This is a genomic window from Cognatiyoonia koreensis (assembly GCF_900109295.1).
Taxonomy (GTDB): Bacteria; Pseudomonadota; Alphaproteobacteria; order Rhodobacterales; family Rhodobacteraceae; genus Cognatiyoonia; species Cognatiyoonia koreensis.
This window is the reverse complement of record NZ_FOIZ01000001.1, coordinates 1,588,641-1,644,642: the sequence shown is the minus strand read 5'-3', so window position 1 is coordinate 1,644,642 and position 56,002 is coordinate 1,588,641. Positions and strand designations below refer to the sequence as shown.

Here is a 56,002-nt window from a genome sequence, read left to right as displayed (position 1 = left end):
TTGCAACAGGCGAACGCCAAGGCGGGTCTCAAGCTCGGCGACGTATTTTGATGTCAGCCGGTTTGAAATGCCCATTTGGTCTGCGGCTGCGGTAAAGGAACCGGTCTGCACCGTGGCCACAAAGGCGCGGAGTCCGTCGACGATATCCATGAAAGACGTCCCCTTTCGATTTGGAACAATATGTGGAAGGTCATTCCATAAAGTCGCCATTTTGTTGATGGTCCGCAAGACCTAAAGTCATTTCAAGAGGACGAGACGGCTCAAACCGAGCTGCCAGCCTAAACCCCGAGAAGGAGACTTGAAATGATTGACCAAAAAACCGCTCCCTATGCCGCGACTGTTCTGCGTATCGCAACCGGCATCATGTTTATCGCCCATGGCTTGACCAAAGTTTTGGTCTTCACCGTGCCCGGCACGGTCGGCTATTTCGAAAGCCTTGGCCTGCCCGCCATCGTCGCCTATCTGACCATTCTTGCCGAGCTGGCAGGTGGCACCGCATTGATCCTTGGCGTCGCAACACGCGTGATTTCTTTGGCTGTCCTGCCCGTTCTTTTGGGCGCTGTTTGGGTGCATTCCGGCAATGGCTGGATGTTCAGCGGCGCTGGTGGCGGCTGGGAATTCCCACTGTTCTGGGCCGTCGCACAAGGCGCAGTGGCCTTGCTGGGCAGCGGTGCCTACGCGCTGAAACTTCCCGTCGTCGAAAAAGTGCTGGGTCAGTACGCTTGAACAGCCTGAGCACATGACCACGCAAGGGCCGCTTCGGTGGCCTTTGTCTTTTCAAGGAGATGGACGATGAGCGCCACCCAATCCCTTCGGCAGTTGAAAGACAGCCTAAACGCGTCCGACCGCATGCCGTTGGTTTTTCTAGGGCACGGATCGCCCATGAACGCCATCGAGGATACCGCCTATAGCCGCAGCTGGACCGATCTGGGCTGCGCCCTGCCGCGTCCGCAGGCGATTTTGGTGGTCTCGGCCCATTGGATGACGCGCGGCACAACGCTGGTGGACGTGTCGGCCATGCCACAAACGATCCATGATTTTGTGGGCTTTCCCCATGAGCTGTTCAAGGAAAGCTACCCCGCAAAAGGCAACCCCGATTTGGCACGTGAAGTGGTGACGCTGTTGGCCAGCCATCGTTCTCAAGAGGACGACACTTGGGGGCTTGATCACGGCGCATGGACGGTTTTGAAGTTCATGTATCCGGATGCGGATGTGCCGGTGTTTCAGCTGTCCATCGACATGACCAAAGACCTGAACTGGCATCTTGAGACCGGAAAGCTGCTGTCAGACTTGCGGGATCGCGGTGTGCTGATCCTTGGCTCTGGCAATGTGGTGCATAACCTACGCGCGCTGGATTGGGTCCATGGTCAGCCACAAGATTGGGCGACCGAGTTTGACACACTATTTGCTGACCGACTGGCCGACCGCGATTTCGCCGCCCTGACAAACCGCCCGCAGCTAGGCGCGCTTTTGAACAAGGCACACCCGACGCTGGATCACTATATCCCGACGCTGACCATTGCTGGGGCCTCGGATACGCGCGACCAGCTGACGTTTATGAATGACAGTTTTGATCTGGGAACGCTGTCGATGCGCTCCTTTGTTTTTCACGCGATGTGAAGGAATGATGCGATGCTTGTGAGCGGTAAATGGGTTGAGAATTGGCAGCCGGTGCAGAACGCGGATGAACACGGGCGCTTCTTGCGTCAGGTCTCGTCCTTTCGCAATTGGATCACTCCGGATGGCCGCGCCGGCCCCACGGGCACGGGTGGCTTTAAGGCCGAGGCGGGGCGCTATCGCCTTTATGTGGCGCTGATCTGCCCATGGGCGTCGCGCACCTTGATCGCGCGTAAACTAAAAAGGCTTGAGGACATCCTGCCCATCACCGTGGTGAACCCGACCTTGACCGACCAAGGCTGGAGCTTTGGCGGATATCCCGGCGCCGATGATGACCCGCTGTTTGGGGCCAGCTATATGCACCAGGTTTACACGCAGGCCGATCCAAACTTCACCGGGCGCGCGACGGTGCCCGTGCTGTGGGACATGAAACAAAACGTCATGGTGAACAACGAAAGCGCAGACATCCTGCGCATGTTGGACACAGCGTTTGAAGGGCTGGTCCCGTCCGATCTGCGCTTGTATCCGGATGACCTTGCCGACCAGATCGACACCTTGAACGCCCCGATCTACGATAAACTGAACAACGGCGTCTACCGCGCCGGTTTCGCATCCTCGCAGGAGGCCTATGACGAGGCGATCACTGGCATTTTCGACACGCTCGACATGCTCGAGTCCCTGTTGCAAGGCGACTATCTGTTTGGCGATCGTTTGACCGAGACAGATATCCGCGTGTTCGTGACCTTGATCCGCTTTGATGCGGCCTATCACGGGCTGTTCAAGACCAACCGTCTGCGCATCGCGGACTATCCCAAACTGTCCGCCTATATGGAGCGCATCCTGAACTTGCCCGGCGTTATCGATACGGTGAACATGGACCATATCACCCACGGCTACTATTCGATCAAAGCGCTGAATCCGCTCGGCATTCGTCCCACAGGGACTTGGGCATATCGAAAAGCTGCTGGCCGCAGCGCGGGCGGTGTGAAGGGGCAATGGTTCATCGTTGGCGACACAAATGAGGGATGATTGACCAACGACGTTCCAAGGATCCTGCTCAGGCACCATTGTAGCTGACAAGGTGATACGAACTCTGGCGCAATAGACTAGAAATTCGAGGCCCTTCGTTCTTTCTCCAAAGCAGACATCTGCTGCGATGTAGAATGGCGGAAATATGGGCTCCAAGCAGCCATTCCCTCTCTCAACATGCATTTCCCTTGCCGACCCGCCTGTTGGCCGTGCATCACTGACCTATGCAGAACCGTGCGTTTCTTTTCATTCTGGCGACGTTGCTGATTGATGCCATCGGGATCGGGATCGTGTTTCCGATCATGCCCGATCTGATGGACCGAGTCGGGGCGGGATCGACGGCGGAAGGGTCGGTCTGGGCGGGTCTGATGATGTCGGCCTATGCGGGGATGATGTTTCTGTGCGGACCTGCCGTTGGATCGCTTTCTGATGCCATCGGGCGCAAGCCCGTGCTGCTTGCCGCCCTTGCCTTGCTGGCGATCGACTATGTCATCATGGCACTGGCCGGCACTTTCTGGCTGTTGCTGGTCGGGCGGCTGGTCGCCGGCATGGCCGGGTCCACCTATATCACGGCCACAGCATTTATCGCCGATATCTCGAGTCCCGAAGACAAGGCCGCACGCTTTGGCATGATCGGGGCGGCCTTCGGGATCGGGTTCGTCATCGGCCCGGCGCTGGGCGGGATCGCTGCGACCTGGCACATTACCGCCCCGTTCTGGATCGCGGCGATGCTGGCCGGGCTGAACGTTCTTTTCGGGATCTTCGTGCTGCCCGAAAGCCTGCCGTCTGAAAAACGCCGCAAGATGGTCAAGCGCGATATCAACCCGTTCACGGCGATCTTTGCGGCGTTCCGGATGCCCGGACTTGCGATCCCGCTGGTCTGCCTGTTCACCTTTGAATTTGCCAATATGGTCTATCCTACGCTTTGGGCGTTCTGGACGCGCGAAGTGTTCGGCTGGGGCACCGCGTTGATCGGGATGTCGCTTGCGATCTATGGCGTAATGCTGGCGGGCGTGCAGGGCGGGCTGATGCCAGTGCTGATCAAGCGGTTCGGCGAGATGACCGTGCTTTGGATGGGCCTGACATCTGCGGTGGTGGGGATGATCGGGTTCGGCTTTACAAATACGTTGTTCGGGCTTGGTCTGTTTCTGGTGCTGGCGGCCCTGTCCGATCTGACGCCGCCGCTGATGACGGCGATGTCGTCCAATATGGTTGACGAGCAGCGGCAGGGCATGTTGCAGGGTGTAATCGCGTCACTGTCGTCAGTGGCAGCCATTGTCGCGCCGCTGATCATGACGGGTGTGTTCGGCTGGTTTTCCGGCCCGAACGCGGCGGTCTATTTTCCCGGCGCGCCCTTCATACTGTCGGCGGTGCTGATCCTGGCCATTGTTCCGCTGGTGCTGCGCATGTCGCGGCAGGCGGCGTTTACGCTCGACTGATCTACTGACCCTTTAGAAACGATAACGGCGATGCCCGGGAGGAGGTGGACATCGCCGCTCATTCGTCGCGGTCCGCGCCGGGAGGAGGTGGCGCATTCCGCATCGTGCAAAGCGCATCACCCGGGAGGAGGTGGGCTATCGCTTTGATGCAGACCCTCGGGAGGAGGTGAGAGCCTGTATTCCTTGAAGGTGGCGACATCGGGAGGAGGTGATGCCGCCACCTTGAGTTTGGATGCGATACGCGGGAGGAGGTGCATATCGCGTCCGGCGGGCCTGACCCAAAGGGGAGGAGAAGATCGGCCCGTATTCTGTTCCTAGACGTAACCGGCCGCTTCCATTGCGATCCGCTTGATCATCGCCCGGCTGATGCCGAGGTCGTTGAGTTCACGGTCCGACAGGTTGGACAGTTCGTTTCTTGTGATGCGGTATGTCTTGCGCCGTACGTGGGCTTCGGCCATATCGGACCGGAAAGCGGCCCAGCGTTCCGCAAAAGAGATGCCTGCGTGTGATTGTGTCGTAAATGCCATTGTACTCGTCTCGTCTTTTCTTTGGGTTCCGCCCCCTACCAGAGCGTCTTGTGATCCATATTTAGCCCCATGCTGCAGTTGCACAATGGGTCTTTCTGCATTGCGGCTATGCAGCAAGTGCAAGTTTACGAAGGGTAAATTTTCGCGCTGCTGCTTTCGCAGGCAATTTGCCCGCTCATCTTGCGATTTGTTGTGCCATGCTAAATGTTGCGGCATTCATCGAATGTGTTCACTCGGAAGGAACGCCCAATGCCTGCAGATCGCGACAGCATCCTTGCAACGCTTGCCCGGATCACCTTGCCCAACGGCAGCAATCTTGTCGAAAAGGATATGATCCGCGCGCTGACTGTCGACGGCGACAAGGTCCGGTTCGTTATCGAGGCGGAAAGCGCCGAAGTTGCCGCCCAGATGGAACCTGTGCGCCGCGCGGCTGAAACCGCAGTCCAGGCGCTTGAAGGTGTCTCCGGCGTATCGGTTATTCTGACGGCGCATGGTCCGTCCGCGCCGCCGGCCCAATCCCCGGCACCGCCATCGTTGAAAATCGGGGGCCACCCCAAGCCGCAGGCCGGTCCCACCAAACCCGCGGGTGTAGATCGCATCATCGCTGTGGGATCGGGTAAGGGCGGCGTGGGCAAATCGACCGTGTCCTCGAACCTTGCCGTGGCGCTGGCGCGCGAAGGCCGCCGTGTCGGTCTGCTGGATGCCGATATCTATGGCCCCTCGCAGCCGCGCATGATGGGTGTCAGCAAGCGTCCCGGCAGCCCCGATGGCAAGACCATCATCCCTTTGCAGGCCCACGGCGTGACGATGATGTCGATCGGTCTGATGATGGATCCCAACAAGGCAATTGTCTGGCGTGGCCCGATGTTAATGGGCGCGCTGCAGCAGATGCTGGGGCAGGTGCAATGGGGTGAACTGGATATTCTGATCGTCGACCTGCCGCCCGGCACGGGCGATGTGCAACTGACGCTGTGCCAGAAAACGCAGTTAACCGGTGCAATCGTAGTGAGCACCCCGCAGGACGTGGCCTTGATCGATGCGCGCAAGGCGATTGATATGTTCAACACGCTGCACACGCCGATCCTTGGACTGATCGAGAATATGTCGACGTTCCATTGCCCGAATTGCGGACATGAGGCGCATATCTTTGGCGAAGGCGGCGTCAGGAAAGAGGCAGAGGCCATTGGTGCGCCGTTCCTTGGCAGCCTGCCGATTGATCTGGATACGCGCCTTGCAGGGGATGGCGGCACCCCCATCGCCGCCACTGACAGCCCAATGGCAGAGGCCTATCGCCAGCTTGCACGCCGTTTCATCGAAGGTGGGATGGCCTGAATGCAAATCCGCGCGGCCACACCGCAGGATCACGATGCGATCTGGTGCCTGCTGGAGCCGGTGTTTCGCGCGGGTGATACCTATGCTGTCGCGCGGGACATCACGCGGGATGATGCGCTGACGATGTGGTGTGAGTTACCAAAGGCGACCTTCGTCGTTGAAGACGCAGGTCGGATTATCGGCACTTACTATATCAAGACCAACCAGCAAGGCGGCGGCGCGCATGTCTGCAACTGCGGCTATGTAACGGACAGTGCGGCACAAGGCAGGGGCGTGGCCTCTGCAATGTGTGCACATTCGCAGGACGCCGCGCGCGGGCTTGGCTATCGCGCAATGCAATTCAACTTCGTGCTTGCGACCAATACCGGGGCGATCCGGCTGTGGGAGCGGGCGGGCTTTGAGACTGTCGGACGGTTGCCACACGCCTTCGATCATCCGACAGCGGGCCTGATTGATGCGCTTGTCATGTTCAAGTGGTTGGACGCCGGCGCGTAGGCGACGGGAATCAGTATCTGGGAAATCATGGAATCTGCCCTGACCAGCGTTGGGATTCTCTGGATTCTGTGTGTCACGGGGCCGTGATCGGCTGTGATACTGTCATCAGGAACGTCTGAGTGAGGGGGAAATCAAAAAAGTTCGGGATTTTCTGGAGTCGGCTGATTTTCCCTTAAGAGACACAATATGTAGTAATCCCGATTGTGAATTACACCATATTGATCCCTTGAACTGTTGCCGTTTTGCACATCCAACCCCTATGAAACCCCGCAATATCCCGCTTTGTTCCATGAATTCCCAAATTTGCGGTTGATCGATTTGGTGCCTCATGTCACAAACTCCTCACGGTAACGACGAGCACAAAAAACAAACCGGGGCACTCAAGAACCCCACCGGCAAAAAGTCAGGTTTCATACAGGCCTCGCCATTACCGAACGAAGAGATCCGGCGCGCGAGCGAGCAGACATCCCCCCAGGTGGCGCGCGCAGCTGGACTAGCCCGAGAGGGCAGGAGCGGCGGATTGAGCAGTGGCAGCAGCTCAATCCGCCGTCTTCACATCCGGGGCTTGAACAAAGGCGAAAGAAGGGCAGTTGGACACAGGGTTTTCAGGCGAATTCGACGGTAAGGTCGACAGCAAGGGTCGTATGTCGATTCCGGCTGATTTTCGTCGTGTGCTCGAATCCGGCGACCCGAACTGGACACCCGGCAGCCCCGTTACGCTTTATCTGAATTACGGCGATCACCTGAAAGACCGTTTGCAGGTGCGCACCGCAAAAGAACACGCCAACATCATGACCGACATTCAGGCCATGCCGAAGGGCGACAAGTCGCGCAAGATGTTGACGCAGCTTGTGATCGTGCAATCCGAACGTATGAGCGTTGATAAGGACGGCCGCATCGTCCTGCCGCTCAAGCACCGCAAGAAGCTTGGCCTGGACGAGGGCGCATTGTCCTTCCGTGGCATGGTTGACCATTTCGAGATCTGGAAAGATGACGTCTACGAGACGACCGTTTCTGAATCCACGGCCGACTGGCTGGCCGAACAGCCTGACGATTTCGACCCTCTCAGCCTGTTGGGGGGATAGGAACCAGTCATGTCAGCTGCCGCAGACGACATTCCCCACATTCCTGTTCTTATCGGGCCGCTGATCAAGGCGGTTTCACCTGTTTCCGGTGTCTGGCTGGATGGCACGTTTGGCAACGGCGGTTACACGCGGGCGCTTTTGGCTGCAGGGGCGGAGACTGTCATTGCCGTGGATCGCGATCCGCTTGCCTTTGAAATGGCCGCTGACTGGATCGGCGACTATCCGATCGAACCGGTGCAAGGCACCTTTTCCAAGCTAGATCATTACGGGTCGGACCTTGATGGCATTGTCCTCGACCTTGGTGTTTCGTCCATGCAGCTTGATATTGCAGAGCGCGGGTTCTCGTTCATGCGTGACGGGCCGCTTGATATGCGCATGTCGCAGGATGGCCCGTCTGCCGCGGACCTTTGCAACACGAGCACTGAAGCGGAACTGGCTGATATTATTTATCTTTACGGGGAAGAGCGTGCATCACGCCGCATCGCGAAAGCCATTGTCGCCGCACGCCCCCTGACGACCACATTGCAGCTGGCCAAGATTGTCGAAGGCTGTTTGCCCCGTCACAAGCCGAACCAGTCGCACCCTGCCACACGCACCTTTCAGGCGCTGCGGATTGCGGTGAACAACGAATACGGCGAACTGCATGCCGCCCTGATGGCGTCTGAGCGCGCGTTGAAGGAAGGCGGGAAACTGGCTGTCGTCACCTTTCATTCGGTTGAGGATCGCATGGTCAAACGCTTCTTCCAGAAGCGTGGCGGGGGCATGGCCAATGCCAACCGCTATGCACCAGAGGTCGAACAGGAAGAGGCCGCCTGGTCGCTGGCATCGCGCAAGGCGATATCGGCGGATAAAGACGAATTACAAATGAACCCGCGCAGCCGGTCGGCCAAGCTGCGGGTCGCAACACGGACGGGGGCAGCGGCGGGAACAGTCGCGCCAAAAGACATCGGTATGCCGATGCAAAAAGGGGCAAGGTAAGTGCGCGGTTTATTATTTGTGCTATCGGCCATGGCGGTCATGGGGTTGGGCTTTTGGGCCTATCAGGAAAACTACAAGACGCAGCAGGCAATCCGCGATGTGCGTGTCCTGCATGCCCAGATCGGCGGCGCGCACGAACGCCTGAAGGTGTTGAACGCGGAATGGGCCTATCTGAACCGCCCCGACCGGCTCGCTGATCTGGCAGAGCTGAACTTTGACCGTCTGGGTCTCTTGCCGCTGATGCCGGATGCCTTTGGCGATGTCGAAAACATCATCTATCCGCTTCCCGATATACTGCCGATCACCAACCCGATCGACGTGAATTCCATTGGCCCGTCGACAGAGGAGGATCCGCTATGATCCGCACGCCGCTGCGTCCATTGGCACGGGTGCTGCGCGCCCGCGAAAAGGGCGAGAATCCCGACATCATCGAGGCCGAGAATCGCCGCCAGCGCAATGAGGCGAACCATGACGCGATGCGTGATCGCGCCGAAGGTCGCCTGCTGGTTTTGGGTGCCATGTTCTTTTGCGCGTTTGTCGTTATCGGCGCGCGCATGGGCACGCTGGCCAATACCGTTCCCGAAGAGCCGCGCGCCACTGCCGTGGGCAATCCGATCATCGGGCAGCGTTCTGATATCGTGGATCGCAACGGGCGTATTCTGGCGACCAATCTGGAAACCCACAGCCTGTATGCCCATCCGCAGGATATGATTGATCCGGAGAGTGCGGCCCGTCAGCTGGCAAGCATCTTTCCCGAGCTTGAAGAAGAAGACCTGATCAAGCGTTTCACCGGAACGCGCAAATTTGTCTGGGTGCGCAAGCAGTTGTCGCCCGAACAGATGCAACAGGTTCATGACATCGGATCGCCGGGCCTGCTGTTCGGGCCGCGCGAAATGCGCCTCTATCCCAATGGTCCCGTCGCTGCCCATATCCTTGGTGGCGCGTCCTATGGGCGTGAGGGTGTATCCAGTGCCGAAGTCATCGGTGTTGCCGGTGTCGAGCGCCACTTTGATGCCTACCTGCGTGATCCCGCAAATGAGGGTGCGCCACTTCAGCTGTCGCTTGATCTGACCGTGCAGGCGGCCTCTGAACAGGTGCTTGCCGGTGGCATGTCGATCATGAATGCCAAGGGCGCGGCCTCTGTCCTGATGGACGTACACACTGGCGAAATCATTTCGATGGTCAGCCTGCCTGACTTTGACCCCAACAACCGCCCCCGCGTTCTGACCGATGGCGACCAGTCCGACAGCCCCCTATTCAACCGCGCTGTGCAGGGCGTTTACGAACTTGGTTCCGTCTTCAAGATATTCACGGTCGCGCAAGGCATGGAACTGGGGCTGATCAACCAGAACACGATGATCGACACGAAAGGGCCGCTGCAATGGGGCCGCTTTCGCATCCGTGATTTCCACAATTATGGCCCGAGCCTGAGTGCGACAGACGTGATCGTCAAATCCTCCAACATCGGCACCGCACGTGTGGCGCTGATGATCGGGGCAGAGCGGCAACGTGGTTTCCTGCGCTCGCTTGGTTTTCTTGAGGCGACGCCTGTTGAAATGGTCGAAGCTCCGACCGGCGCGCCGCTGTTGCCGCGTAACTGGTCCGAGATTTCGACCATGACGATTTCCTACGGCCACGGTCTGTCGTCTTCACCGCTTCACCTTGCTGCAGGCTATGCATCGCTTTTGAACGGTGGCACGCAGGTCACGCCGACCCTGATCAAGCAGGATGGTCCGCAGAACGGACCCCGCGTTGTCAGCGAAAGCGTCAGCACCCGGGCGCGCAATATGCTGCGTCAGGTAGTTGTGCGCGGCACCGCGTCCTTTGGCGAGGTCGAGGGCTATGCAGTCGGCGGCAAAACCGGCACGGCTGACAAGCCAAAGCCACGCGGCGGTTATTACGATGACAAGGTCATTTCCACCTTTGCCAGCGTCTTTCCCGCCGATGATCCGCAGTATGTTCTGATCGTGACCTTGGACGAACCATCGGAGAATTCCGGCGACAAGCCGCGCCGTACCGCAGGCTGGACGGCCGTACCTGTCGCTGCCGAAATGATCCGCCGCGTTGCCCCGCTTCTTGGGCTGCGTCCGGATGTTGAAGTGCTTGAACCGGTCGGGGTCACGCTGACGTCAAACGGCTGAACACCGGCCGGGTTGTGACAAAACAGCTTGAACCCGGGTCTGATTCCGGCGCATTTTGCCACAAAAGCTGGTAAAACCAGTGGCGGGGGCGACATGGCAGAAACGAAATCCTTGTTCGAACTGGGGCTGACGGCCCAAGGCGGGCGGCAAGCGCAGATCAGCGACATCACTGTGGACAGCCGCGCGGTCCGGCCGGGCACGCTTTTCGCGGCGTTGCCGGGCAGCCGGGTGCACGGAGCGAACTTCATTCTTGCAGCCCTCGAAAGTGGGGCCGCTGCGATCCTGACAGACGCTGAAGGGGCCGCACTGGCCAAGGACGCGCTTGCGACCGCCAACGTCGCGCTGATCGTCGCGCAGGATCCGCGCCAGACTCTGGCGCAGACCGCATCGCTTTGGTTTGGCAGTCATCCGGGTACCGTCGTCGCTGTTACCGGAACGAACGGGAAAACATCCGTTTCGACATTCTGCCGCCAGATGTGGGAACTGATGGGCTTGGCTGGCGTTAATCTTGGCACCACCGGCGTTGAAGGGGCTTGGTCTTATCCGCTCAAGCACACGACGCCTGAACCCATCACCCTGCACCGCGTATTGGCAGAGGCGGATGCCCATGACGTGACGCATGTCGCGATGGAGGCGTCATCGCACGGGCTGGACCAGCGCCGCCTTGACGGGGTGATCTTAACGGCGGCCGGATTCACGAATTTTTCGCAGGACCATCTGGATTATCACGAAACCTTTGACGCCTATTTCGACGCGAAGATGGGGCTGTTTGCGCGCGTGCTGTCCGAAGACGGGATCGCGGTCGTCAATCTTGACGATCCCAAAGGCCACGAGGTGTCCGCGATCTGCGCCGCGCGCGGCCAAGAGGTGATCGGCGTTGGCAAAGCGTCGGACGCCCGTTTGCGTTTGATCAGCCAACGCTTTGACGCTACGGGGCAGGATATCCGTTTCAGCTGGCAGGGCAGGCCCTATCAGGCGCGACTTGATCTTATGGGCGGCTTTCAGGCCGAAAACGTGCTGCTGGCCGCGGGTCTTTTGATTGCGTCGGGCGCATTGCCCGGCGATGTTTTCGCGACCTTCCCGAAGCTTGGCACGGTGCGGGGCCGCATGGAGCTTGCGGCGACGCGCGAAAACGGTGCAGCTGTTTTTGTTGACTACGCGCATACGCCGGATGCCGTTCAAACGGCGCTGAAGGCGATGCGCCCGCATGTCATGGGCCGGATCGTGGTGATTGTCGGGGCGGGCGGCGACCGTGATGCCACGAAGCGTCCCCTGATGGGGGCCGCAGCCGCCGAGAACGCCGATATCGTGATTGTGACGGATGATAACCCGCGCTCGGAAGATCCTGCATCCATTCGCGCAGCTGTTCTGTCCGGTGCGATTGACAAGGGCAAGACCGTCACCGAAGTGGGCGATCGCGCCGAAGCCATCCTGCGCGGTATCGACCTGCTGGAAGCGGGTGACGCCTTGCTGATTGCGGGCAAGGGTCATGAGAGCGGGCAGACCGTTGGTGATACAGTCCTGCCATTTGATGATGTCGAACAGGCCAGCGTCGCGGTGGCCGCACTTGAGGGCAAGATATGACGCTCTGGACTGCGCGGGATGCGGCGCGGGCAACCGGCGGGCAGGTCGTCGGTGACTGGGCCGTTGATGGTGTGTCCATCGACACCCGCACCTTGCAGCCCGGTGATCTGTTCGTGGCGTTGAAGGCAGCGCGAGACGGGCATGATTTCGTTGCGCAGGCGCTGGACAAAGGGGCAGGGGCCGCTTTGGTCAGTCATCGCCCTGACGACTTGGCCAATGATGCACCGCTATTGATTGTTCCTGATGTCCTGGCCGCCCTGGAAGATCTGGGGCGGGCGGCCCGTGCCCGCACATCGGCGCGGATTGTTGCTGTCACCGGTTCGGTCGGCAAGACCTCGACCAAGGAAATGCTGCGCGCAGTGCTGTCAGGGCAGGGCAAGACCCACGCGGCTGAAGCGTCCTATAACAATCATTGGGGCGTGCCGCTGACACTTGCCCGCATGCCCGCCGACACGGAATTCGCGGTGATCGAGATCGGGATGAACCATCCAGGTGAAATCGCCCCGCTTGCCAAAATGGCGCAGCCGCATGTCGTCATGATCACGACCGTCGCGGCGGCGCATCTGGAAGCCTTCGACGACCTTGAAGGTATCGCGCGCGAAAAAGCGTCGATCATGGACGGGCTTGTTGACGATGGCTGTGCCGTGTTGAACGCGGATATCGCCACGGCCCAAGTGCTGCGAGATTATGCAAAGGATCGCCGGACGATCTGGTTTGGAGAGACCGGCGCGGATTGGACACTGGGCGATGTGCGCCTTTCGGGCAATGCGACGATCATCGCGGCAAGCGGGGGTGGGCAGGAATACTTGTTCAAGCTGTCCGTGCCGGGGCGGCATTTCGCGATGAATGCGGTCGGTGTGCTGGCGGTGGCCGACGCACTGGGGGCCGATCCGATGCAAGCTTCACTGGATATCGCGAACTGGATTCCGCCCGAAGGACGCGGCGGGCGGGAAATCATCGCGCTGGATATCTCGAACGAAGACGAAACACTTGATTTGATCGATGATGCGTTCAACGCCAATCCCACGTCGATGACCGCCGCACTTGAGGTGCTTGCCGCCGCGCGCCCGCGCGACGGTATCGGGCGCATCGTCAAGGGGCGGCGCGTTGCCATCCTCGGAGACATGCTGGAGCTTGGTCCCGAAGAAATGAGCATGCACAAGGCCTTGGCTGATGATCCTCATCTTGCAAAAGCAAGTATCGTGCATTGCGTCGGACCACGTATGCGCCACCTTTACGAGGCACTTCCCGAGCGGTTGCGCGGGCAGTGGGTCGAAAGCGCCGATGGCCTGACGGGCCATCCTGCCACGATCGTTGACGCCGGTGACATCGTTCTGGTGAAGGGATCGAAGGGCAGTAAAGTCAGCCTGATTGTTGACGCCATCCGGAAACTGGGGCATCGCTAACACCCAAAGAACAAGAGGGCGAGCAGACATGTTATACTGGCTAACCGAGCTGTCGGACGGCGGGGATTTCTTTAACCTGTTTCGCTATATCACGTTCCGCGCCGGTGGTGCCTTCATGACCGCGCTGCTGTTCGGATTTATCTTCGGCCCGCCTTTGATCAACGTGTTGCGTCGCAAGCAAGGCAAGGGCCAGCCGATCCGCACCGATGGTCCCGAAAGCCATTTTGCCAAGCAGGGCACGCCGACGATGGGCGGTTTGTTGATTGTTGGAGCCTTGCTGACATCCACCCTGCTTTGGGCGCGGCTGGACAACGCCTATGTCTGGATGGTGCTTTTCGTGACCATGTCGTTCGCGCTGATCGGCTTTGCCGACGATTACGCCAAAGTATCCAAACAGAATACCGCTGGCGTGTCTGGCAAGGTGCGCTTGCTGCTGGGCTTTCTCATTGCTGGCCTCGCCGGCTATTGGGCAGCACAGTATCATCCGGTGGACCTGTCCAACCAGTTGGCTGTGCCTGTTTTCAAGGATGTTCTGATAAATCTTGGCGTACTTTTCGTCCCCTTCGCGATCATCGTGATCGTTGGTGCGGCCAACGCCGTGAACCTGACGGACGGTCTTGATGGGCTTGCGATCATGCCGGTCATGATTGCCTCGGGGACCCTGGGCATCATTGCCTATTTCGTCGGTCGTGTGGACTTTACCGAAAGCCTTGGCCTGCACTATGTGCCCGGCACCGGCGAATTGCTGGTGTTTGTTGCGGGGCTGATCGGCGGCGGACTTGGCTTTCTTTGGTATAACGCTCCGCCTGCGGCTGTATTCATGGGCGACACGGGATCGCTTGCGCTGGGCGGGGCTTTGGGCGCCATTGCTGTTGCGTCCAAGCACGAAATCGTTCTGGCCATTGTCGGCGGTTTATTCGTGGTCGAGGCCTTGTCGGTCATTATTCAGGTCCTTTACTTCAAGCGGACGGGCAAGCGCGTCTTCCTGATGGCCCCGATACACCATCACTATGAGAAAAAGGGTTGGGCAGAGCCGCAGATCGTCATCCGCTTCTGGATCATTTCATTAATTTTGGCGATGATCGGGCTTGCAACGTTAAAGGTTCGCTAGCGTCGCTTAGCCGCTGACAACCGTGGTGAGTGTGCCGGTTTGCCTGTTGCCCAACACATGACGGGTCCGAGCATGGCTCCTGCCGGTTGGCGCAGTCGCTGGGTCGATGCGACGAGGCCCTTTCCGGCATAGCGAAAAGAAAAGCGGTGATCGTCTGTTCAGACTGCCTTTATCGCTAAGTTGGCAGAACCTGCGGAGCAGCGCCCACACGCGCGCGCACAGTGGTTGTTGGGCGAAGGTCCGCCTATTGATCAAGGCCGTCGCGAGCCCAGAGCTGCATTTCTCGGGCCGCAGCGTGGCAAACCTTTGCGGGTGAGCTAGCTATCACTGTTAATTCTCCCCCGTTCAGCGCATCGCTGGCGGTCGACTTAACTGTCGCGATTGGCACCTGCGATTAGCTGTCATTGGCCCAAACCGCTGTGTGAGCACCATCCGAAAGGTGATGTTATGACAATCCAGACGACACTGACGATCAACGGGGCTGACCACAGGCTGGATGCAGATCCCCGCACCACTTTGCTGGACGCGCTGCGCCACCACCTTGACCTGTGTGGTTCCAAAAAAGGATGTGATCACGGCCAATGCGGGGCTTGCACGGTGATCGTCAACGGGAGACGCATCAATGCGTGCCTGACGCTTGCCTGTATGCACGACGGCGATGACATCACGACCGTCGAGGGATTGGGCACACCCGATAACCTGTCGCCGCTGCAAGCGGCTTTTGTGCGGCATGACGGGTTTCAGTGTGGGTATTGCACGTCCGGTCAGATCTGTTCTGCAACGGCGATGCTTGAGGAGATCCGCGAGGGATGGCCATCGAACGTGTCCGAGAACCTTGACGGTGACATCACCCTGTCGAACGAAGAGATCGCCGAACGGATGAGTGGAAACCTGTGCCGGTGTTCTGCCTACCCCGGCATCGTCAATGCGATCCGCGATGCGGCAACGGGAGACGGCACATGAAGGAATTCGCCTACGCTCGCGCCCAAAGCCACGCAGATGCGACCGCACATGCAAAGAACGGGGCGACGATCATTGCTGGCGGCACGAACCTGCTGGATCTTATGAAACTTGAGGTTATGACGCCGCGCAGTTTGGTGGATATCAATCGCCTCGACTTGCATGCCATCACAGCGACAGATGACGGCGGTCTGCGGATTGGGGCGTTGGTGACCAACAGCGATCTGGCGGCGCATGATACGGTCCGGCGCGACTATGCGGTGTTGTCGCGTGCCTTGTTGGCCGGGGCGTCCGGACAGCTACGCAACAAGGCGACAACAGGCGGTAATTTGCTGCAACGCACCCGTTGCGCGTATTTCTACGATACCGCGATGCCCTGCAACAAACGGGAACCGGGGTCCGGATGTCAGGGCAAGGACGGCTTCAATCGTATCCTTGCCATTCTGGGCACCAGTGAACACTGCATCGCCACGCACCCGTCCGACATGGCGGTTGCGATGATGGCACTTGATACGGTGGTCGAAATCGAGTCGGCTGATGGAGTTGTGCGACAGGTCCCGCTTGATGATCTTTATTGTCTGCCCGGAACGACACCTGATGTGGAAACCACGCTGGCACATGGCGATTTGATTACAGCAGTTCTGTTACCGAAACCCGAAGCCGGCACGCAGATTTACCGCAAAGTGCGCGACCGCGCGTCTTATGCTTTTGCGCTTGTCTCTGTTGCCGCGGTCTTGCGGCAGGAGGGTGGTAAGATCACCCATTGTGCCTTGGCTTTTGGCGGCCTTGCGCCAAAACCCTGGCGCAACGCGGATGTTGAGGCCGCACTGGTGGGCAAGGTTCCATCGGCCGCCCTCTTCGATGCGGCCGCCGACATCCTGCTGGCGGATGCCAAGGGATACGGCGCGAACGATTTCAAGATTCCGCTGGCCCGCCGCACGCTGAAGGCCGTGTTGCGCACCGCTTTGGAGATGAACCAATGACCGCGCATTTGAAAATGGACACAACACATGATGCCGTTCTGGATGATATGGTACAGGGCGTCATCGGCACCGAAACGGTGCGCAGCGACGGACCCCTGAAGGTCACTGGACAAGCGCCTTACGCTGGCGAAACGGGCGAGGGGACCGAAGCTGTCGGCGTCTTTGTGCGCGCGACGATCGCCAAGGGCCGCGTTGCATCTGTCAACAAAGCCGATGCCATGAAAATGGCGGGCGTTCTGGCTGTCATTACCGACGCGCGCCTGCTGCGCAATCCCGCGCAGGGCACTGCCAACACCGCCCCTATTCAAGACCCGAGCGAGGTTGCCTATTTTGGTCAGCCCATCGCCCTTGTTGTGGCCGAGACTTTTGAACAGGCCAGACATGCCGCGCAAAACATTCCCATAGCATACGAAGCCGCGACGGATGCCGTTACCGATCCGTTGGATGGTGCGGCCCGGATTGACCGCCCAGACGGCAAACAGATGGAACAAGGCGATATCGAAACCGCCATGGCCGAGGCCGCGTTCAGCGTTGATGCGACTTATACGACCCCATCCCAAAACAGTGCGGCGATGGAACCGCATGCGACCGTTGCCAGTTGGGACGATGAGCATTTGACTGTTCACAGTGCGCTTCAGATGCTGAAGTACAACCGCAACGAATTGGCAGATGCCCTTGGCATCAGCCCCGATAAGGTACGCATACTTGCGCCTTATGTCGGTGGTGGGTTCGGGTCCAAACTGGGCTTGTCGCCGGACGTCGTGGCGGCGGCACTTGCGGCGAAGGCGCTTGATCGGCCAGTGCGGGTTGTGTTGACCCGGGCGCAGGTATTCGAAGCCACGATGCGACGCAGTTCGACCCTGCAGCGCGTGCGCCTTGCGGTTGATGATCAGGGCGATCTGACTGCTATGGGGCATGACGCTATCGTTTCGAACCTGCCAGGAGAGACGTTCAGCGAGGCCGTCGCACTGGCGACCCATTTTCTTTACGCAGGCAAGAACCGCGCGTATGCGCACAGCATCGCAAGGGTCAACCGCACCTGCGCGGGGTCCATGCGTGCCCCAGGTGAGGCTGTCGGCATGCTGGCGCTTGAAAATGCGATGGACGAGCTTGCCCACAAGGCAGGAATTGATCCAGTTGCGCTGCGCCTGCGCAACATCCCGGACGTGCACCCCGAGAACGGAAAAGAATATTCGTCCCGCCGCTTTGCCGATTGCCTGACGCAGGGTGCTGCACGTTTTGGCTGGGACAAACGCAATCCCATTCCCGGCAAGACGCGCGATGGCGAATGGCTGATCGGGCTGGGCATGGCCTCCGCCGCCCGCGGCAATATACTGAAAGAATCCAAGGCGCGCGTGATCCTGCACGCGGACGCGACCGTGACCGTCGAAACGGACATGACCGATATCGGGACCGGTACCTATACGATCCTTGCCCAGATCGCAGGCGAGATGCTGGGCCTGCCGCTTGACCGCATCGCGGTGAAGCTTGGCGATACTGATTTCCCGACTGGTGCTGGCTCTGGCGGGTCATGGGGAGCAAGTTCGGTCGGCTCTGCGGTTTTTCTGGCCTGTCAGAAGTTGCGTTCTGAGATTGCAGACTTGCTGAACACCGACAGCGTAGAGCTGACGTTGAAGGACGGTGTCGCGACGACGGGCAACGTACAAAAGCAATTGTCCGAAGCCCTGCATGCCGATCTGACTGCCATCGGTCATATCGAGCCGGGAGACGCCAGCGATGCGGTAAAGCACGCAGGATTCGGGGCACATTTCGCAGAGGTTGCGGTGAACAGCGTGACCGGAGAGACCCGCGTGCGCCGGATGCTAGGTGTGTTTTCGGCCGGTCGCATTCTGAACGCACAAACCGCGCGTTCCCAGTGTCATGGCGGCATGATTTTTGGCGTGGGTGCTGCCCTGACCGAAGAACTGGTGCACGATGCGCGTGACGGTCACATCGTCAATCACAATCTCGCGGAATATCATGTGCCTGTGAATCTCGACATCCCGCAACTGGACGTTGTGTTTCTGGAAGAGCGGGACGCATGGGCCAACCCGATCCAGTCAAAGGGTGTTGGCGAGTTGGGTATTTCCGGTGCTGGTGCAGCGATCACAAACGCGATCTTCAATGCGACAGGCATCCGCGTGCGCGATTATCCGGCCACCTTGGACAAGCTGTTGCCTGATCTGCCGGATATCTGACGGCCAGTTCCGACTGCGCTTTAGACCTGCCGCTGTTCCGCCTGTTATTTGCGGATTTTTCATGAGCCCGCTTTGCTGGCGTGTTGTCAACTTTGTTCCGCCGCTTCCCTTCAAACCCTGTGCATGCCAAACAATGCGTGCACGATTTTGGGGGGCGGCAGCATGATTCCAGTTCAAGGCTATGCCGGGCAGACCGTGGCTGTACTTGGTCTTGGCCGCTCTGGCCGGGCGAGTGCTTTGGCTTTGCGCGAAGGCGGGGCCACACCTGTGGTCTGGGATGACGGGCAGGCGGCGCGCGATTCAGCGCATGATGCGGGCTTTGACGTTGTGGATTTGACCAAACTGGGTGCTTTTGCAGGCGTTGCAGCCTTGATCGTTTCGCCCGGTATTCCGCATCTTTACCCCGCACCCCATCCCGTGATCGCGGCTGCATGGGATGCCGGTGTTCCTGTCGATAATGACATCAGCCTTTTCTTCCGGTCTTTCGCGACGGACGATTGGGACGGTTTCAATACCCGCCCGCAGGTGATTGCCGTGACCGGATCGAACGGCAAGTCGACGACGTCTGCCCTGATCCATCATATCCTGATCGAGAACGGCAAGCCGGCGCAGCTGGCAGGTAACATCGGTGTCGGTGTGCTGGATATCGAGCCTGCCCATGACGGTGAGGTCGTGGTGCTGGAGCTGTCGTCTTATCAGACCGATCTTGCGCGGGCGTTGACCCCTGATGTTGCAGTCTGGACCAATTTGACCCCGGATCATCTGGATCGCCACGCCGGGTTGGGCGGTTATTTCGCGGCCAAGCGCCGTTTGTTCGCCGAAGGCGGGCCGGACCGTGCCGTGATTGGCGTGGACGAACCCGAAGGGCTGTATCTGGCGAACCAGTTGAGCGAGGGCAGGGCTGACGATCGCGTGCTGCGCGTATCCTCCGGTCAGAAGCTGGACGGCGAAGGCTGGAATATCTTCGCTCGCAAGGGGTTCTTGTCGGAAGTGCGCAAGGGCCGGCAGGTTGCGTCGATTGATTTGCGCGAGATCCGCGGACTGCCCGGTGCACATAACCATCAGAACGCCTGTTCCGCCTATGCTGCTTGCCGCACATTGGGTCTAAGCCCCAAGGGGATCGAGCGGGCGATGCAGTCCTATCCGGGTTTGCCGCACCGTTCACAGCATGTCGCAGAGCGCGACGGGGTGTCGTTCGTGAATGACAGCAAGGCGACCAATGTCGACTCGGCCGCCAAAGCGCTGCAGGCGTTCAGCAACATCCGCTGGATCTGTGGCGGGCTGCAAAAGGAAGGCGGACTGGACGGCCTATTGCCCTATCTTGGTCATGTCGCCAGAGCCTATGTGATTGGTCGCGAGGCGGATTCCTTCGCCCGTCAGTTAAGCGGTGCGGATGCGCTGGTCTGCGGCACGATGGAGGCGGCAGTCGCTGCTGCGGTGAAGGATGCGCAGTCGGGCGATGTTGTCCTGCTGGCTCCGGCGGCGGCATCATTCGATCAATACGATAATTTCGAACTGCGCGGCGAAGACTTCATGGCCTGCGTCCGCGCAGCCATCTAGGCTGTTTCGCGCAACATCGCGTAAATCTCGTCCTTGAGCTTCATGCGGTTGCGTCGCATTTCAACCAGATGATCGTCACTGGTCGGTTCCACGTTGGTTTCGGCGCGGTGGATCGCCCGGTTCAACGTGTGATATTCGTCGGACAACTTGGCGAAATGCCCGTCCGACAGCCGCTTTTCGCTGATGACGGCTGCGAATTCCGGGAATTCTTCGAGCAGTTCGTGGGGGGTATGGGACATGTGTTTCCTCCGTTGTCAGTTTTTGCGTGTCTGCGGGTGCAGGGACGCGGCAAGAATGTGATCGCTGTTGTTCAGCACGGCTTCGGCCTGATGGTAGATTTTCGGGTCTGGTGGGGTTGCGACGGACGTATCCTTGTCAGGATAGTCGAGCTGCGACAGGAAATGTTTGATGCAGGTCAGTCGCGCACGCTTCTTGTCGTTTGACCGGATCACCGTCCAGGGCGCATCGGCGGTGTCCGTGTAAAAGAACATCGCTTCCTTCGCCTCAGTGTAATCGTCCCACTTGTCCAGCGACGCGCGGTCGATAGGTGAGAGTTTCCACATCTTGAGCGGGTCCGTTTCGCGGGAGTCGAACCGTCGTTTCTGTTCCTCTTGCGTCACGGAGAACCAGTATTTGAAGAGCTTGATCCCGGAACGCACGAGCATCCGTTCGAATTCTGGCGTCTGACGCATGAATTCGAGATATTCCGTCGGTTCGCAAAACCCCATCACCCGTTCGACACCGGCGCGGTTATACCAAGACCGGTCATAAAGGACGATTTCGCCGCTTGTTGGCAGGTGCTTGATGTAGCGCTGAAAGAACCATTGCCCGCGCTCTTCATCGGTCGGCTTATTCAGGGCCACCACCCTTGCCGTGCGTGGGTTGAGATGTTCAGTGAACCGTTTGATCGTGCCGCCCTTGCCAGCGGCGTCGCGTCCTTCGAAAAGCAGGATGAATCTTTGCTGCGTTTCCTGAACCCAGTGCTGCACCTTAAGCAATTCAACCTGGAGAGCCGATTTTTCGGCCTCGTAGGCCCGCTTGTTCATTTTTGTGCGGTAGGGGTATTCGCCTTGTTCGAACCCGACGATCGTGTTCTGACGCTTTTCCCGTTCAGGGGACGGTTTGGTTTGAACCTTTTGCATGCGCGCTCCCATTGTTGTTGCTTGGCCCAAGTCTGACACGACAGGAGGAAGTGCGCGTTGATGTGAATCAAGGAGCAGGCGGTTTGCGCAGTCGTTGCAGCACATCTGTTTTCAGTGCCTGTGGGTGGGTGACGCCAAGGCGCACCGGCATAATCGGCAACCTCGCGATACGTGCGAGAGCAAGGCGGTGATAGCCTTCATTGCCGAACAGAACCGACCCGTCGCGCGCTATATGAACAAGGACCCCACCGATTTCGGTGCGCGCACTGGGATCGGCGCAGCGCAAACGCCCTTCTGCTTTGATCGTTGCCATAATCTGATCTACAGCGTCGTATCTGGCGACGATCTCTTCCCTGGTTTGCAATCCGTCGATGGCCCCGTCGCGTGCAATCCGGCGCATGCTGAAGTCGATAATGCCCGTTTCTTCCCACGATAGGCCCTTCTTGAAATGCAAGCGGCACGCCTTGTATTTCTGCGATGCCCAGAGCCGGCTGCGACTGAGGTCCCAATCGCCACCGAACACGCAACCGCTGTAGCGGCTTCCGAATGGATGCATGTTGCGGTTTTCGCGCTTGTGCCGCTCTGTAATAAGACTTGGCTTGATCCAGAGGCGTTCATGGGGCCGGGGCGCATCCGCGCCGTAGCGGAGCCGGTTTTGAAGATAGCGTAGGCCGGAATCGCGTTGGCTGCGGTGCCAGATATAATGAAGTATTTCGTTCATGCTGCGTGTGTATTTTGCACATGGTGCGGGGCGTGGAAACCCGTGCTGCTACGCATGTTTGGCTTTGATCGCTGTGCCTGCAGCCCAGCCTGATGACCACGCCCACTGGAAGTTGTACCCACCAAGCCACCCGGTGACGTCCACAGCCTCGCCAATCACGTAAAGCCCGGGCACGGCTTTGGCTTCCATCGTGCGGGAATTCAGATCGTCTGTGTCAATGCCACCCAGCGTGACTTCTGCTGTACGGTAGCCTTCGGACCCGCCGGGTGTCAGGTGCCAGTGATGTAGGCGCTGGGCAAGATCCGCAAGTTTCTGATCCGACCAGTCCGCAAGGTTGCCGCCAAGATCGGTACCATCGGCAAGGTAGTTGACCAACCGGTTCGGCAGGTGGTCCGCCAGAACTGTGCTCAACGCCTTGCGCCCCGCCGTACCACGCGCCTTTTTCAGCGCGGCAAACAGATCCGTCGTCGGTGCCAGGTCGAGCGTGACGTCGTCCCCTTCGTTCCAATAGCTGGAAGCCTGCAGAACGGCAGGGCCGGAAAGACCGCGATGGGTGAAAAGCACGGCTTCGTCAAAGCTGGTCCCGTTTGCCGTAGCCCGCCCTTGCAGTGCCGTTCCGGCAATTGATTTGAACTGGTCCCCGAATGTCAGCGGCACAAGCCCCGGACGCGGTGTGATGATGTTCAGGCCGAAATCCGATGCGACCTGATAGGCAAACCCTGTGGCACCCATCTTCGGGATTGATTTTCCACCACTTGCCAGCACGAGATTGCGCGCTGTCACTGCTGTTTCGCGCCCGTCCTTTTGCAGCGTCGCGTGAAAGACTGCGCTATCGTGGCGGATGTGAGCGACGGTCGTTTGCAGCCAGAGCGGCGTATCCCCCATTTCGGCACGCAGCATGGTGATGATGTCTTTGGCCGAGGTGTCGCAGAACAGCTGTCCCAGTGTCTTTTCGTGATAGGGGATGCCGTGCCGCGCGACGAGGTCAATAAAATCCCACTGGGTGTAGCGTGACAGCGCGGATTTCGCGAAATGCGGGTTCTGCGAGATGAAATTTTCCGACCCTGCGAACAGGTTCGTGAAGTTGCACCGCCCGCCACCGGAAATACGGATTTTTTCGCCCGCTGCCTTGGCGTGATCAACCAAAAGCGTGCCCGGCCCAGCGTGCGCAGCGCACATCATGCCGGCTGCTCCGGCACCAATGATCAATGTGTTCAGCTTCATAACGGTGGTTTGCTTGGATGAGCTTTATTTGGCAAGGGGGCGATTTGGCACAGAAAAATGACCGGACGTCCTGATGCGCCCTGAATTAAGCGCAGATCAACGCGCCAGAAAGCGCCAATAAGTTGTGGAATCATGGTCCACTTGGCGTTAAGCTGACCAGATAGACCTGCGGAAAACGCGGGCGCAGAGGCAGTTTTGGCGGTATATCCATGACGGAAATGGTCTATGGGACGGTGCCTGTAGTAACGGTTGATCCCGTTCTACCACGGTGGTGGCGTACGATTGATAAGTGGACACTGGTCTGCATCCTTGGCTTGTTTGCCATCGGGTTGCTGTTGGGTCTTGCATCATCCCCGCCGCTGGCGGCCAAGAATGGACTAGAGCCGTTCCACTATGTGATCCGCCAGTCGGTCTTTGGTGGCATGGCCTTGATCGCGATGTTTGCCATGTCGATGATGGACCCCAAGATGGTGCGCCGTCTTGCAGTTCTTGGATTCATTGTCGCCTTTATCGCCCTGATATTTCTTCCAATTTTCGGCACTGACTTTGGCAAGGGTGCGACGCGCTGGTATTCGCTTGGCTTTGCTTCGCTCCAACCATCCGAGTTTCTCAAGCCCGGTTTTGTCGTCATGGCTGCATGGCTGATGGCGGCCGGTCAGGATGTGGGCGGCCCGCCGGGCAAGACCTATTCCTTTGGTCTGACAATCATCATTGTGGCATTTCTTGCGTTGCAGCCGGATTTTGGCCAGGCCTGTCTGATCCTGTTCGCGTGGGGTGTCATGTATTTCGTGGCAGGTGCGCCGATGACCCTATTGATGGGGCTTGCTGGTGGCGTCGTTGCCGCAGGTTCGTTTGCCTATAGCAAGTCCGAACACTTTGCCCGTCGGATCGATGGTTTTCTGTCGCCTGATGTCGATCCCACAACACAGCTGGGATATGCGACGAACGCGATCCGCGAGGGCGGCTTTTTTGGCGTCGGTGTTGGTGAAGGGCAGGTGAAATGGTCCTTGCCCGATGCCCATACCGATTTCATCATCGCAGTTGCCGCAGAGGAATACGGGCTGGTCTGTGTCCTTGCCATCATCATTCTTTATACGGTGATTGTCGTGCGCTCGCTGACCCGTCTGATGAAAGAGCGTGATCCCTTCATCCGTCTCGCGGGGACAGGGCTGGCCTGTGCTTTCGGAGTTCAGGCTATGATCAATATGGGCGTTGCTGTCCGTCTTTTGCCTGCAAAGGGCATGACTTTGCCATTTGTGTCCTACGGCGGTTCGTCCCTGATTGCGGGTGGCATTGCGGTGGGCATGTTGCTGGCCTTTACCCGGTCGCGTCCACAGGGCGAGCTTGGTGATATTCTGATGCGGCGGATCGGACGATGACCCGTTTGCTGGTCATCGCGGCTGGCGGCACCGGAGGGCATATGTTCCCCGCGCAGGCGCTGGCCGAGGCGATGCTGGCAAAAGGGTGGCGCGTGAAGCTGTCGACCGATGCGCGTGGTGCGCGTTATGCAGGTGGCTTTCCTGATGCTGTCGAAATCAACGTTGTAGGATCCGCGACGTTCGCGCGGGGCGGCGTCCTTGCAAAACTTGCCGCGCCCTTCCGGATTGTTGCGGGGATCGTGGCCGCCAAGTGGCGGATGCTGCGTGACCGTCCGACCGTCGTGGTCGGCTTTGGCGGGTATCCGGCGATCCCTGCAATGGCGGCGGCGTGGGTTTTTCGTGTTCCGCGTATGATCCACGAACAGAACGGCGTTCTGGGGCGGGTCAATCAGGTCTTTGCAAAGCGCGTCGACAAGGTGGCTTGCGGCACTTGGCCCACCGAGCTGCCAGAAGGCGTGAGCGGCGTGCACACGGGCAACCCTGTGCGCAAGTCCGTCCTGGAACGGGCCGGTGCACCCTATATTCCGCCCGGTGATTACCCGATGTCGGTTCTTGTGATGGGCGGTTCGCAAGGCGCACGCATCCTGTCGGACGTAGTGCCCCCTGCAATTGCAGCCCTGCCGATGGAAATGCGCAAGAACATCCGTGTCAGTCATCAGGCCCGCGGCGAAGACCACGACCGCGTCACCGCGTTTTATGCCGAAGAAGGTATTCATGCCGACGTGCAACCGTTTTTCCACGACGTGCCTGAACGGCTGGTCGATGCCCAGTTGCTGATTGCGCGGTCCGGCGCGTCGACCGTTGCGGATGTCAGCGTGATCGGACGGCCCGCGATTTTCGTCCCCTATGCCGCCGCGACCGGAGATCATCAGACCGCCAACGCCCGTGGCATGGTTGATGCAGGTGCTGCGATCCTGATCCCGGAAAGCCAGTTTCAGGTCGACAGTCTTGCCGAACAGATCACAACGATCCTGACAAATGAAAGAGGTGCCCTGCAAATGGCCAACGCGGCCTTGTCCTGCGGCACCCCTGACGCTACGGAGCGCCTTGTGGCGCTGGTCGAGGAACTGGCAGAGGAGCCGCAACAATGATGGATGGAAGCCCGGTTATGAATGCTGCGACGAAACTGCCCCTGGATGTTGGTGCGATCCACTTTGTCGGGATCGGTGGGATCGGTATGTCGGGCATCGCGGAAGTGCTGCTTAATCACGGCTATACCGTGCAAGGATCCGATCTGAAGGCCAGCAAGATCACCGAGCGTCTGAAATCATTGGGGGCCGTTATTTTCGAAGGGCAGAAGGCCGAGAACCTTGAAGGGGCCGAGGTGATCGTCATTTCCTCGGCTATCAAGCCGGGCAATCCGGAACTGGATGCCGCCCGCACCAAGGGCCTGCCCGTTGTGCGCCGCGCGGAGATGCTGGCCGAACTGATGCGCCTGAAATCCAATGTCGCAGTCGCAGGGACGCACGGCAAAACAACGACCACGACAATGGTTTCAGCACTTCTGGACGAAGGCGGGATCGATCCGACTGTCATCAATGGCGGCATCATCCACGCTTATGGATCAAATGCCCGCATGGGGCAGGGCGAATGGATGGTGGTCGAGGCCGACGAGTCCGATGGCACCTTCAACCGGTTGCCTGCGACCATCGCCATCGTGACGAACATCGACCCCGAACATATGGAGCACTGGGGCACGATCGAGAACCTGCGTCAGGGCTTTTACGATTTCGTGTCCAACATCCCGTTTTACGGCCTTGCCGTTTGCTGCACCGATCACCCAGAGGTGCAATCGCTGGTTGGCAAAATCACCGACCGCCGCGTTGTGACCTTTGGCTTCAACGCGCAGGCCGATGTGCGCGCAACCAACCTGACCTACAAGAACGGCGTCGCCCATTTCGACATCGCCCTGCAGGCCGAGGATGACGTGATCAAAGGCTGCGAATTGCCCATGCCTGGCGATCATAATGTCTCGAACGCGCTGTCCGCCGTCGCGGTGGCGCGCCATCTGGGCATGAAGAAGGAAGAAATCAAAACCGCGCTGAAGAATTTTGGCGGCGTGAACCGGCGCTTTACGAAGGTCGCAGAGGTCGATGGCGTGACCATCATCGACGACTATGGTCACCATCCCGTTGAGATCGCCGCCGTGCTGAAAGCCGCGCGGCAGGCGACGACGGGACGTGTGATCGCCGTACATCAGCCGCATCGCTATTCACGCCTGAGCCACCATTTCGATGAATTCTGCGCCTGCTTCAATGACGCTGATGTCGTGGGCATCGCCGAGGTCTTCGCCGCCGGCGAAGACCCGATCAAAGGCGCGTCCCGCGACGATCTGGTTGCAGGGCTGATCCGCCACGGCCACCGCCACGCGCGGGCCGTTGACGGCTTGGAAGATCTCGCGCGGATCGTGAAGGAACAGGCCGGACCGGGCGATATGGTCGTCTGTCTGGGTGCCGGTACGATCAGCACGTGGGCGAATGATTTGCCGGGGGTATTGAAGGGCTAGGATGAGTTTCGGAGCACTATTGATGCTTTCGCCAGTGATTTTTGCTGGCGTATGTGGCGTACTTGGCAGGTTCATGCTGAAACGCTGGGCCTTTCTCGGAATGCTTGTTTTTATCATGGTCGCAATGCTTGGCCTGTTCGGCCTGTATGAGGGCTTCCTTCGATCGCTGGACTTGTTTGACACAGATAATGAAATCGAGCGCGTAGCGGGTCGAGACGCTTCAACGGTCATTGCTGTTTTTGCTATGGTTCTTGCAGGCTTACTTTTCTTTGTATGCGGGACAGTTGGCCTGTTCATTGGTGCTGCATTCCGAACGGCGAAAATGACATGACCCTCTCCCTCATCCTCTCCTGTCTTTGGGTTGTCGCGTCGGCAATCGTTGCTTTTCTTCCGATGCGTCGCCAGTATGTTCCCGGGGTCACCCTTTTGGTGCTGGCTCCGGTGTTGATCGTCTGGCTTGGCTTTGATTATGGTTGGTGGCTGGCTGTCATAGGAACGTTCGCCTTTGTCTCCATGTTTCGGAACCCTTTGCTTTACTTCTACCGTCGCGCGCGCGGCGAGACTTTTGGGACTCCCGAATGATATCGTTGATACTTGCCCTGATCTGGTTGGTTGTTGCCAATGTGCTGGCGTTGATCCCGTCGCGGGACAACCACTGGTTTCGCGCATATGTGCTGATCGCCTGCGGCGTGCCGATCCTGGGATGGGTAACCTTGGAGAACGGGCCGTTGATCGGGTTGGTCGTGCTGGCTGCGGGTGCATCCGTGTTGCGCTGGCCGGTGATTTATCTGACCCGCTGGCTCAAGCGGCAGATCGCCCGTTAGCATCTTGCTAGAAGGTGTCGCGATCATTGTGGCGATGACAGCATGCGGGCTGCTGCCGATGATCTGGATGACATATTTGATGGTCCGTGGCCGCGCCGGACTGGTTTTGACGGTTCTGAGCCTTCTTGGTGCATTGCTGGCCATTTTGGTCTTTGCGACAGGCACGCCGATTGGCATTGATCCGTTACAAGCCTGGACGATTGCCTTGCTGTTCGTCTTGCCCGCGATGTGCGGCGCGCTTGCGGGCACGTTGTTGGGTTGGCTTATCCGCTGGCGGCGCGAACGGCGCGGCTAATTGAGCCGGCCATTTCCATATTGGCGTCATCCCGTCGGGGGCAATTGAGATCGCACTTGGGTGGAGGAATGTCGTTGGCTTTGTGATGCGCGCTAATCCCCTTGGCCCCGTCAACATGTCGCGTTAAGAGAAGCGCATGACCATAGACCTACCACCTGTCCGCGGAACGTTGACACCAAACCGCAAGCTGGCCGAGATCACGTGGCTGCGCGTGGGCGGTCCCGCTGAAGTCTTTTTCCAGCCTGCCGATGTGGACGATTTGTCCGAATTCCTGCGTGCGCTTTCGACCGATGTCCCTGTTTTTCCGATGGGCGTCGGGTCCAACCTGATTGTGCGCGATGGCGGTGTGAAAGGTGTTGTCGTGCGTCTGGGGCGTGGTTTCAATGCGGTCGAGATCGACGGAAATACCGTAACAGCCGGTGCAGCCGCGCTGGATGCGCAGGTTGCCCGCAAGGCGGCAGATGCCGGTGTTGATCTGACCTTTCTACGCACCATTCCCGGCAGTATTGGCGGCGCGGTCAAGATGAACGCGGGCTGTTATGGCAGCTATGTCGCCGATGTGTTCCGCTCTGCCCGTATTATGCGCCGTGACGGTTCGGTCGAGGTGATCACGGATGCCGGGTTCGGTTATCGTTCAAGCGCATTGCCGGACGATGCGATTGTTTTGAGTGTGACGTTTGAAGGCCCCGCTGGTGATCCTGACGCCTTGCAGGCCAAGATGGCCGAGCAAGTTCAAAAGCGTGATGAGACCCAGCCGACGAAGGACCGCACAGCAGGGTCCACCTTTCGCAATCCTTCCGGGTTTTCGTCGACTGGTCGCGCCGATGATACCCATGAATTAAAAGCTTGGAAGGTCATTGATGACGCCGGGATGCGCGGTGCCCGCTATGGCGGTGCCGTCATGAACCAGATGCATTCGAACTTTCTGACCAATGCCGGTGGCGCGACGGCTGCCGACCTTGAAGATTTGGGCGAAGAGGTCCGAAAAAAGGTTTACGATTCCAGTGGTATCACGCTAGAGTGGGAAATTATGCGGATCGGGCAGCGATAGCCCGTCGCAACAAGAATAAGATCCCCAAGGGATCAGGTCCGAGGCAAGGATCAAGACGATAAAAGACGGACCAAAAGGTCCGCGATCAGAGGCGGTGGGTTATGTCGAGCGGGACAAGCCCGAAAGTTGTTGTTTTGATGGGTGGTCCATCGGCAGAGCGTGAGGTTTCGCTTTCCAGTGGCCGCGAATGTGCAGCAGCTTTGCGGGAAGCAGGCTATGAAGTGGTCGAGGTCGATGCAGGCCCTGATGTCGCTGTGCGCCTTGCAGACATTGCACCCGACGCCGTTTTCAATGCGCTGCACGGTCGTTGGGGTGAAGACGGGGCTGTGCAGGGCATTCTTGAATGGCTACGCATCCCTTATACGCATTCCGGCATTCTTGCTTCTGCATTGACCTTGGACAAGGAGCGCACGAAGGCCGTCTATCGCGCCCACGCCTTGCCTGTCTGTGAGAGCATACTTGCCTCTGCTGATGATGTGCGCGCCCGCCACGTATTGCCGACGCCTTATGTCGTGAAGCCTTTCAATGAAGGGTCCAGTGTTGGTATCTACATTGTCCATGACGGTGATCCTCCGCCACAGTTGGCGGACGACATGCCTGACACCGTGATGGTCGAGGCCTTTGCGCCGGGGCGCGAGTTGACCACGACTGTTATGGGCGAAAAGGCTTTGACCGTCACAGACATTATCACTGATGGCTGGTATGACTATGATGCGAAATACAAGCCCGGTGGGTCGCGCCATGTGATCCCGGCTGACATTCCGAAAGACATCTTTGATGCGTGCCTCGATTTTGCTTTGCGTGCGCACAAGGCCCTTGGCTGTCGTGGAGCCAGCCGCACTGATTTCCGCTGGGACGAGGCCAAGGGTCTGGACGGGTTGATCCTGCTTGAGACCAACACCCAGCCCGGTCTGACCCCGACATCGCTGACGCCTGAACAGGCCGCCCATGTCGGCATGTCGTTCCCGCAGTTCTGTGACTGGATGGTAAAGGACGCCTCATGCGATCGTTGACCGCCAGACGCCCGGTGCGCCCGATCCGTGATCCGGCCCCGTCCAAGTGGACCTATAAATATCAGCGCCTGATGCTGACCCCGCTTTTCCGCAGCTTTGTCCGCGTTGGCACCCCCCTTGTCCTGATCGCCGTGATTGCCGGAACGTGGTTTTCCAAAGAGGAAAACCGCCAGTTGATGTCCCAGTCGATTGCGGATGCAAAGGCACAGATTCAGCACCGTCCCGAATTCATGGTGCAGGACATGAAAGTGAATGGTGCGAACCACGGACTGACGACGCAGATTGTGGCGGCACTCCCAATGGAGTTTCCCGTTTCATCATTTGATCTTGATCTGGTTGCGATGCGCGAAACGGTTGTCGCGCTTGACACCGTCAAGGATGCCGAAATCCGCGTAGGCGAGGGTGGGGCCTTGCTGGTGGATGTTACGCCGCGCAAGCCGGTCGCCGTTTGGCGCGCCGGAACGACGCTGAAACTGCTGGATGGCGAGGGCATTTTTTCGGGCACTATTCCTGCCCGTGCCGACCGGCTTGACCTGCCGTTGATCGCGGGTGACGGGGCAGAGGAACATATCGCCGAGGCGCTTGAAATCTTTCGCAGTACCGGGCCGCTGACACCACGTGTGCGTGGTCTGGTGCGCATGGGGGAACGCCGTTGGGATCTGGTGTTGGACCGGAACCAGCGGATTCTGCTGCCCGAAACAGACGCCTTTGCGGCGCTGGATCGGGTCATCGTGCTGGGACAGACGCACGATTTACTGGAACGGGACGTTGCCGCTGTCGACATGCGCAACAGCACGCGTCCGATTGTAAGAATGAGCGCAGAGGCGGCCAACGCCTTGCGTCGGGTAAGTGAAATAGGGGCAGACAACTGATGCGGGACTTATACGAAAGCCAACGGGCGATGCGAAACATGCGCAAGGCAGCGATGCAGCGCGGTGTGATCGCAATTCTTGATGTCGGTACATCCAAGATTGCCTGTCTTGTCCTGCGGTTCGACGGGCCCGAGAAGTTTGGCGATAATGATGTCATCGGCTCACTTGCCGGGCAATCCACATTCCGCGTGATCGGGGCGGCAACCACGCGGTCCCGTGGTGTGCGTTTCGGTGAAGTCGACGCCATGCAGGAAACCGAACGCGCCATTCGTACGGCAGTTCAGGCTGCACAGAAGATGGCAAATGTCCGTGTCGACCACGTGATTGCCACCTTGTCAGGGGCGCGTCCGAAATCCTATGGCCTTGACGGGTCGGTCGATATCGAAGGTGGTATGGTCACCGATATGGATATCGGTCGTGTCATGGCCGCTTGCGATGTGCCGGATTACGGGGCTGACCGCGAAGTGCTGCACGCCCAACCTGTCAATTTTGCGCTGGATCACCGCTCTGGCATGGCTGATCCGCGTGGGCAGATCGGCAACCAGCTGAACACTGATATGCATATGCTGACGGTCGACGCCATTGCGTTGCAGAACCTCTATTTCTGCATCAAGCGATGTGACCTTGAACTTGCTGGGCTGGCGTCTTCTGCCTACGTCAGCGGAATTTCGTCGCTGGTCGAGGACGAGCAGGAACTGGGTGCCGCGTGCATCGATATGGGCGGCGGGTCCACGGGCATTTCCGTCTTCATGAAAAAGCACATGATCTATGCCGATGCCGTCCGCATGGGCGGTGAGCATGTCACCGGCGATATATCCATGGGGCTGCAAGTGCCGACTGCAACAGCAGAGCGGATCAAGACGTTTTATGGCGGTGTCGTCGCCACGGGCATGGATGATCGTGAGATGATTGAAATCGGTGGCAATACCGGTGACTGGGAGCATGACCGCCGCACGGTTTCACGGGCCGAGTTGATTGGCATCATGCGCCCACGTGTGGAAGAGATTCTGGAAGAAGTGCGTGTCCGTCTGGATGCTGCCGGTTTTGAACATCTGCCAAGTCAGCAGATCGTTCTGACGGGCGGGGCATCGCAGATCCCGGGTCTTGACGGGCTCGCATCAAAGATTTTGGGCCAGCAGGTTCGTCTGGGGCGTCCGTTGCGGGTGCAGGGCCTGCCACAGGCCGCCACCGGACCGGCGTTTTCGGGTGCGGTTGGCGCGACTCTCTTCGCTGCGAATCCCCAGGACGAATGGTGGGATTTTGAAATTCCGGCCGAAACATACCCTGCGCGGTCGCTGAAACGGGCTGTAAAATGGTTCAAGGACAACTGGTGATGCGCAATATCTTGCCTAATCGTCTGAATACGGCGGAATGCACCAATATTATGCCCATATTTTGTGGCGAAACTGTTGTTTTTGGGTGACGCCTAGGGCTACAGACGTTAAAGTCGCATTAATTTATCAGTACTGCCCGGTGGGACGGGCCCAGAAAAAACAGGCGGACAGAGCACATGACATTGAACCTATCGATTCCCGGGCAGGAAGAGCTGAAGCCACGCATCACCGTTTTCGGTGTTGGCGGGGCAGGCGGCAACGCGGTCAACAACATGATTGAGCAGGAGCTTGATGGTGTGGAGTTCGTCGTTGCGAACACTGACGCGCAAGCGCTGCAACAATCGCGATCCGAAGCCCGCATCCAGATGGGCGTCAAGGTTACCGAAGGTTTGGGTGCCGGTGCGCGCGCAACCGTCGGTGCCGCAGCTGCCGAAGAAAGCATCGAACAGATTGTCGATCATCTGGCCGGCGCGCACATGTGTTTCATCACCGCCGGCATGGGCGGTGGCACCGGTACAGGTGCAGCCCCGATTATCGCACAGGCCGCCCGCGAGCTGGGTGTTCTGACCGTCGGTGTTGTGACAAAGCCTTTCCAGTTCGAAGGGGCAAAGCGCATGAAGCAGGCCGACGACGGCCTTGAAGCGCTTCAGAAAGTTGTCGACACGCTGATCATCATTCCGAACCAGAACCTGTTCCGGCTTGCGAATGAAAACACCACATTCACCGAAGCCTTCGCATTGGCAGACGACGTGCTGTATCAGGGCGTGAAAGGCGTGACTGACCTGATGGTCCGTCCGGGTCTGATCAACCTCGACTTTGCCGACGTTCGCGCCGTGATGGACGAGATGGGCAAGGCGATGATGGGTACAGGCGAAGCCGAGGGCGAAAACCGCGCTGTCGAGGCCGCCGAGAAGGCCATCGCGAACCCGCTTCTGGACGAAATTTCGCTCGAAGGAGCGAAGGGCGTTCTGATCAACATTACAGGTGGTTACGACCTGACGTTGTTCGAACTCGACGAAGCCGCAAACAAGATCCGCGAAAAGGTCGATCCAGAAGCGAACATCATCGTCGGGTCCACGCTGGATACGAACATGGAAGGCAAGATGCGCGTTTCTGTCGTTGCTACTGGCATCGATGCGGTCATCAACACATCCGAAGTGCCAACGCCGCGCCGGTCCATGGCGGCACCGCTGACGCAGACTGTGAAAGCAGAAGAGTCCGCACCGGCCCGCGCCGCTGCCCCTGCCGCCGCAGTGGCTGCGCAAGCTGCACCGTCCCAGCCAGAACCGACCCTTTTTGCATCCATGGATGATCAGCGTCAAAGTGCGCCTGTCGCTGAAGATGATTTTGACGACATCGCGGAACCGATCGCCGCAACAGACGATCTGCCGCCGCCAGCCTATCAGCCCCGTCCGGAGCCGACACTGGAAGCGCCCGAGACATTTGTTGCACCGCAGGCACCAGCCCAAACACAACCGGGCCAGCCGTCTGCAGAGGCGCTCGCGCGTTTGAAGGCCGCAGTTAATCGTGCCCCGGCACAAGAGCCGATGGCAGAAGCTCCACGCGTCGCCGAGGGCGAGAAGCCACGCTTCGGGATCAATTCGCTGATCAACCGCATGACTGGAACGCATGGTGAGGCCGCCGCTCCGCAGCAGCCAGCACGCCAGCAACCCCCTGTCACGCCGATGCCAGCACCCGCGGCAGAGGCCGATCCGGAGCAGGAGAAGATCGAAATTCCAGCATTCCTGCGCCGTCAAGCAAACTGACGTAGCGTTCATATCACACGAAGGGCCGCCCAATGGGCGGCCTTTTTTCGTTTGAAATCAGTATCTTTCTGCGGGTGCGAAGTAAGTCGCAGGCGGAAGAAACCGATTGTTTCAGACCGTTGCAAAGCGTGTGTTGAGCGAAAGCCGTTAGCGCCCTAACTACATTACAACAAAAGATTAACCGCGTGAGGCGCGATCAAGTGCAGACGACTCTGGACACAAAAGTTACCTTTGAAGGCCGTGGTCTTCATACAGGTCACGACGTTACCGTTGTTGTCCGGCCCGCAGCGGCCGGGACAGGTATCGTGTTTCGTCGCACTGACCTTGGTGGCGTGGCGATCCCTGCGCTTTGGGAAAATGTCGAAGTTTCACCACTGAACACACGCCTGACTGCACCGAATGGTGTGATGGTTTCGACCATTGAACATTTGATGGCGGCACTGGCAGGTTGTGGTGTGCACAACGCATTCGTCGATATTGATGGTCCTGAGGTGCCGATCATGGATGGATCCGCGGCGGCCTTTGTTCGCGGGATCGTTTCGGCCGGGGTTATTCATCTTAACGCTCCTCTGCACGCGATCGAAATTCTGAATGAGGTCACGGTGCAGCATGGGGCCGCACGCGCGAGCCTGTCACCTGCAACGAGCCTGCAGATTTCATTCACAATCGATTTTGCCGATGCCGCGATCGGCCATCAGGAAAAGACGCTGAATATGGCGAACGGGTCGTTTGTTCGCGAGTTGTGTGACAGCCGCACGTTCTGCCGTCAGGCGGATGTGGACGCGATGCGTGCCAATGGCCTTGCCCTTGGTGGGACGTTGAACAACGCTGTGGTTGTGGACGGTGCCGATGTGCTGACACCTGGCGGGTTGCGCCATGGCGACGAAGCTGTGCGCCACAAAATGCTGGATGCGCTTGGCGATCTTTACACAGCCGGTGCGCCGATCCTTGGTCGCTATACTGGCAACCGGGCAGGACACGCGTTGACAAACCAGTTGTTGCGCGCACTTTTCGCCGAACCCAAGGCATGGCGTTGGGTCACATGTGATGCCCAGATCGCCGCGCGTTTGCCCGGCGTTGGCGTCAGCAAGGCCGATCTTTACGCTGTCGCGTAAACCACGCCCTTTCACAGTTCCGCGCAAATGGGCCAAAAGGCATTTTGCCCTCGATTTTTTTCTGTTAGACGTGATCGAAAGCAGAGACGAAACTGTCTCTTTCGGGCAGGTAACGCGAGGACAGGCATGTCAACCAATGTGATTGCAGGGCAAGGGCGCAAAGCTGCGTTGATTGCTGTTGTTGCCTTGGCCGTGCTGACTGGCTGTGGTGTTTTCGATGCGCGCCGAGAGGGTGCATTGGAAGAATACTCGGCGGCAGAAATCTTTGCGCGCGGCGAGTTGGAGCTGGAAAACGGGCAGGGCGATGATGCCGCGTTCTATTTCGGTGAGATCGAGCGCCTGTATCCCTATTCCGAATTCGCACAGCGCGCCCTGATCATGCAGGCCTTTGCCTATCACAAAGAGCGCGATTACCCCAACAGCCGTGCTGCTGCGCAGCGCTATATTGATTTCTATCCCGCCGAAGAAGATGCGGCCTATGCCCAGTATCTGCTTGCCTTGTCCTATTACGACCAGATTGACGAGATCGGCCGTGATCAGGGGCTGACATTTCAGGCATTGCAGGCCCTCCGCGTTGTAATCGAGCAGTACCCCGATACCGAATACGCCCGGTCGTCCATTCTGAAATTCGACCTTGCCTTTGATCATTTGGCGGCGAAGGAAATGGAAATCGGGCGTTACTACCTTAAGCGCGGTCATTATGCGGCTGCCGTGAACCGCTTTCGGATTGTTGTCGAGGATTTCCAGACGACGACCCATACTGCCGAGGCGTTGCACCGTCTTGTCGAAGCCTATCTGTCGCTTGGTCTGACCGACGAAGCACAGACCGCCGGCGCGATCCTTGGCTACAATTTCCAGTCGACCGAGTGGTATCAGGACAGCTTTGCGCTGCTGACCGGGCAGGGCCTTGCACTTGAGTCGCGCGGTGACAACTGGTTGTCTGCCATCTATCGCCAGGTTGTACGTGGTGAATGGCTCTAGGGGGCGATGGGTTGCGGCCCATCCTGCAATAAATGCTGCGTGGGCTTGAAATTCGCGACATGCTGATCATCGACCGGCTGGAACTTGCGTTTCAGCCGGGTTTGAATGTGTTGACTGGTGAAACCGGTGCAGGCAAGTCGATCCTTCTGGATTCATTGGGTTTTGTTCTGGGCTGGCGGGGGCGCGCAGAGCTTGTCCGCGCAGGTGCCGCGCAGGGCGAGGTGACAGCCTGGTTTGACCTGCCTGCCGTTCATCCTGCCCGCGCTGTTCTGGAAGACGCCGCCTTTGAACCTGACGACGAATTGATACTGCGCCGCGTCAACACGACCGACGGGCGCAAGACGGCGTTCGTCAACGATCGTCGGGTGTCCGGTGAGCTGTTACGCGCATTGTCGGAAACGCTGATCGAACTGCATGGCCAACATGATGATCGCGGTTTGCTGAACCCGCGCGGCCACCGCGCCTTGCTGGACGCCTTTGCCGGACTGGCCCCGGACATCGACGCGACCCGCCAAGCCTGGGCGCGGCTGCGTGAGGCGCGCAAAGCGGCAGAGGACGCAGAAGCCAGGATAGCAGCGGTTCGCGCAGAAGAAGACTATTTGCGCCATGCCGTGGCCGAACTGGATGCCTTGGCACCGGAAGTCGGGGAGGAAGCCGCGCTGGACAGTCAGCGCCGGCTGATGCAAGGGGCCGAAAAGATCCGCGCTGATATTGCGAAGGCGGCGGACGCGCTTGGCTTGCAAGGGGCGGAGGCGATGCTGACCGATGCAAGCCGCTGGCTTGGCGGCGCGGCGGACCGGACCGAAGGCCGTCTTGACGAACCTTTGGCCGCAATCGAGCGGGCCATGCTGGAATTGGACACCGCACAACGTGGCGTCGAAGCCTGCCTGAGTGCCTTGTCTTTCAATCCGTCCGATCTGGAAGATTGCGAGGAACGTCTCTTTGCTATTCGCGCACTTGCCCGCAAGCATGACGTGCTGCCAGATGATCTGGTGAAATTTGCCGACGCGTTGCGTGCCAAGCTGGACGTGTTGGACAGTGGCGTATCTGACCTATCGGTTTTGGCTGGGGCTGTGCACACGGCAGAGCAGACATATGACGGGCTGGCTGATGCGCTAAGCGCGGCCCGCAAGAGCGCGGCGTTGCAACTTGATGCGGCCATGGCATCCGAACTTGCCCCGCTGAAGATGGAACGGGCGGTTTTTCAAACTGACGTCACAGCCGCGGATCCCGGACCGGATGGTCGCGATATGGTCGCGTTCACAGTTGCCACGAACCCCGGTGCGCCTGCCGGACCCCTCAACAAGATTGCGTCGGGGGGTGAACTTTCGCGCTTTTTGCTGGCGCTGAAGGTGTGCCTTTCGCAAGCCGGTGCGGGTGGCATGACCATGATTTTCGATGAGATCGACCGCGGTGTCGGTGGCGCGACGGCGGCGGCGGTGGGGCGCCGTCTGGCTGATCTGGCCGAGGGTGGGCAGGTTTTGGTTGTAACCCATTCGCCGCAGGTCGCAGCCCTTGGCAGCCATCATTGGCGTGTGGAAAAGCGGCAAGAGGCTGATGCTACATTGTCCACTGTGACGCCATTGGTCGATGCGGACCGCATTGACGAGATTGCCCGTATGTTGTCGGGCGATACGATCACGGACGCCGCGCGTGCGGCAGCCAAGGAATTGATGCAGGGTTAGGCGTCAGTTCTGCTGCACCAGTTTGCCGGGGTTCATGATCCCGTCAGGATCAAGCGCGCGTTTGATCTGTCCCATGACTGCCCACGCGTCACCGTGTTCGGCCTGCATGTATTCAAGTTTGCCCAAGCCGACCCCGTGTTCCCCCGTCACCGTTCCGCCAAGCCGCAGCGCGCGTTCGGCCATGCGGTGCGCAAGCTTTTCAGCAGCGGATCGTTCAGTCGTATTTGTATCGTCGATCAGCAGGATTGCATGGAAATTTCCGTCGCCCACATGCCCAAGGATCGGACCAGTGATGATGCTCTCGGCGATGTCTGCCTCTGTTTCGGCGATGGCTGTCGCGAGTTGCGAAATCGGGACGCAGACGTCCGTGACGATGGCCCGTGCGCCCTTTCGGCTGGCAAGGATTGCATAATAGGCCTCATGCCGCATCTTCCAGAGCATGCTGCGGTCTTCTGGGCGGGTCGCCCAGTCGAAATCGCTGCCTTTGTAGTCTTTTGCGATTTCACCAAAGGTTTCGGCGTCTTCCTTCACCGCATTATCCGATCCATGAAATTCAACCAGCAGATGCGGTGTCGTTGGTAAGTTCATATTCGCATAAGCGTTCACTGCCATGACAGAGGCCGTATCGAGGAATTCGATCCGCGCCATGGGCACGCCCATCTGGATTGTCGCGATGACCGCATCGACGGCTGCGGCCACATCGGGAAATGCGCAGACTGCTGCGCCGATGGCTTGGGGTTGGCCTTGTAGTTTCAGAGTCAATTCGGTGATGATCCCTAGGGTGCCTTCGGCCCCAACAAACAGCCCTGTCAGATCATATCCCGCGCTGGATTTGCGCGCGCGTGAACCAGTGTGGATGATCCGCCCGTCTGCCAACACGACCTCTAGCCCCAGAACGTTGTCGCGCATCGTGCCATAGCGCACGGCTGTAGTCCCGCTGGCCCGTGTCGATGCCATGCCGCCAAGCGACGCGTTGGCCCCCGGATCGACCGGAAAGAACAGACCTGTCGCGCGTAGTTCCGTATTCAGCGCTTCACGTGTGACACCCGGTTGCACGCGCACATCCATGTCGTCCACCTGCACGTCCAGCACCTTGTCCATGCGCGACAGGTCAATGCAGACTCCGCCGCGTACGGCCAGTGCGTGCCCCTCAAGTGACGTGCCTGTGCCCCATGCGACGACCGGGCAATGATGCGCGGCACAGATCTTTACAATGGCCGCGACGTCCTGCGTCGAAAGCGGATATGCAACGGCATCGGGTGGGGTCAGCGCGAAGTGCGTTTCGGACCGGCCATGTATCTCAAGATCGCTTGGCGAACGGGACAATCCGTCCCCCAGAATTGACTGTAACTCTGTCAGAGCGGTCTCTATGGTCATTTGAAAGCCCTTTGGTTCCGGTATGCTTACAGCCTATGCCAGTCCAAGGGTCAGGACCAGAGTTGCGCGTATGACGATTCCTTTGAAAACGCTGATCTCGCAAGGGGCCAACAAGGTCGCGGGTGATTGCCGCAATGCGATGTCGGTCATGAAGAGGGAAGGTCCCAGCGGAATTCAATTCTGGTTCATTGCCCTTGCGATCGGGATTTCTGCGGGCAGTGTCGCGGTGCTGTTCCGCCTTGGGATCATCTGGCTGCAATCCACGCTTTACGGCAGCGAAGATATCCGCATGCTGCACAGCTTTGCCGCCAGTCTGAGCTGGTATCACATCCTGGTTATTCCGATCATTGGTGGCCTGATTGTCGGGTTGATCCTGGACCGTTTCACCAATGACGGCCGTGTGCGGTCTGTGGCCGAAGTGATCGAAGGATCGGCGCTGAATGAAGGACGCGTGGAGGTGCGCGCGGGGGTGGCATCGGCCCTTGCTTCTATGATTACGCTGTCGACCGGCGGGTCAAGCGGCCGCGAGGGACCGGTTGTTCACCTGGCTGCCGTCATCTCGACCGGTATGTCGCGGTTCATCAAGGCTGACGGGATCACAGGCCGCGACTTGCTGGGCTGTGCCGTCGCAGCCGCCGTATCCGCAAGTTTCAATGCGCCCATTGCCGGGGCGCTTTTCGCGCTAGAGGTTGTTCTGCGGCATTTTGCTGTCCATGCATTTGCCCCCATCGTCATCGCATCGGTCGCCGGAACGGTCATCAACCGGCTGGTGTTCGGTGACATTGCAGAGTTCGGTTTGCCGATCCAGAACATGCTCGCTTTCTATGTCGAACTACCCGCCTTTTTGCTGCTGGGCGCTGTCTGCGGACTGATTTCTGTCGTTCTGATGCGTGCGATCTTCTGGGCTGATGATGTCGGTACATTCATTCAGGACGGATTGCGGCTGCCCCGCTTTGTGCGTCCAGCGGTTGCAGGCGCGTTGCTGGGCGGGCTTGCGATCTTTTATCCCCATATCATCGGCGTCGGTTACGAAACCACATCCGCAGCACTGACGGGCGAGTTGCTGTTGCACGATGCAATCGTCTTTGTCTGTCTGAAGGTTGTGGCCGTGGCCATTACCATCGGCGGGCGGATGGGCGGTGGCGTATTTTCCCCGTCGCTGATGGTCGGCGCGCTCACCGGGCTGGCTTTCGGCATTATCGCGACCGGCATATTTCCGGGCGCATCGGGGTCGGCAACACTTTACGCCCTGGCGGGGATGGGGGCCGTTGCGGCGGCGGTGCTGGGTGCGCCAATTTCAACCACGCTGATCGTATTCGAACTGACGGGTGACTGGCAGACCGGTCTGGCAGTCATGGTGGCCGTATCGCTTTCGTCGGCCATTTCATCGCGGCTGGTGGATCGGTCCTATTTCCTCACACAGCTGGAACGGCGCAACGTGCATGTCGCTGCCGGGCCGCAAGCCTACCTACTTACCAAGTTTCGTGTGGCAAATATCATGCGCGATATGGATCACAAACGCGCCGCCCCCGAGGACCAATGCTGGGAATTGATTGGTGAGGGGGTCTATATCGACGGCAATGCAACGCTTGAGCAAGCGATGCCAATTTTTGAGGCCGCCAATCAGCCGTTCATACCCGTGGTGACATTGGGTGGAGAAGCCGACGCCCCGGAACTGTGGGGTGCGCTGTTTCAGGTCGATGCATTGAAAGCGATGAACAAGGCGCTTGCCGAAACGGCCGCCGAAGAACATTCATAACCGCTTAGACTTCTTCGACCGTGACCTTGTTTGGATTAAAGGCAAGGTAGTCCTTGATCTTCTCAACCCCGGCTTTCGGCGCTTCATACGACCAGACGGCATCAGGGATCGTGCCGCTTTTCGCCGCGATCGAATAGTAGCTGGCGTTCCCTTTGTAGGGGCAGGTGGATTCTGTATCGGATGGATCAAGAAAGGCCATGGCGATGTCGTCGCGCGGGAAGTAGATCACAGGCGGGTATTCCCCTTCGGTCAGTTCCAGCGCAGCTTTGCTTTCGCCGATGACCGCACCTGCGACGCGGACAACCCACGTGCCGGACGCAGGACGAATTTTGATATGCTCAGCCATTGCCGGTTTCCTTTCCCTGAATGTCAGGTGATGTTGGGGCCGTCGATGACGGCATCAAAGTGGGGCGCAAGCGGTCGTCAGCCAGTCCAGTGCTTCGCCTTGCACAAGCGGGCCGATTTTTTCCAGAGTCTGCGCATGATATGCGTCGATCCAGAACCGCTCTGCCTGCGTGAGGAGAGTAACATCAATCAACCGACTGTCCAGCGGCACATGCGTCAGGGTTTCGAAGGCATACATCTCGCGTGCGTCTGCACCCTCAAGCGGCGCGGCAGGGCAGACGACGATCAGGTTTTCGATCCTGATCCCGAACGCACCTTCGCGGTAGTATCCGGGTTCGTTGGACAGGATCATCCCCGGTTCCAGCGCAACCTTTGCACGCCGTGAAAGTCCTTGCGGCCCTTCGTGAACGCAGAGATAGGACCCGACCCCGTGACCTGTTCCATGATCGTAATCCATACCCGCTGACCAGAGCGGCACGCGGGCAAGCGCATCCAGATGCTGCCCTCCGACCCCCTTGGGAAAGCGGACCCGGCTGATGGCGATCATGCCTTGCAGCACGCGCGTATAACAGGCGCGATGCGTCTGGCTTGGCGTGCCGATAGCGATGGTGCGCGTGATGTCTGTGGTCCCGTCAAGGTACTGTCCGCCACTGTCTACCAACAAAAGCTCGCCCGGATTGATCGCTCGGTTCGTCTGTTCGGTCACACGGTAGTGGACGATGGCCCCGTTCGGACCTGCGCCGCAGATCGTGTCAAAGCTGATTTCACGCAGCTGGTTGGTGTCGCGGCGAAAGCCCTCCAACTCCTTGACCACGTCGATTTCGGTCAACCCGCCCTGCGGGCCGGCCTGATCCAGCCAGGCCAGAAACCGCACCATCGCCGCTCCGTCACGCAAATGCGCAGCCTTGGCACCGGCAATCTCGACTGGGTTCTTGCAGGCCTTTGGCAGAATGCAGGGGTCGTCCGCTTCGATCACGGCGATCCCGGCTGCCTGCAGCGTCGTACGGATAATCTGCGGGCAGGTTTTCGGGTCGATCTGTACAGGTCCGGCAAGGCCGCGCAGGAACCCGAGGAAACTGTCAACAGGATGGACGGTTACGGCTGTCCCTATATGGTCTGCAATATCATCGGCTTTTCCGGGTCCGGCAAAGAGATCGGCCGCGCCATCCGGATGCAAGACAAGAAAACCCTGTGGCACCGGGTTGCGTTCGATATCCGTGCCACGGATGTTCAAAAGCCACGCGATGCTGTCGGGCAAAGTAATCACGACAGGCTGCTCGGTGGCCACGCGCTTTCGTTTCTCTGCAGCGGCTTCGCCTGCAAATTCCAGCGGATGAGCGCTGAATTTCGCATCTGGCGGGGCAGGTCTGTCCGTCCAGATGCGATCCACGAGGTTGTCGACGGCAACAAGCGAAATGGCGGCCTTGCCAAGCGTCTTTCCATGACGGGCCACATCTTCGACGGTGTGAAGCCACGGATCAAAGCCGACGTTTCCGCCACCCGGCATTTGCGTTTCAAGCCAGTCCGTCAACGACATTTCCGGCCAGTGCACCGGCGTGAAATCATCTGCGACTTGCGCACGCACTTGCAAACGGTAACGGCCGTCGATGAAGACCCCTGCGATGTCATTGAGGATTGCGGCAAATCCTGCCGATCCGGTAAACCCCGTCAGCCAGGCGAGACGTTCGTCGCACGGCGCGACATACTCGCCCTGATGTGCATCCGCACGGGGGACAAGAAAGCCGTCCAAGCCTTCCTCGGCAATCTCGTGACGCAATCTGGCCAGCCGGGGCGGACCCTGTTCGGGTGATGACTTTGCACCGAACGTCTGGAACATGGGCGGATCCTTTGTTTTTCTTTGTCCAATCAAACTTCCGCCGGAGGCAGCGACGCTTGCAAGAGGGCAGTGATTTATCCGGCTTTGCGCATCCCAAGAACACGCGCCCGTTTGCGTGGGTCGCTGTCAAACAGGCTGGCCAGTTGTTCTGTCATCGCACCTGCCAATTGTTCCACATCCGTGATCGTGACCGCACGGTCGTAATAACGTGTCACGTCATGGCCGATACCGATCGCGACAAGTTCGACCGCTTTGCGCTTTTCCACCATGGCGATGACGTCGCGCAGGTGCTTTTCAAGATAGTTTGCCGGATTGACTGACAGCGTGCTGTCATCCACTGGTGCTCCGTCAGAGATCACCATCAGGATCTTGCGCTGCTCATGTCGGTTGGCAATGCGCCGATGCGCCCATTCAAGGGCTTCACCGTCGATGTTTTCTTTCAGCAGGCCCTCTTTCATCATCAGTCCGAGGTTTGGACGTGTGCGTCGCCACGGAGCATCTGCACCCTTGTAGACGATATGGCGCAGATCGTTCAGGCGGCCCGGCGTGGCCTCCCGTCCGGCTTTCAACCATTCCTCGCGGCTTTGCCCGCCTTTCCAGGCTTTCGTCGTGAAACCGAGGATTTCAACCTTGACCGAGCAGCGTTCCAGTGTGCGCGCCATCACATCCGCGCAGATCGCCGCAATGGAAATTGGGCGGCCCCGCATGGACCCGGAGTTGTCGAGCAGGAGGGTCACCACAGTGTCGCGGAATTCGGTATCTTTTTCGACTTTGAAAGAAAGTGGCGTTGTCGGAGACGCCACGATCCGGGCCAACCGACCCGCGTCCAGAATGCCTTCTTCACGGTCGAATTCCCAAGACCGGTTTTGCTGGGCCTGCAAACGTCGCTGCAGTTTGTTGGCCAGCCGCGAGACAGCCCCCTTGAGCGGCTCCAACTGCTGGTCAAGATACGACCGCAAGCGTTCAAGTTCTGCCGGCTCGGCGAGTTCTTCCGCCAGCACCTCTTCATCGTATTCCGTCGTAAAGACATGATAATCCGGGTCAGCTTCGGAAATGGGCATAGGCGCGGGCGGTTCGAGGGGGGCTTCCCCATCGGGCATTTCCGTTTCTTCACCCATCTCGGCATCGGCCTGATCGTCCATGCTGACCTGCGCTTCGGAGGCATCCTGCTGGTCGTCCTGGCTTTGCTCTGGTGTGCCGGCGTCCTCGTCATCCTCGGAATCGTCCTGACCGGTGCTATCTGGCTCGTCGTCCTGATCGTCGCCGCCTTCTTCGGCGTCGTCGTCTTGATCGTCGTCGATATTGTCGGGATCATCACCCAGCTGATCCGCATAGCCGAGGTCGGAAATCATCTGTCGCGCAAATTTCGCGAATGCCTTCTGATCCGACAGCATATCTTGAAGGTTTTCCAGCGTGCCGCCGCAGCTATCCTCGATAAACCCGCGCCAGAGTTCCATGACGTTTGCGGCACCCGGTGGCATTTCGCGACCCGTCGCAAGATGGCGGATCAGGTATCCGGCTGCAGTGGCGAGCGGCGCGTCGGCAGGGGCCTTGATCTGGTCATAGCCTTTGCGCATGGCCTCGTTACCGATCTTGGCGTCGATGTTTCCCGCGGTACCGGGCATGTATTCCGCACCAATCGCTTCGATCCGCGCAGTTTCCATGGCATTATAAAGATCTTGCGCCATTTGCCCTTGTGGCAGGTAGCGCGCGTTCGTTTTTGCATCATGAAACTTGTGGCGCAGCGCGAATGAATCTGCGGTGCCCCGGGCAAGCAACACTTCTTCGCGCGTCATGCGCCGGCTGACCTGTGGCAGTCTGATCGTGTCTGCCGTCTGACCGGCGGGATCGACCGAATAGCTGACCGACAGTTCCGGATCGTCAGCCATGACCTTCGTGGCCTCGGCGAGGGCCTTTTTGAACGGGTCGGCCGGATTGTCAGAGGGTTTGGTCATCGCGCGGGTCCTTTGTTGCTGGGCAACCTAGAACCCGCAGGCACGCTTGACCAGTGCCCAGCTGCTCATGCCGCGTCGTAAATCGCCTCTTCAAAGGTGATTTTTGCTTCGGGCGCGATATCGAATGGCGCATCGGCCAGTGCATGGAAATTGTCGAGCGCGGCGGCACCCGGCAGAACCTGCCCGTCTTCGTCCACGAAAGCGAGGCGGGGCCGGTAGGTTTTTCCGCCAAGTTGGATTTCGCCGTCGTCGAAAAGATAGGCGAGTTCGGTCACGATCCCTTCGACATTCGCCTTTGCGATGTCTTCTGACATGTTTTCCGCGAAGAGGGGAAGCAGGGCATGGGCAATCAAAGTTGCGGCAGATTCGGCCAGATCTGAGTGTTCGACCGTATAGTCGTCAGGTAGTGCCGTTCCGATTTTCATCTTCATGGGGTCGCTCCGGTTGAATAATCTGGCCGCTGATCTTGCGCACAATCGCGACCGGATTAGGACCAATTCGGACCAATTGCGTGGAACTTTTCAGCTGAGCAGGAAGGCGGTGCAGGACGCAAGATAGCGGGCTGCTGCTTTTTTGGCCCAAGCGGCGTCCGTGTTGTCGCTTGCGAATTGCGCCCGTTCTAACAGCCCGCGCTGCGCTGCGCGCGCATCCGTGCGCCAAGCCAGCACCTCGCGTCCGCGGCCATCGGGGATCATTGAATTGAGGATATCGACGATTTGTTGGCGCTGTTCTTGCGTTGCCGCAGAGTTGCCGTCAAGCATGAGCCATTCGAATTCAAGTTGTGCCGTCAACCGACCCGCGCAATTGGCAAAGGTGCGCAGCTGCGCCTCTGGCGAGGACAGATCGGCAAAACATGGATTTGCCGCCGTCAGGAAGACAAAAAGCAAAATTCGCATACTGCACATTATAGCAGCATGCGTGTTAATTTTTTGCCGATATAGTGGGCGTTTTAAGAAGTTGGTCGAGCGTAGCAGACGCGTGACACAAGGACTGGTGTGTCAACGCACCTGCAAAAACAAGTCTGGCGGGTTGTCAGATGGCTGGGTTTTAGCCGAGGCTGAGTGACGCCGCACTTTCTGGCAATTCCTCGTCAAAGCAGCGTTGATAGAACTCGGCTACGGTCTGCCGCTCCAGCTCATCGCATTTGTTGAGGAATGACAGGCGGAAAGCATAGCCTACATCCTGAAAGATGCGCGCGTTTTCGGCCCAGGCCAGCACTGTGCGGGGCGACATGACGGTCGACAGATCGCCGTTCATGAAGGCTGTTCGCGTCAGGTCTGCGACAGTCACCATCTGTGACACGATCTTGCGGCCCTGGTCGGTGTTGTAGTGCGGTGATTTCGACAGGACAATCGCCGCCTCGGCGTCATGACTGAGGTAGTTCAGCGTCGCGACGAGAGACCAGCGGTCCATCTGCGCCTGGTTGATCTGTTGTGTGCCGTGATAAAGTCCGGTCGTATCACCGAGGCCGACAGTGTTTGCCGTCGCAAAAAGACGGAAGTACTTGTGCGGTGTGATGATTTCGTTCTGATCCATCAGCGTCAGCTTGCCGTCTGCTTCCAGCACGCGTTGGATCACGAACATGACGTCCGCGCGACCAGCGTCATATTCGTCGAATACGATCGCGACGGGATTGCGCAGCGCCCAAGGCAGGATGCCTTCATGAAATTCGGTGACCTGCACGCCGTCGCGCAGCTTGATTGCGTCCTTGCCGATCAGATCGATCCGGCTGATGTGGCTATCAAGGTTCACACGCACGGCAGGCCAGTTCAGACGCGCAGCGACCTGTTCAATGTGCGTGGATTTACCCGTGCCGTGGTAGCCCTGTACCATGACGCGGCGGTTGTAGCCAAAACCCGCAAGGATCGCCAATGTCGTGTCGGGATCGAATTTGTAGGTCGAATCGATTTCAGGCACGCGCTCGGACCGGTCGGCAAAGCCTTTGATCTTCATGTCACTGTCGATACCAAACACTTCGCGGACGGAAACGTCCTCGGTCGGTTTTGCATTCATATCGGTTGTGCCATCAGCCATGGTGCTTGCCTTTCAGATCGTCAGGCCCCTTTGGCCTCTGCCGTGCACATGCAACATATCGCGCGGGGCGGCAAGGGAAAGGGCAGACTGGCCCGAAATCTTCCCGCGAACTGGTCCGACCCGCAGCGTTGCAGGCATGGAAACATAGTGTTTTAACAACTTTGCACAATTTTGACACATTCGCTGCGTAGCGCAAGTTTGTCACTAGTGCGGATCACCGATGTTACGATTAAAATCAGCCGGTTTCGGCCCAACGCCTGGCGAGCGCAGTCTTGCAATCGCATACCTCGGTGTCGCGATATTCGGCGCTGTCATTTCGTTTTCGGTCGTCAATCGACTTGGTGGCAGTAATGCGGTCATCCGTCCGCTGGGCGGCTATGATTTTTGGGTGATTATCTCTGGCGCGCTTGGGGCCTACGGAGGCTTGTATCTGGGGCGAGTCTGGCTGGGTCATCCGGGGATGGCAGGCTGGTTGAAGGCTCTGGTCGCAATTCCAGTCATCAGTTTTATTGCAGCACTTATCGGGGGTACGTTCGCGCTGCCCGGACATGGTACAATGTTTGGACCGTTGGCGCTATTGACGACCTTGATCGGGAATCCGCTGCTGGCCCTTTTCTGGTCCTGCACAATCCTGTCCGCACACTATCGCTTTGCCATCTGGCGCGAAGAACGCGAAACGATTTTCAAGATGCCCGACGTTAGCCGCGCCTATTAGGTCTTGTCGCGGAAGTTCCGGCTGACCTTGATCTGATCCCACGCCCAGACAACTTCTGTCAGCTGTTCTTCCTGAGACCGGTCACCGCCATTCATGTCGGGGTGCAAGACCTTGATCAAGGCCTTGTAGGCCTTGCGGATTTCCGGCTTGGACCATGTGTCCTTGGCATCAAGAATTTCGATTGCGCGCCGTTCGGTCGGCGGCAGCTTGCGGCCCGTTCCTTGATGACGACCCGGGTTCTGCGTCGCGTTCTGCCCCAGCACCTGATGTGGATCATCGACGCCAAGGCGCGCCCATGCGGCTTCTTCGACTGATTTCTTGAACGGCTTGGTCGGGCGTTCCCAGGTGCGATCCTTATCCATCTGCGCCATCAGTTCCGCCTCGGATGTGCCGTCGAAGAAGTTCCACTTGAGGTTATATTCGCGCACGTGCTGCTGGCAGAACCAGAAATAGTCATCCATCTGGTCAGGCGATTTTGGCGCGCGGTACTTGCCCGCTTCCTCGCATCCGTCGTGATCGCACACGCGGGTCGACGTTTCGGATGCGCCAGACATACCACGCCGGCCGCGCGGGTTCTTCTTCTTCGAGCTCGACACCGACATGTCGAAACCAAATGGATCGTTTTTCTTCATGGCGCTTCATCTCTTTCCGAATAGGACGCCAGACTATAAACCGTTGGTCGCAGGATTGAAGAGGGCAGGGTGAAAATAATGGGGCTAGACAACGAAATTCGGACAGCATTGGAAACAGCGTTTGATCCGACTCAACTCGACGTTATCAATGAAAGCCACAAGCACGCTGGCCACGCAGGCGATGACGGGTCAGGTGAAAGCCATTGGCGCATTGTTATTTCGGCCCCAGCCTTTGACGATATGTCGCGGCTGGCCCGTCACCGTGCAATTCACAGCGCCTTGGGGCCCGAGATTATCGGGCGACTTCATGCGCTGGCAATCGATATCAAGTAGTCATTCTGCGGCGACGCGGGCCGAATCCGGTTTGGAGTCGTCGGTCGCTGGCTTTTCGGCCGGCACGCTTGGTACGTTGTCGCCATCCATGACCTTGTTTTCCAGAACATGTGGGTCAGGCTCAGGCTTGCTAACAGTCGGCTCCGGCGCTGGCAGGGCTTTGGGCTCTTCTGCGGGGGTTTCTTGCGCCACAGGTGTCGCCAGCGCACGCCTGAAGACGAGCATGTTCTGAAAGACAGTCGTCTTTCCCATCAGACCTTCGCGTTCTTCGCAAGGCAGCGTATCCGTACGCTGGTATTCCCAGCCGTCCGCGCCAAGTTGATTCATTCTTGTCTGCAATGCGTTCGCAAACCGATCGGCAGCGGTTTTCACGCCGCGCGCCTTAAGCCCCTTTGTCGGAGCGGGAATGACCTTGTATTCGAACGCCATCTTGAAACCTCTGAAATCTACTGCGCTGGTATATCAAGATAGGGCAACAAGGCCAAGGTTTTGCTGGGCAAACTGGCCTTGTCTAGGGATTGTGTAGCGGTAGGGCAGACAACGCTAGATGTCGACTTAAAGCCCCAGTTTGTCCGCCACCATCTTGTTCACGGCTGCGGGGTTCGCTTTGCCGCCGGTTGCTTTCATCACCTGACCGACGAACCAGCCTGCAAGTTTCGGGTTGGCCTTGGCTTTTTCGACCTGCGCGGGGTTGGCGGCGATCACTTCGTCCACAGCCGCTTCGATTGCCCCGGTGTCTGTTACCTGCTTCATGCCGCGTTCTTCGACGATCACCGCCGGGTCACCGCCTTCTGTGTAGACGATTTCAAAAAGTTCTTTTGCAATCTTGCCGGAGATATCGCCTGCGTTGATCAAGCCGATGATGTCACCAAGCTGGTCAGGTGACACCGGGCTTTGCGTGATGTCTTTCTCGTCCTTTTTCAGACGGCCGAACAATTCGTTGATGACCCAGTTTGCGGCAAGTTTCCCGTCGCGGCCTGCGGCCACCTTTTCGAAGAAATCCGCATTTTCTTCTTCTGCCGTCAGGACAGATGCGTCATATTCCGACAGGCCCATTTCGCTGATGAAGCGAGCTTTCTTCTGGTCGGGCAATTCCGGCAGGCTGCCTGCGATGTCATCGACCCACGTCTGCTCTATCTCCAATGGCAACAAATCGGGATCGGGGAAGTAGCGGTAATCATGTGCTTCTTCCTTGGAGCGCATGGAACGTGTTTCGTTCTTGTCTGGATCATACAGGCGCGTTTCTTGCACAACTTCGCCACCATCTTCGATGATTGCGATCTGGCGGCGCGCTTCGATTTCGATCGCGGCCTGAATGAAACGGGTGGAGTTCATGTTCTTGATCTCGCACCGGGTGCCGAGGTGGCTGAAATCCTGCGTTTCCTGATAGCGTTCGTAATCACCGGGCTTGCAGACCGATACGTTGACATCCGCACGCATGTTTCCGTTCTGCATGTTGCCATCGCAGGTGCCGAGATAGCGCATGATCTGGCGCAGTTTCAGGACATAAGCGGCTGCTTCTTCGGGGCCGCGGATGTCGGGGCGGGAGACGATTTCCATCAGCGCCACGCCTGTGCGGTTCAGGTCCACAAAGGACATGTTCGGATCCATGTCGTGGATCGACTTGCCCGCGTCCTGTTCAAGGTGGATACGTTCAATGCGGACAAGGCGGGCGACGCCAACGCCAAGTTCAACCAGCACTTCGCCTTCGCCCACGATGGGGTGATACAACTGACTGATCTGATAGCCCTGTGGCAGGTCGGGGTAGAAATAGTTCTTGCGATCAAACGCTGATGTCAGATTGATTTCCGCCTTGAGGCCCAAACCCGTGCGCACCGCTTGTTCGACGCAGTATTCGTTGATGACGGGAAGCATGCCGGGCATGCCTGCATCGACAAAGGCCACGTTGCTGTTGGGTTCTGCGCCGAATTGTGTTGATGCCCCCGAGAAGAGTTTTGCTTTGGAGGACACCTGTGCGTGCACTTCCAGACCGATCACAAGCTCCCAGTCGCCGGTCGCGCCGGAAATCGTTTTCGGGGCAGGTGTCTCGTAGGTCAGATCAAGCATCACACACTCTCCTTGCGTTGAATGCCTGCTCATAGAACGTCGCAATTCGCGGAACAAGTCCGGCTGTCGATAGTTTTTGAGCTGAAACGTTAGAAACGAAAGGAAATTCAGATGACCGAACTCAATGCTGCAAAAATCCTCATCCTCTCAACAGATGGTTTTGAACAATCCGAACTGATGGTGCCGCTGGAAAAGTTGCGCGAACACGGTGCCACCGTGCATGTCGCCACGCCCGATGCAAAAGATATCAAAGGCTGGGATCAGGACAACTGGGGCGAAACGGTCAGAGGCGACATTGATCTCAAAGATGTATCGGTCGCGGATTACGATGCGATCGTTCTGCCAGGTGGTCAAATCAATCCCGACCTGCTGCGCGTCAATGAAGACGCCGTGTCGTTGGTCCGCAAGTTTGTCAGCGAAGGCAAGATCGTTGCCGCTATCTGTCATGCACCATGGCTTTTGATCGAAGCGGACGTCGTGAAAGATCGCGAAATGACGTCCTATCATTCGATCAAGACCGACCTGGTGAATGCGGGCGCAAAATGGGTTGATCAGGAAGTTGCGATTTCCAATGGAATTATCACAAGCCGCTCGCCAGAAGATCTTGAGGCGTTTGTCGCAAAGATTGTCGAAGAGGTGCGCGAAGGCGACCACCCGCGCAAGGCTGCATAATCCAGTCTCGTACTTAGCGAAGGGGCATCGCGTTTTTGCGGTGCCCTTTTTGTTGTGAGATCAGCTTTGTTCGGCAAGCCTTTGCCATCGCGAAAGAATTCCCCTTGCTCAAGTCATAGAGGCCGTTGCAAGTTTCGCGTCATGAAACTGCTCAAGCCAATTCTGGGGGGAATTGCGGGTATCCTTCTTGCGACATCTGCCGTCGCCGAAGTGCCGTTCCGCCCCATCGCCCGTGAAGATGTCGTTCAAGCCAAGATCGACGCGCAAGCCGCTGCTCTTGCTGCATTTCGTGTGCAGCCACGTCCTGCACACATGATCCGGTATCCTGTAGAGGTCAACGCGACCGAGCCAACCATGCGCCCTGTTGCGCGTACCAGCTTTTTGCCGCGTACGCGCTGGGAACATCAGCCCGGCAACAGCGTCTGGACCCGCGCCGCGATGTCGGCGGTCGGGGCACACGGGGAAGGGCTTGATTCGATCATTCCGACGGATATCGATACGTGGTGTCCTGCGTATAAACAGAATTCCGCAGAGTTGCGTCGTGCGTTTTGGGTGGGGATGATGTCGGCGCTTGCCAAGCACGAAAGCACCTATAATCCGCGTGCCGTTGGTGGCGGAAACCTGTGGTACGGTCTGCTGCAGATCTATCCTGACACAGCCCGCCGCTATGGCTGCCGCGCCACAACGGGCGAGCAATTGAAGAACCCGACAGAAAACCTGTCATGTGCGGCACGGATCATGAATGTCACTGTGGCCCGGGATAACGCGATTGCGCTGTTTAATGGGCGCTGGCGCGGGGTTGCGGCCGATTGGGGGCCGATGAGCAATCGCTCCAAGATTCCCGAGATGGCAAACTGGACGCGCAATCAATCCTATTGCGTGCCCGTCCGGAACTTGCGTCCACAGATGCGCCCCGTCACCTTGATGGCTCAGGCTGATATTGTGACTCAGACCCGTCCGCGTCTGCGCCCGTTGCGGGGCACCGTTTCGACGATGAACGTGACAGCCACAGAATAGTCCGTTCTTTTCCGGCTATCCCCTCAGCAGTGGGCGCGTCGCCTTTACCAAGCTGACGGCTGGCGCATCTTCGCCCAAAGCCAGAGTTGCCTTGCGCAGCATAGCAATCCCGTCTTCGGAATTCTTCGGAAGTGCGCGCGCGGCGATCGGTTCTCCCACTCTGATCCGGAACGGCTGACGGTTCTTGTTCAGTGTCTCATGAAACAGTGTCACGTCGCGCAGCGTCGGATGGATCAGGTCGAACAGATAGAACAGGACCGAATTGCGCGCCTGAATATGAACCGGGATCACAGGCAGATCGAATTTTCGCGCAAGCATCGCAGCGGAGGCCATCCAAGGCCGCTCGTGCAATTTCAGCCCGCGACGCTTGGCCAGCCGCCCGGATGGAAAGATTACGCCCAAACGCCCCGCCTCGGTCGCATCACGCACGTAGGCCATCGTTTCGCGGGTTTTGCCGTGGCACCGTCTGTCACGACGCCATTCGACCGGCGCGATCATGTCTGACATCTGGGGTAAAACGCGCAGAATGTCCGAATTCGCAAAGAAGTAAGTGTCGGGTCGACTGCCTGCAAGCAGACGATGCAAGATGATCCCATCAGCAATACCGGTGGGATGATTTGCGACGATCAGGGCTGGACCATGGTGCGGGATATGCCCCAGGCCATGCACGGTCACGTCCCGCGACAGGTGTCGCCCCATGGTTTCCATGATTTGCGAACTTGTCGCCGATTGAAACCGTGTCGCAAGCTTGACGGTCCGGTCGTAACACAGCAACCGTTCTATCAGGCGACGGGGCAGCGCGGCGCGACGGTCATATAGCCAAGGCGCACGTTCGGAGATGAGGGCAGCAATCTTGTCTTCCATGGGTACAATCTGCACCTAACACTCTAACAGGGCCATGACATTGCGCAATTTCTACCGCTTTGGCAAAATTCTGCGCAAGCCGCTCTTATTCGGATAGGGATTACCGCACGCGCAGGATTGTTCTGATCTCGGACAGAGCTTCCTCCTGACGTTGGCTCATCGCTTCACCTTCGGCTTTCTTGATGCCAGTCAGGATTTCGGTCACGGGTTCAAGGGCTGAAGCCCCTTGAAGACGATACAGTTTTTTCGCGATGCGCGTGATTGCGGGCATTGGCCCGCCGCATTCGTTCACAAGCCAAGTGCCCAGTACCAGCAATTCCTGCGCTGTTTCCTGATCCACCCGCAATACGCTGCGCAACTGGATCAACATAATTTGTTGCTGATCCTTGCTAGGCATTTCATCAAGCGCGACGAAGGCATGGGCCAGCGAGGCTGCCGCGATATCCGGGTCTTCTATGCTTTCGACGGGATGCACATTTGCCTTGCGTGTAAAGCCGAACCGCCGAGCCGCAAGTCGCACATCGCCAGCCATATCCACGATATCGCGTGCGACGTTGCCGGCATTGCGCGCGCGGTTTGCCCAGAAATAGGCGGTGACGATAATCCCAAGCAGAGCGAGGATGAAAGGCATGATCTTTAGTATCCTTTACGCCCCATCCATTGGCTATCAATCCGGTGCGGCAGAGTCCAATAGGCGCGTTATCATTTCAGCGACATCGCCTGATATTTCAGGGTTTTTGAGGATTCTCTGCAACGCCGCAACCATATGGGCCTGCCGATTGGCATCGTAGCGTTTCCAGCTGTCGAAGGCTGTCGTCATACGCGCCGCTGTCTGCGGGTTCACAGGGTCGAGTTTAATCAGCCAGTCAGCAAGAAGATTGTACCCGCTGCCGTCGGCCATGTGAAAGCCCGCAGCGTTCCCCGAAAACGCGCCCAGCACCGCGCGGAACCGATTGGGGTTCCTCATGTCGAACAGCGGATGTTTGGTCAGGCTCTTAACCGTCGCCGCCGCATCTTCTGGGGCAGCCGTGCCGACCTGCACTGCGAACCATTTGTCCATCACCAGCTTTTCATGCCGCCATTGCTGGAAGAAGTCCGCGCGCTGATCTGCGCCACCCCCCTGTTTCAGCAGGGCAGAGAGCGCGGCGAGTTGCTGTGTCATGTTGTCGGCGGTCGCGTATTGCTGCGCTGCCTGCTTGCCCCCGTCGAGCCGCGACATCAGCGATAGCGCGATATTGCCAAGGCTGCGCTTGCCAGCGGCATCTGCGGCCGGACTGTAGGAGCCGGGCACCTGCATTGCCGCGTAAATGCGCGGCGTGATGTCCTGCAAGTGCAGGGCGATCTGCACCTTCAGCGTTTCGAACGTCCGGTAGATCGCCATCGGGTCCGGCGTCCTGCCTTGCTCAAAGAGGCGCTGGGCGATGTCATCCTGGCGCGGCATTTCCCCGACGATGCGCGCACGGAAGGCCGGGTCAAGATTGTCGTCGCGCATGACTGCGGCCAGACCATCGAGAAATGCGGGATCGGGTGCGACGTCGTCAGTAACCATGCGCATGACCACTTCGGTCGCAAGGGCGTGCCCGGCTTCCCAGCGATTGAACGGATCGGTGTCATGCGCAAGCAGGAAGGCGCGCGTCTTCGTGTCCTGATCGTGGTTGATGATGACCGGTGCGGAGAAGTCGCGCAGGATTGATGGCACTGGCTTTTCTGTCAAGCCTTCGAATGTGAAGGATTGCGCGTCCTCGGTCAGTTCCAGCATCGTTGTTGGCACGACCTCTGTCCCGTCCGGGGCAAGCAGGCCGATGGCGACCGGGATCACTTGCGGTTTTTTGTCTGGCTGGCCAGGGGTGGGCCGCGTTTCCTGTGTCAGTTTCAGCGTGTAAGTGCCGTTTTCGAATGAGTCTGTCACCGTGATGCGTGGTGTTCCGGCCTGTGTGTACCAGCGTTTGAACTGGGTCATATCCCGCCCGGTCACGTCTTCGAAAACGGCCAACCAGTCCTCGATCGTCGCCGCATCACCATCATGTCGCGTGAAATAGAGA

At 58.6% G+C, this 56,002-nt stretch carries 56 protein-coding genes (2 of these 56 only partly in view); 37 read left to right on the top strand and 19 right to left on the bottom strand.

Annotated features, from left to right (window positions below):
• Positions 1-150 carry the start of a LysR family transcriptional regulator gene (locus BMY44_RS08140; RefSeq protein WP_089992583.1) on the bottom strand. The gene continues 747 nt to the left of window position 1, outside the view, so 150 of the gene's 897 nt are visible here — the first part of the coding sequence; the start codon lies at positions 148-150; the stop codon falls past the left edge of the window.
• Between the two features lie 153 nt (positions 151-303).
• Between BMY44_RS08140 and BMY44_RS08135 the strand changes: the two genes are divergently transcribed.
• The 4 genes from BMY44_RS08135 (at position 304) to BMY44_RS08120 (ending at position 4,085) form a co-directional block, all read left to right on the top strand.
• A complete protein-coding gene (locus BMY44_RS08135) occupies positions 304-726 on the top strand; it encodes a DoxX family protein (protein ID WP_089992580.1) in 423 nt (140 codons plus the stop codon).
• A 66-nt stretch (positions 727-792) separates the two neighbouring features.
• Positions 793-1,620, top strand: a complete 828-nt coding sequence (ygiD, locus tag BMY44_RS08130; protein ID WP_089992578.1) for a 4,5-DOPA-extradiol-dioxygenase — start codon at positions 793-795, stop codon at positions 1,618-1,620.
• Positions 1,621-1,632: 12 nt separating this feature from the next.
• The gene (locus BMY44_RS08125; protein WP_089992575.1) at positions 1,633-2,646 is read left to right on the top strand and encodes a glutathione S-transferase family protein; all 1,014 of its coding nucleotides are present in this window, start codon (positions 1,633-1,635) and stop codon (positions 2,644-2,646) included.
• A gap of 224 nt (positions 2,647-2,870) precedes the next feature.
• Positions 2,871-4,085, top strand: a complete 1,215-nt coding sequence (locus tag BMY44_RS08120) for an MFS transporter (RefSeq protein ID WP_089992574.1) — start codon at positions 2,871-2,873, stop codon at positions 4,083-4,085.
• Positions 4,086-4,399: 314 nt separating this feature from the next.
• Here BMY44_RS08120 and BMY44_RS08115 read toward each other — a convergent pair whose 3' ends face one another.
• Complete coding sequence (locus tag BMY44_RS08115; RefSeq protein ID WP_089992572.1) at positions 4,400-4,612, bottom strand: DUF1127 domain-containing protein; 213 nt, start codon at positions 4,610-4,612, stop codon at positions 4,400-4,402.
• A gap of 249 nt (positions 4,613-4,861) precedes the next feature.
• On the opposite strand from BMY44_RS08115, the gene BMY44_RS08110 reads away from it, so the two are divergent.
• The 13 genes from BMY44_RS08110 to murD all read left to right on the top strand — a co-directional run bounded on the left by BMY44_RS08110 (position 4,862) and on the right by murD (position 20,445).
• Positions 4,862-5,944 carry an Mrp/NBP35 family ATP-binding protein gene (locus BMY44_RS08110; protein WP_089992570.1) on the top strand — a complete coding sequence of 361 codons (1,083 nt, stop codon included), beginning with the start codon at positions 4,862-4,864 and terminating at the stop codon, positions 5,942-5,944.
• Entirely contained in the window at positions 5,945-6,439 is a 495-nt protein-coding gene (locus BMY44_RS08105; protein ID WP_089992567.1) for a GNAT family N-acetyltransferase, read from the top strand.
• A gap of 590 nt (positions 6,440-7,029) precedes the next feature.
• On the top strand, positions 7,030-7,524 hold the full coding sequence (locus tag BMY44_RS08100; RefSeq protein ID WP_242650503.1) for a division/cell wall cluster transcriptional repressor MraZ: 495 nt from the start codon (positions 7,030-7,032) through the stop codon (positions 7,522-7,524).
• A 9-nt stretch (positions 7,525-7,533) separates the two neighbouring features.
• Positions 7,534-8,502 carry a 16S rRNA (cytosine(1402)-N(4))-methyltransferase RsmH gene (gene rsmH / locus BMY44_RS08095; RefSeq protein ID WP_089992565.1) on the top strand — a complete coding sequence of 323 codons (969 nt, stop codon included), beginning with the start codon at positions 7,534-7,536 and terminating at the stop codon, positions 8,500-8,502.
• Positions 8,503-8,862 (top strand): cell division protein FtsL, encoded by a 360-nt coding sequence (gene ftsL / locus BMY44_RS08090; RefSeq protein ID WP_165611804.1) that lies wholly within the window; start codon positions 8,503-8,505, stop codon positions 8,860-8,862.
• A complete protein-coding gene (locus BMY44_RS08085) occupies positions 8,859-10,643 on the top strand; it encodes a peptidoglycan D,D-transpeptidase FtsI family protein (RefSeq protein ID WP_089992562.1) in 1,785 nt (594 codons plus the stop codon). Before ftsL ends, BMY44_RS08085 begins: the two co-directional genes overlap by 4 nt.
• A 93-nt stretch (positions 10,644-10,736) precedes the next feature.
• Positions 10,737-12,227, top strand: coding sequence for a UDP-N-acetylmuramoyl-L-alanyl-D-glutamate--2,6-diaminopimelate ligase (locus BMY44_RS08080; protein WP_089994685.1), 1,491 nt, complete (start codon positions 10,737-10,739; stop codon positions 12,225-12,227).
• A complete protein-coding gene (locus tag BMY44_RS08075; protein WP_089992560.1) occupies positions 12,224-13,633 on the top strand; it encodes a UDP-N-acetylmuramoyl-tripeptide--D-alanyl-D-alanine ligase in 1,410 nt (469 codons plus the stop codon). The genes BMY44_RS08080 and BMY44_RS08075 overlap by 4 nt, the downstream gene beginning before the upstream one ends.
• A gap of 28 nt (positions 13,634-13,661) precedes the next feature.
• Entirely contained in the window at positions 13,662-14,744 is a 1,083-nt protein-coding gene (gene mraY, locus BMY44_RS08070; RefSeq protein WP_089992558.1) for a phospho-N-acetylmuramoyl-pentapeptide-transferase, read from the top strand.
• A 453-nt stretch (positions 14,745-15,197) separates the two neighbouring features.
• The gene (locus BMY44_RS08065; RefSeq protein ID WP_207510527.1) at positions 15,198-15,707 is read left to right on the top strand and encodes a 2Fe-2S iron-sulfur cluster-binding protein; all 510 of its coding nucleotides are present in this window, start codon (positions 15,198-15,200) and stop codon (positions 15,705-15,707) included.
• The gene (locus BMY44_RS08060; protein WP_089992553.1) at positions 15,704-16,687 is read left to right on the top strand and encodes an FAD binding domain-containing protein; all 984 of its coding nucleotides are present in this window, start codon (positions 15,704-15,706) and stop codon (positions 16,685-16,687) included. The genes BMY44_RS08065 and BMY44_RS08060 overlap by 4 nt, the downstream gene beginning before the upstream one ends.
• On the top strand, positions 16,684-18,885 hold the full coding sequence (locus BMY44_RS08055; protein ID WP_089992550.1) for a xanthine dehydrogenase family protein molybdopterin-binding subunit: 2,202 nt from the start codon (positions 16,684-16,686) through the stop codon (positions 18,883-18,885). The genes BMY44_RS08060 and BMY44_RS08055 overlap by 4 nt, the downstream gene beginning before the upstream one ends.
• 162 nt (positions 18,886-19,047) lie before the next feature.
• The gene (murD, locus tag BMY44_RS08050) at positions 19,048-20,445 is read left to right on the top strand and encodes a UDP-N-acetylmuramoyl-L-alanine--D-glutamate ligase (RefSeq protein WP_089992548.1); all 1,398 of its coding nucleotides are present in this window, start codon (positions 19,048-19,050) and stop codon (positions 20,443-20,445) included.
• Here the strand turns inward: murD and BMY44_RS08045 are convergent.
• The 4 genes from BMY44_RS08045 to BMY44_RS08030 form a co-directional block, all read right to left on the bottom strand.
• Entirely contained in the window at positions 20,442-20,684 is a 243-nt protein-coding gene (locus BMY44_RS08045) for an HP1242/YdcH family protein (RefSeq protein WP_089992545.1), read from the bottom strand. The two genes, murD and BMY44_RS08045, sit on opposite strands and share 4 nt — an antisense overlap.
• Before the next feature lie 15 nt (positions 20,685-20,699).
• Positions 20,700-21,587, bottom strand: coding sequence for a polyphosphate kinase 2 (gene ppk2 / locus BMY44_RS08040; RefSeq protein WP_089994682.1), 888 nt, complete (start codon positions 21,585-21,587; stop codon positions 20,700-20,702).
• A 67-nt stretch (positions 21,588-21,654) separates the two neighbouring features.
• On the bottom strand, positions 21,655-22,308 hold the full coding sequence (locus BMY44_RS08035; RefSeq protein WP_089992542.1) for a hypothetical protein: 654 nt from the start codon (positions 22,306-22,308) through the stop codon (positions 21,655-21,657).
• A 48-nt stretch (positions 22,309-22,356) separates the two neighbouring features.
• Complete coding sequence (locus tag BMY44_RS08030) at positions 22,357-23,532, bottom strand: BaiN/RdsA family NAD(P)/FAD-dependent oxidoreductase (protein WP_089992540.1); 1,176 nt, start codon at positions 23,530-23,532, stop codon at positions 22,357-22,359.
• Positions 23,533-23,741: 209 nt separating this feature from the next.
• Here BMY44_RS08030 and ftsW point away from each other — a divergent pair, with 209 nt between their 5' ends.
• The 15 genes from ftsW (at position 23,742) to recN (ending at position 38,353) form a co-directional block, all read left to right on the top strand.
• Complete coding sequence (gene ftsW, locus BMY44_RS08025) at positions 23,742-24,911, top strand: putative lipid II flippase FtsW (RefSeq protein ID WP_089992537.1); 1,170 nt, start codon at positions 23,742-23,744, stop codon at positions 24,909-24,911.
• The gene (locus tag BMY44_RS08020) at positions 24,908-26,002 is read left to right on the top strand and encodes a UDP-N-acetylglucosamine--N-acetylmuramyl-(pentapeptide) pyrophosphoryl-undecaprenol N-acetylglucosamine transferase (RefSeq protein WP_089992534.1); all 1,095 of its coding nucleotides are present in this window, start codon (positions 24,908-24,910) and stop codon (positions 26,000-26,002) included. Before ftsW ends, BMY44_RS08020 begins: the two co-directional genes overlap by 4 nt.
• Before the next feature lie 17 nt (positions 26,003-26,019).
• Entirely contained in the window at positions 26,020-27,417 is a 1,398-nt protein-coding gene (gene murC / locus BMY44_RS08015) for a UDP-N-acetylmuramate--L-alanine ligase (RefSeq protein WP_207510525.1), read from the top strand.
• A 1-nt stretch (position 27,418) separates the two neighbouring features.
• Positions 27,419-27,748 (top strand): hypothetical protein, encoded by a 330-nt coding sequence (locus BMY44_RS08010; protein ID WP_089992528.1) that lies wholly within the window; start codon positions 27,419-27,421, stop codon positions 27,746-27,748.
• Positions 27,745-27,999 carry a DUF2484 family protein gene (locus BMY44_RS08005; RefSeq protein ID WP_089992526.1) on the top strand — a complete coding sequence of 85 codons (255 nt, stop codon included), beginning with the start codon at positions 27,745-27,747 and terminating at the stop codon, positions 27,997-27,999. Before BMY44_RS08010 ends, BMY44_RS08005 begins: the two co-directional genes overlap by 4 nt.
• A complete protein-coding gene (locus BMY44_RS08000; protein ID WP_089992523.1) occupies positions 27,996-28,241 on the top strand; it encodes a DUF2484 family protein in 246 nt (81 codons plus the stop codon). Before BMY44_RS08005 ends, BMY44_RS08000 begins: the two co-directional genes overlap by 4 nt.
• A gap of 58 nt (positions 28,242-28,299) precedes the next feature.
• Positions 28,300-28,536, top strand: a complete 237-nt coding sequence (locus BMY44_RS07995) for a UDP-N-acetylmuramate--alanine ligase (RefSeq protein WP_131801589.1) — start codon at positions 28,300-28,302, stop codon at positions 28,534-28,536.
• Between the two features lie 136 nt (positions 28,537-28,672).
• Positions 28,673-29,587, top strand: coding sequence for a UDP-N-acetylmuramate dehydrogenase (gene murB / locus BMY44_RS07990; RefSeq protein ID WP_089992517.1), 915 nt, complete (start codon positions 28,673-28,675; stop codon positions 29,585-29,587).
• A gap of 101 nt (positions 29,588-29,688) precedes the next feature.
• Entirely contained in the window at positions 29,689-30,600 is a 912-nt protein-coding gene (locus tag BMY44_RS07985) for a D-alanine--D-alanine ligase (RefSeq protein WP_089992514.1), read from the top strand.
• The gene (locus tag BMY44_RS07980; RefSeq protein ID WP_089992511.1) at positions 30,588-31,472 is read left to right on the top strand and encodes a cell division protein FtsQ/DivIB; all 885 of its coding nucleotides are present in this window, start codon (positions 30,588-30,590) and stop codon (positions 31,470-31,472) included. Before BMY44_RS07985 ends, BMY44_RS07980 begins: the two co-directional genes overlap by 13 nt.
• Entirely contained in the window at positions 31,472-32,806 is a 1,335-nt protein-coding gene (gene ftsA, locus BMY44_RS07975) for a cell division protein FtsA (protein ID WP_089992508.1), read from the top strand. The genes BMY44_RS07980 and ftsA overlap by 1 nt, the downstream gene beginning before the upstream one ends.
• A gap of 176 nt (positions 32,807-32,982) precedes the next feature.
• A complete protein-coding gene (ftsZ, locus tag BMY44_RS07970) occupies positions 32,983-34,572 on the top strand; it encodes a cell division protein FtsZ (RefSeq protein WP_089992505.1) in 1,590 nt (529 codons plus the stop codon).
• Between the two features lie 200 nt (positions 34,573-34,772).
• Positions 34,773-35,687: a UDP-3-O-acyl-N-acetylglucosamine deacetylase gene (lpxC, locus tag BMY44_RS07965; RefSeq protein ID WP_089992502.1), complete on the top strand. Its 915-nt coding sequence runs from the start codon at positions 34,773-34,775 to the stop codon at positions 35,685-35,687.
• A 126-nt stretch (positions 35,688-35,813) separates the two neighbouring features.
• A complete protein-coding gene (locus BMY44_RS07960) occupies positions 35,814-36,668 on the top strand; it encodes an outer membrane protein assembly factor BamD (protein ID WP_089992500.1) in 855 nt (284 codons plus the stop codon).
• Between the two features lie 32 nt (positions 36,669-36,700).
• A complete protein-coding gene (recN, locus tag BMY44_RS07955) occupies positions 36,701-38,353 on the top strand; it encodes a DNA repair protein RecN (RefSeq protein WP_089992495.1) in 1,653 nt (550 codons plus the stop codon).
• 3 nt (positions 38,354-38,356) lie between these two features.
• On the opposite strand, the gene BMY44_RS07950 is transcribed toward recN, so the two are convergent.
• Positions 38,357-39,730, bottom strand: a complete 1,374-nt coding sequence (locus BMY44_RS07950) for an FAD-binding oxidoreductase (protein WP_089992493.1) — start codon at positions 39,728-39,730, stop codon at positions 38,357-38,359.
• 139 nt (positions 39,731-39,869) lie between these two features.
• Between BMY44_RS07950 and BMY44_RS07945 the strand changes: the two genes are divergently transcribed.
• The gene (locus tag BMY44_RS07945; RefSeq protein ID WP_423219747.1) at positions 39,870-41,489 is read left to right on the top strand and encodes a chloride channel protein; all 1,620 of its coding nucleotides are present in this window, start codon (positions 39,870-39,872) and stop codon (positions 41,487-41,489) included.
• Positions 41,490-41,493: 4 nt separating this feature from the next.
• Here the strand turns inward: BMY44_RS07945 and BMY44_RS07940 are convergent, their stop codons facing one another.
• From BMY44_RS07940 to cobS, 6 genes are all read right to left on the bottom strand, one after another.
• Positions 41,494-41,835 carry a DUF427 domain-containing protein gene (locus BMY44_RS07940; RefSeq protein WP_089992486.1) on the bottom strand — a complete coding sequence of 114 codons (342 nt, stop codon included), beginning with the start codon at positions 41,833-41,835 and terminating at the stop codon, positions 41,494-41,496.
• Positions 41,836-41,889: 54 nt separating this feature from the next.
• Positions 41,890-43,671: an aminopeptidase P family protein gene (locus BMY44_RS07935; protein ID WP_089992483.1), complete on the bottom strand. Its 1,782-nt coding sequence runs from the start codon at positions 43,669-43,671 to the stop codon at positions 41,890-41,892.
• Between the two features lie 74 nt (positions 43,672-43,745).
• Positions 43,746-45,626, bottom strand: coding sequence for a cobaltochelatase subunit CobT (gene cobT / locus BMY44_RS07930; protein WP_089992481.1), 1,881 nt, complete (start codon positions 45,624-45,626; stop codon positions 43,746-43,748).
• A gap of 65 nt (positions 45,627-45,691) precedes the next feature.
• Positions 45,692-46,057: a hypothetical protein gene (locus BMY44_RS07925; protein WP_089992478.1), complete on the bottom strand. Its 366-nt coding sequence runs from the start codon at positions 46,055-46,057 to the stop codon at positions 45,692-45,694.
• A 90-nt stretch (positions 46,058-46,147) separates the two neighbouring features.
• Positions 46,148-46,522 carry a hypothetical protein gene (locus tag BMY44_RS07920; RefSeq protein ID WP_089992475.1) on the bottom strand — a complete coding sequence of 125 codons (375 nt, stop codon included), beginning with the start codon at positions 46,520-46,522 and terminating at the stop codon, positions 46,148-46,150.
• Between the two features lie 151 nt (positions 46,523-46,673).
• Positions 46,674-47,660 carry a cobaltochelatase subunit CobS gene (gene cobS / locus BMY44_RS07915; protein WP_089992472.1) on the bottom strand — a complete coding sequence of 329 codons (987 nt, stop codon included), beginning with the start codon at positions 47,658-47,660 and terminating at the stop codon, positions 46,674-46,676.
• A 220-nt stretch (positions 47,661-47,880) separates the two neighbouring features.
• Between cobS and BMY44_RS07910 the strand changes: the two genes are divergently transcribed.
• Entirely contained in the window at positions 47,881-48,375 is a 495-nt protein-coding gene (locus BMY44_RS07910) for a hypothetical protein (protein ID WP_089992469.1), read from the top strand.
• Here BMY44_RS07910 and BMY44_RS07905 read toward each other — a convergent pair.
• Positions 48,372-49,007, bottom strand: coding sequence for a J domain-containing protein (locus BMY44_RS07905; protein WP_089992466.1), 636 nt, complete (start codon positions 49,005-49,007; stop codon positions 48,372-48,374). The two genes, BMY44_RS07910 and BMY44_RS07905, sit on opposite strands and share 4 nt — an antisense overlap.
• A 78-nt stretch (positions 49,008-49,085) precedes the next feature.
• On the opposite strand from BMY44_RS07905, the gene BMY44_RS07900 reads away from it, so the two are divergent.
• Positions 49,086-49,340 carry a BolA family protein gene (locus BMY44_RS07900; RefSeq protein ID WP_089992464.1) on the top strand — a complete coding sequence of 85 codons (255 nt, stop codon included), beginning with the start codon at positions 49,086-49,088 and terminating at the stop codon, positions 49,338-49,340.
• Here the strand turns inward: BMY44_RS07900 and BMY44_RS18290 are convergent, their stop codons facing one another.
• Positions 49,341-49,769 (bottom strand): DUF4177 domain-containing protein, encoded by a 429-nt coding sequence (locus BMY44_RS18290; RefSeq protein WP_207510499.1) that lies wholly within the window; start codon positions 49,767-49,769, stop codon positions 49,341-49,343.
• 126 nt (positions 49,770-49,895) lie between these two features.
• Positions 49,896-51,407, bottom strand: a complete 1,512-nt coding sequence (gene gatB / locus BMY44_RS07890; RefSeq protein ID WP_089992461.1) for an Asp-tRNA(Asn)/Glu-tRNA(Gln) amidotransferase subunit GatB — start codon at positions 51,405-51,407, stop codon at positions 49,896-49,898.
• A 111-nt stretch (positions 51,408-51,518) separates the two neighbouring features.
• Here gatB and BMY44_RS07885 point away from each other — a divergent pair, with 111 nt between their 5' ends.
• Together BMY44_RS07885 and BMY44_RS07880 are read left to right on the top strand one after the other, a co-directional pair.
• Positions 51,519-52,079, top strand: a complete 561-nt coding sequence (locus BMY44_RS07885) for a type 1 glutamine amidotransferase domain-containing protein (RefSeq protein WP_089992459.1) — start codon at positions 51,519-51,521, stop codon at positions 52,077-52,079.
• Between the two features lie 141 nt (positions 52,080-52,220).
• Positions 52,221-53,096, top strand: coding sequence for a transglycosylase SLT domain-containing protein (locus tag BMY44_RS07880; RefSeq protein WP_089992457.1), 876 nt, complete (start codon positions 52,221-52,223; stop codon positions 53,094-53,096).
• 15 nt (positions 53,097-53,111) lie between these two features.
• On the opposite strand, the gene BMY44_RS07875 is transcribed toward BMY44_RS07880, so the two are convergent.
• The 3 genes from BMY44_RS07875 to pepN all read right to left on the bottom strand — a co-directional run.
• A complete protein-coding gene (locus tag BMY44_RS07875) occupies positions 53,112-53,960 on the bottom strand; it encodes a lysophospholipid acyltransferase family protein (protein WP_089992454.1) in 849 nt (282 codons plus the stop codon).
• A gap of 100 nt (positions 53,961-54,060) precedes the next feature.
• Positions 54,061-54,591, bottom strand: coding sequence for a hypothetical protein (locus BMY44_RS07870; protein ID WP_089992452.1), 531 nt, complete (start codon positions 54,589-54,591; stop codon positions 54,061-54,063).
• A gap of 36 nt (positions 54,592-54,627) precedes the next feature.
• A protein-coding gene (gene pepN, locus BMY44_RS07865; protein ID WP_089992449.1) for an aminopeptidase N crosses the window boundary here: on the bottom strand, positions 54,628-56,002 show its 3' portion. It continues 1,193 nt past the right edge of the window; the window shows 1,375 of its 2,568 coding nt (coding positions 1,194-2,568); its start codon lies beyond the right edge, outside the window; the stop codon is at positions 54,628-54,630.

What these genes read in the sequence shown, in the direction of transcription:
- BMY44_RS08135 (WP_089992580.1), top strand. Translation starts at nt 304, where the DNA reads ATGATTGACCAAAAAACCGCTCCCTATGCCGCGACTGTTCTGCGTATC.
- ygiD (WP_089992578.1), top strand. Translation starts at nt 793, where the DNA reads ATGAGCGCCACCCAATCCCTTCGGCAGTTGAAAGACAGCCTAAACGCG.
- BMY44_RS08125 (WP_089992575.1), top strand. Translation starts at nt 1,633, where the DNA reads ATGCTTGTGAGCGGTAAATGGGTTGAGAATTGGCAGCCGGTGCAGAAC.
- BMY44_RS08120 (WP_089992574.1), top strand. Translation starts at nt 2,871, where the DNA reads ATGCAGAACCGTGCGTTTCTTTTCATTCTGGCGACGTTGCTGATTGAT.
- BMY44_RS08115 (WP_089992572.1), bottom strand. Translation starts at nt 4,612, where the DNA reads ATGGCATTTACGACACAATCACACGCAGGCATCTCTTTTGCGGAACGC.
- BMY44_RS08110 (WP_089992570.1), top strand. Translation starts at nt 4,862, where the DNA reads ATGCCTGCAGATCGCGACAGCATCCTTGCAACGCTTGCCCGGATCACC.
- BMY44_RS08105 (WP_089992567.1), top strand. Translation starts at nt 5,945, where the DNA reads ATGCAAATCCGCGCGGCCACACCGCAGGATCACGATGCGATCTGGTGC.
- rsmH (WP_089992565.1), top strand. Translation starts at nt 7,534, where the DNA reads ATGTCAGCTGCCGCAGACGACATTCCCCACATTCCTGTTCTTATCGGG.
- BMY44_RS08085 (WP_089992562.1), top strand. Translation starts at nt 8,859, where the DNA reads ATGATCCGCACGCCGCTGCGTCCATTGGCACGGGTGCTGCGCGCCCGC.
- BMY44_RS08080 (WP_089994685.1), top strand. Translation starts at nt 10,737, where the DNA reads ATGGCAGAAACGAAATCCTTGTTCGAACTGGGGCTGACGGCCCAAGGC.
- BMY44_RS08075 (WP_089992560.1), top strand. Translation starts at nt 12,224, where the DNA reads ATGACGCTCTGGACTGCGCGGGATGCGGCGCGGGCAACCGGCGGGCAG.
- mraY (WP_089992558.1), top strand. Translation starts at nt 13,662, where the DNA reads ATGTTATACTGGCTAACCGAGCTGTCGGACGGCGGGGATTTCTTTAAC.
- BMY44_RS08060 (WP_089992553.1), top strand. Translation starts at nt 15,704, where the DNA reads ATGAAGGAATTCGCCTACGCTCGCGCCCAAAGCCACGCAGATGCGACC.
- BMY44_RS08055 (WP_089992550.1), top strand. Translation starts at nt 16,684, where the DNA reads ATGACCGCGCATTTGAAAATGGACACAACACATGATGCCGTTCTGGAT.
- murD (WP_089992548.1), top strand. Translation starts at nt 19,048, where the DNA reads ATGATTCCAGTTCAAGGCTATGCCGGGCAGACCGTGGCTGTACTTGGT.
- BMY44_RS08045 (WP_089992545.1), bottom strand. Translation starts at nt 20,684, where the DNA reads ATGTCCCATACCCCCCACGAACTGCTCGAAGAATTCCCGGAATTCGCA.
- ppk2 (WP_089994682.1), bottom strand. Translation starts at nt 21,587, where the DNA reads ATGCAAAAGGTTCAAACCAAACCGTCCCCTGAACGGGAAAAGCGTCAG.
- BMY44_RS08035 (WP_089992542.1), bottom strand. Translation starts at nt 22,308, where the DNA reads ATGAACGAAATACTTCATTATATCTGGCACCGCAGCCAACGCGATTCC.
- BMY44_RS08030 (WP_089992540.1), bottom strand. Translation starts at nt 23,532, where the DNA reads ATGAAGCTGAACACATTGATCATTGGTGCCGGAGCAGCCGGCATGATG.
- ftsW (WP_089992537.1), top strand. Translation starts at nt 23,742, where the DNA reads ATGACGGAAATGGTCTATGGGACGGTGCCTGTAGTAACGGTTGATCCC.
- BMY44_RS08020 (WP_089992534.1), top strand. Translation starts at nt 24,908, where the DNA reads ATGACCCGTTTGCTGGTCATCGCGGCTGGCGGCACCGGAGGGCATATG.
- murC (WP_207510525.1), top strand. Translation starts at nt 26,020, where the DNA reads ATGAATGCTGCGACGAAACTGCCCCTGGATGTTGGTGCGATCCACTTT.
- BMY44_RS08010 (WP_089992528.1), top strand. Translation starts at nt 27,419, where the DNA reads ATGAGTTTCGGAGCACTATTGATGCTTTCGCCAGTGATTTTTGCTGGC.
- BMY44_RS08005 (WP_089992526.1), top strand. Translation starts at nt 27,745, where the DNA reads ATGACCCTCTCCCTCATCCTCTCCTGTCTTTGGGTTGTCGCGTCGGCA.
- BMY44_RS08000 (WP_089992523.1), top strand. Translation starts at nt 27,996, where the DNA reads ATGATATCGTTGATACTTGCCCTGATCTGGTTGGTTGTTGCCAATGTG.
- BMY44_RS07995 (WP_131801589.1), top strand. Translation starts at nt 28,300, where the DNA reads ATGATCTGGATGACATATTTGATGGTCCGTGGCCGCGCCGGACTGGTT.
- murB (WP_089992517.1), top strand. Translation starts at nt 28,673, where the DNA reads ATGACCATAGACCTACCACCTGTCCGCGGAACGTTGACACCAAACCGC.
- BMY44_RS07985 (WP_089992514.1), top strand. Translation starts at nt 29,689, where the DNA reads ATGTCGAGCGGGACAAGCCCGAAAGTTGTTGTTTTGATGGGTGGTCCA.
- BMY44_RS07980 (WP_089992511.1), top strand. Translation starts at nt 30,588, where the DNA reads ATGCGATCGTTGACCGCCAGACGCCCGGTGCGCCCGATCCGTGATCCG.
- ftsA (WP_089992508.1), top strand. Translation starts at nt 31,472, where the DNA reads ATGCGGGACTTATACGAAAGCCAACGGGCGATGCGAAACATGCGCAAG.
- ftsZ (WP_089992505.1), top strand. Translation starts at nt 32,983, where the DNA reads ATGACATTGAACCTATCGATTCCCGGGCAGGAAGAGCTGAAGCCACGC.
- BMY44_RS07960 (WP_089992500.1), top strand. Translation starts at nt 35,814, where the DNA reads ATGTCAACCAATGTGATTGCAGGGCAAGGGCGCAAAGCTGCGTTGATT.
- recN (WP_089992495.1), top strand. Translation starts at nt 36,701, where the DNA reads ATGCTGCGTGGGCTTGAAATTCGCGACATGCTGATCATCGACCGGCTG.
- BMY44_RS07950 (WP_089992493.1), bottom strand. Translation starts at nt 39,730, where the DNA reads ATGACCATAGAGACCGCTCTGACAGAGTTACAGTCAATTCTGGGGGAC.
- BMY44_RS07945 (WP_423219747.1), top strand. Translation starts at nt 39,870, where the DNA reads ATGTCGGTCATGAAGAGGGAAGGTCCCAGCGGAATTCAATTCTGGTTC.
- BMY44_RS07940 (WP_089992486.1), bottom strand. Translation starts at nt 41,835, where the DNA reads ATGGCTGAGCATATCAAAATTCGTCCTGCGTCCGGCACGTGGGTTGTC.
- BMY44_RS07935 (WP_089992483.1), bottom strand. Translation starts at nt 43,671, where the DNA reads ATGTTCCAGACGTTCGGTGCAAAGTCATCACCCGAACAGGGTCCGCCC.
- cobT (WP_089992481.1), bottom strand. Translation starts at nt 45,626, where the DNA reads ATGACCAAACCCTCTGACAATCCGGCCGACCCGTTCAAAAAGGCCCTC.
- BMY44_RS07925 (WP_089992478.1), bottom strand. Translation starts at nt 46,057, where the DNA reads ATGAAGATGAAAATCGGAACGGCACTACCTGACGACTATACGGTCGAA.
- BMY44_RS07920 (WP_089992475.1), bottom strand. Translation starts at nt 46,522, where the DNA reads ATGCGAATTTTGCTTTTTGTCTTCCTGACGGCGGCAAATCCATGTTTT.
- cobS (WP_089992472.1), bottom strand. Translation starts at nt 47,660, where the DNA reads ATGGCTGATGGCACAACCGATATGAATGCAAAACCGACCGAGGACGTT.
- BMY44_RS07910 (WP_089992469.1), top strand. Translation starts at nt 47,881, where the DNA reads ATGTTACGATTAAAATCAGCCGGTTTCGGCCCAACGCCTGGCGAGCGC.
- BMY44_RS07905 (WP_089992466.1), bottom strand. Translation starts at nt 49,007, where the DNA reads ATGAAGAAAAACGATCCATTTGGTTTCGACATGTCGGTGTCGAGCTCG.
- BMY44_RS07900 (WP_089992464.1), top strand. Translation starts at nt 49,086, where the DNA reads ATGGGGCTAGACAACGAAATTCGGACAGCATTGGAAACAGCGTTTGAT.
- BMY44_RS18290 (WP_207510499.1), bottom strand. Translation starts at nt 49,769, where the DNA reads ATGGCGTTCGAATACAAGGTCATTCCCGCTCCGACAAAGGGGCTTAAG.
- gatB (WP_089992461.1), bottom strand. Translation starts at nt 51,407, where the DNA reads ATGCTTGATCTGACCTACGAGACACCTGCCCCGAAAACGATTTCCGGC.
- BMY44_RS07885 (WP_089992459.1), top strand. Translation starts at nt 51,519, where the DNA reads ATGACCGAACTCAATGCTGCAAAAATCCTCATCCTCTCAACAGATGGT.
- BMY44_RS07880 (WP_089992457.1), top strand. Translation starts at nt 52,221, where the DNA reads ATGAAACTGCTCAAGCCAATTCTGGGGGGAATTGCGGGTATCCTTCTT.
- BMY44_RS07875 (WP_089992454.1), bottom strand. Translation starts at nt 53,960, where the DNA reads ATGGAAGACAAGATTGCTGCCCTCATCTCCGAACGTGCGCCTTGGCTA.
- BMY44_RS07870 (WP_089992452.1), bottom strand. Translation starts at nt 54,591, where the DNA reads ATGCCTTTCATCCTCGCTCTGCTTGGGATTATCGTCACCGCCTATTTC.